Annotated in this window: 49 protein-coding genes (2 of these 49 cut by a window edge); 16 read left to right on the top strand and 33 right to left on the bottom strand. The window is 39.5% G+C overall.

The window, feature by feature from the left end:
- Positions 1–551 carry the 3' portion of an isocitrate dehydrogenase gene (locus H5186_RS07855; protein WP_149980183.1) on the top strand. Its footprint begins 457 nt before the window's first position, so only the last 551 of its 1,008 coding nucleotides appear in the window; the start codon falls outside the window, past its left edge; its stop codon occupies positions 549–551.
- A gap of 64 nt (positions 552–615) precedes the next feature.
- Here H5186_RS07855 and H5186_RS07850 read toward each other — a convergent pair whose 3' ends face one another.
- Complete coding sequence (locus H5186_RS07850) at positions 616–3,648, bottom strand: immune inhibitor A domain-containing protein (RefSeq protein ID WP_182794303.1); 3,033 nt, start codon at positions 3,646–3,648, stop codon at positions 616–618.
- 544 nt (positions 3,649–4,192) lie between these two features.
- On the opposite strand from H5186_RS07850, the gene H5186_RS07845 reads away from it, so the two are divergent.
- Together H5186_RS07845 and ilvN are read left to right on the top strand one after the other, a co-directional pair.
- Entirely contained in the window at positions 4,193–5,917 is a 1,725-nt protein-coding gene (locus H5186_RS07845) for an acetolactate synthase 3 large subunit (protein ID WP_145235824.1), read from the top strand.
- Positions 5,917–6,414: an acetolactate synthase small subunit gene (ilvN, locus tag H5186_RS07840; RefSeq protein WP_182767905.1), complete on the top strand. Its 498-nt coding sequence runs from the start codon at positions 5,917–5,919 to the stop codon at positions 6,412–6,414. The genes H5186_RS07845 and ilvN overlap by 1 nt, the downstream gene beginning before the upstream one ends.
- Before the next feature lie 69 nt (positions 6,415–6,483).
- On the opposite strand, the gene H5186_RS07835 is transcribed toward ilvN, so the two are convergent.
- The 15 genes from H5186_RS07835 to H5186_RS07765 form a co-directional block, all read right to left on the bottom strand.
- Complete coding sequence (locus tag H5186_RS07835) at positions 6,484–6,759, bottom strand: HU family DNA-binding protein (protein ID WP_145235830.1); 276 nt, start codon at positions 6,757–6,759, stop codon at positions 6,484–6,486.
- Between the two features lie 208 nt (positions 6,760–6,967).
- Positions 6,968–7,501 carry a DUF3833 domain-containing protein gene (locus tag H5186_RS07830; RefSeq protein ID WP_149980180.1) on the bottom strand — a complete coding sequence of 178 codons (534 nt, stop codon included), beginning with the start codon at positions 7,499–7,501 and terminating at the stop codon, positions 6,968–6,970.
- Position 7,502: 1 nt separating this feature from the next.
- Positions 7,503–7,994, bottom strand: coding sequence for a chalcone isomerase family protein (locus H5186_RS07825; RefSeq protein ID WP_182718659.1), 492 nt, complete (start codon positions 7,992–7,994; stop codon positions 7,503–7,505).
- 44 nt (positions 7,995–8,038) lie between these two features.
- Positions 8,039–8,509 (bottom strand): DUF2878 domain-containing protein, encoded by a 471-nt coding sequence (locus H5186_RS07820; RefSeq protein WP_310737081.1) that lies wholly within the window; start codon positions 8,507–8,509, stop codon positions 8,039–8,041.
- A gap of 19 nt (positions 8,510–8,528) precedes the next feature.
- Positions 8,529–9,791, bottom strand: coding sequence for a cyclopropane-fatty-acyl-phospholipid synthase family protein (locus tag H5186_RS07815; RefSeq protein ID WP_182718657.1), 1,263 nt, complete (start codon positions 9,789–9,791; stop codon positions 8,529–8,531).
- A gap of 26 nt (positions 9,792–9,817) precedes the next feature.
- Positions 9,818–10,552: a DUF1365 domain-containing protein gene (locus H5186_RS07810; RefSeq protein WP_182740057.1), complete on the bottom strand. Its 735-nt coding sequence runs from the start codon at positions 10,550–10,552 to the stop codon at positions 9,818–9,820.
- A complete protein-coding gene (locus tag H5186_RS07805; RefSeq protein ID WP_182794301.1) occupies positions 10,545–11,801 on the bottom strand; it encodes an NAD(P)/FAD-dependent oxidoreductase in 1,257 nt (418 codons plus the stop codon). The genes H5186_RS07810 and H5186_RS07805 overlap by 8 nt, the downstream gene beginning before the upstream one ends.
- Positions 11,798–12,508 carry an SDR family NAD(P)-dependent oxidoreductase gene (locus H5186_RS07800; RefSeq protein WP_182718654.1) on the bottom strand — a complete coding sequence of 237 codons (711 nt, stop codon included), beginning with the start codon at positions 12,506–12,508 and terminating at the stop codon, positions 11,798–11,800. Before H5186_RS07800 ends, H5186_RS07805 begins: the two co-directional genes overlap by 4 nt.
- Positions 12,508–12,936 carry a nuclear transport factor 2 family protein gene (locus H5186_RS07795; RefSeq protein ID WP_145235859.1) on the bottom strand — a complete coding sequence of 143 codons (429 nt, stop codon included), beginning with the start codon at positions 12,934–12,936 and terminating at the stop codon, positions 12,508–12,510. Before H5186_RS07795 ends, H5186_RS07800 begins: the two co-directional genes overlap by 1 nt.
- Before the next feature lies 1 nt (position 12,937).
- A complete protein-coding gene (gene phrB, locus H5186_RS07790) occupies positions 12,938–14,332 on the bottom strand; it encodes a deoxyribodipyrimidine photo-lyase (RefSeq protein ID WP_182794300.1) in 1,395 nt (464 codons plus the stop codon).
- On the bottom strand, positions 14,332–15,285 hold the full coding sequence (locus H5186_RS07785; protein ID WP_145235868.1) for a DUF523 and DUF1722 domain-containing protein: 954 nt from the start codon (positions 15,283–15,285) through the stop codon (positions 14,332–14,334). Before H5186_RS07785 ends, phrB begins: the two co-directional genes overlap by 1 nt.
- An 8-nt stretch (positions 15,286–15,293) precedes the next feature.
- Positions 15,294–15,956 carry a ChrR family anti-sigma-E factor gene (locus H5186_RS07780; protein ID WP_182718652.1) on the bottom strand — a complete coding sequence of 221 codons (663 nt, stop codon included), beginning with the start codon at positions 15,954–15,956 and terminating at the stop codon, positions 15,294–15,296.
- Positions 15,949–16,572, bottom strand: a complete 624-nt coding sequence (locus H5186_RS07775; RefSeq protein ID WP_182740069.1) for a sigma-70 family RNA polymerase sigma factor — start codon at positions 16,570–16,572, stop codon at positions 15,949–15,951. The genes H5186_RS07780 and H5186_RS07775 overlap by 8 nt, the downstream gene beginning before the upstream one ends.
- 66 nt (positions 16,573–16,638) lie before the next feature.
- Positions 16,639–17,217 (bottom strand): LON peptidase substrate-binding domain-containing protein, encoded by a 579-nt coding sequence (locus H5186_RS07770; protein WP_182794299.1) that lies wholly within the window; start codon positions 17,215–17,217, stop codon positions 16,639–16,641.
- Positions 17,218–17,430: 213 nt separating this feature from the next.
- Positions 17,431–17,721 carry a hypothetical protein gene (locus H5186_RS07765; protein WP_149980170.1) on the bottom strand — a complete coding sequence of 97 codons (291 nt, stop codon included), beginning with the start codon at positions 17,719–17,721 and terminating at the stop codon, positions 17,431–17,433.
- Between the two features lie 255 nt (positions 17,722–17,976).
- Between H5186_RS07765 and H5186_RS07760 the strand changes: the two genes are divergently transcribed.
- On the top strand, positions 17,977–18,615 hold the full coding sequence (locus H5186_RS07760; protein WP_182794298.1) for a hemolysin III family protein: 639 nt from the start codon (positions 17,977–17,979) through the stop codon (positions 18,613–18,615).
- 9 nt (positions 18,616–18,624) lie between these two features.
- On the opposite strand, the gene H5186_RS07755 is transcribed toward H5186_RS07760, so the two are convergent.
- Positions 18,625–18,930 (bottom strand): MGMT family protein, encoded by a 306-nt coding sequence (locus H5186_RS07755; protein ID WP_145235885.1) that lies wholly within the window; start codon positions 18,928–18,930, stop codon positions 18,625–18,627.
- Positions 18,931–19,824, bottom strand: coding sequence for a LysR family transcriptional regulator (locus H5186_RS07750; protein ID WP_145235888.1), 894 nt, complete (start codon positions 19,822–19,824; stop codon positions 18,931–18,933).
- A 122-nt stretch (positions 19,825–19,946) separates the two neighbouring features.
- Between H5186_RS07750 and H5186_RS07745 the strand changes: the two genes are divergently transcribed.
- Together H5186_RS07745 and H5186_RS07740 are read left to right on the top strand one after the other, a co-directional pair.
- Entirely contained in the window at positions 19,947–21,029 is a 1,083-nt protein-coding gene (locus H5186_RS07745; protein ID WP_145235892.1) for an efflux RND transporter periplasmic adaptor subunit, read from the top strand.
- 1 nt (position 21,030) lies between these two features.
- Positions 21,031–24,093 carry an efflux RND transporter permease subunit gene (locus H5186_RS07740; protein WP_182740060.1) on the top strand — a complete coding sequence of 1,021 codons (3,063 nt, stop codon included), beginning with the start codon at positions 21,031–21,033 and terminating at the stop codon, positions 24,091–24,093.
- A gap of 60 nt (positions 24,094–24,153) precedes the next feature.
- Here H5186_RS07740 and rluF read toward each other — a convergent pair whose 3' ends face one another.
- The 10 genes from rluF to H5186_RS07690 form a co-directional block, all read right to left on the bottom strand.
- Positions 24,154–25,077: a 23S rRNA pseudouridine(2604) synthase RluF gene (rluF, locus tag H5186_RS07735; protein ID WP_182767903.1), complete on the bottom strand. Its 924-nt coding sequence runs from the start codon at positions 25,075–25,077 to the stop codon at positions 24,154–24,156.
- A gap of 303 nt (positions 25,078–25,380) precedes the next feature.
- On the bottom strand, positions 25,381–26,466 hold the full coding sequence (locus tag H5186_RS07730) for a DUF418 domain-containing protein (RefSeq protein ID WP_259398509.1): 1,086 nt from the start codon (positions 26,464–26,466) through the stop codon (positions 25,381–25,383).
- 16 nt (positions 26,467–26,482) lie between these two features.
- A complete protein-coding gene (locus H5186_RS07725) occupies positions 26,483–27,694 on the bottom strand; it encodes an EAL and HDOD domain-containing protein (RefSeq protein WP_182718648.1) in 1,212 nt (403 codons plus the stop codon).
- 118 nt (positions 27,695–27,812) lie between these two features.
- A complete protein-coding gene (locus H5186_RS07720; protein ID WP_182718647.1) occupies positions 27,813–29,354 on the bottom strand; it encodes a glycogen synthase in 1,542 nt (513 codons plus the stop codon).
- A 32-nt stretch (positions 29,355–29,386) separates the two neighbouring features.
- The gene (gene glgC, locus H5186_RS07715; protein ID WP_149980163.1) at positions 29,387–30,688 is read right to left on the bottom strand and encodes a glucose-1-phosphate adenylyltransferase; all 1,302 of its coding nucleotides are present in this window, start codon (positions 30,686–30,688) and stop codon (positions 29,387–29,389) included.
- Positions 30,689–30,702: 14 nt separating this feature from the next.
- Entirely contained in the window at positions 30,703–33,228 is a 2,526-nt protein-coding gene (locus tag H5186_RS07710; RefSeq protein ID WP_145235914.1) for a glycogen/starch/alpha-glucan phosphorylase, read from the bottom strand.
- Complete coding sequence (glgX, locus tag H5186_RS07705) at positions 33,218–35,278, bottom strand: glycogen debranching protein GlgX (RefSeq protein ID WP_182794297.1); 2,061 nt, start codon at positions 35,276–35,278, stop codon at positions 33,218–33,220. Before glgX ends, H5186_RS07710 begins: the two co-directional genes overlap by 11 nt.
- Positions 35,262–37,490 carry a 1,4-alpha-glucan branching protein GlgB gene (gene glgB / locus H5186_RS07700; protein WP_182718644.1) on the bottom strand — a complete coding sequence of 743 codons (2,229 nt, stop codon included), beginning with the start codon at positions 37,488–37,490 and terminating at the stop codon, positions 35,262–35,264. The genes glgX and glgB overlap by 17 nt, the downstream gene beginning before the upstream one ends.
- The gene (gene malQ / locus H5186_RS07695) at positions 37,491–39,488 is read right to left on the bottom strand and encodes a 4-alpha-glucanotransferase (RefSeq protein ID WP_182794296.1); all 1,998 of its coding nucleotides are present in this window, start codon (positions 39,486–39,488) and stop codon (positions 37,491–37,493) included. It abuts the gene before it with no gap.
- 10 nt (positions 39,489–39,498) lie between these two features.
- Positions 39,499–39,798: an isoamylase early set domain-containing protein gene (locus H5186_RS07690; RefSeq protein WP_182718642.1), complete on the bottom strand. Its 300-nt coding sequence runs from the start codon at positions 39,796–39,798 to the stop codon at positions 39,499–39,501.
- A gap of 650 nt (positions 39,799–40,448) precedes the next feature.
- Between H5186_RS07690 and H5186_RS07685 the strand changes: the two genes are divergently transcribed.
- Both H5186_RS07685 and H5186_RS07680 read left to right on the top strand, forming a co-directional pair.
- Positions 40,449–42,362, top strand: a complete 1,914-nt coding sequence (locus H5186_RS07685; protein WP_182740065.1) for a bifunctional diguanylate cyclase/phosphodiesterase — start codon at positions 40,449–40,451, stop codon at positions 42,360–42,362.
- Between the two features lie 91 nt (positions 42,363–42,453).
- Positions 42,454–43,377 (top strand): hypothetical protein, encoded by a 924-nt coding sequence (locus tag H5186_RS07680; protein ID WP_182718640.1) that lies wholly within the window; start codon positions 42,454–42,456, stop codon positions 43,375–43,377.
- On the opposite strand, the gene H5186_RS07675 is transcribed toward H5186_RS07680, so the two are convergent.
- Together H5186_RS07675 and H5186_RS07670 are read right to left on the bottom strand one after the other, a co-directional pair.
- Positions 43,374–44,399: a GGDEF domain-containing protein gene (locus H5186_RS07675; RefSeq protein WP_182794295.1), complete on the bottom strand. Its 1,026-nt coding sequence runs from the start codon at positions 44,397–44,399 to the stop codon at positions 43,374–43,376. The two genes, H5186_RS07680 and H5186_RS07675, sit on opposite strands and share 4 nt — an antisense overlap.
- A 266-nt stretch (positions 44,400–44,665) precedes the next feature.
- Positions 44,666–45,094, bottom strand: a complete 429-nt coding sequence (locus H5186_RS07670; protein ID WP_145235943.1) for an Lrp/AsnC family transcriptional regulator — start codon at positions 45,092–45,094, stop codon at positions 44,666–44,668.
- A gap of 204 nt (positions 45,095–45,298) precedes the next feature.
- Here H5186_RS07670 and H5186_RS07665 point away from each other — a divergent pair, with 204 nt between their 5' ends.
- The 4 genes from H5186_RS07665 to H5186_RS07650 are packed head-to-tail and all read left to right on the top strand — an operon-like array spanning position 45,299 to position 49,934.
- Complete coding sequence (locus H5186_RS07665) at positions 45,299–46,504, top strand: aspartate aminotransferase family protein (RefSeq protein WP_149980154.1); 1,206 nt, start codon at positions 45,299–45,301, stop codon at positions 46,502–46,504.
- A 44-nt stretch (positions 46,505–46,548) separates the two neighbouring features.
- Complete coding sequence (gene astA / locus H5186_RS07660) at positions 46,549–47,583, top strand: arginine N-succinyltransferase (protein WP_149980153.1); 1,035 nt, start codon at positions 46,549–46,551, stop codon at positions 47,581–47,583.
- A gap of 18 nt (positions 47,584–47,601) precedes the next feature.
- Positions 47,602–49,083, top strand: a complete 1,482-nt coding sequence (gene astD / locus H5186_RS07655) for a succinylglutamate-semialdehyde dehydrogenase (protein WP_182794294.1) — start codon at positions 47,602–47,604, stop codon at positions 49,081–49,083.
- A gap of 47 nt (positions 49,084–49,130) precedes the next feature.
- On the top strand, positions 49,131–49,934 hold the full coding sequence (locus H5186_RS07650) for a DUF1338 domain-containing protein (protein WP_149980151.1): 804 nt from the start codon (positions 49,131–49,133) through the stop codon (positions 49,932–49,934).
- A gap of 147 nt (positions 49,935–50,081) precedes the next feature.
- Here H5186_RS07650 and H5186_RS07645 read toward each other — a convergent pair whose 3' ends face one another.
- Both H5186_RS07645 and H5186_RS07640 read right to left on the bottom strand, forming a co-directional pair.
- The gene (locus H5186_RS07645) at positions 50,082–51,362 is read right to left on the bottom strand and encodes a flavohemoglobin expression-modulating QEGLA motif protein (RefSeq protein ID WP_145235968.1); all 1,281 of its coding nucleotides are present in this window, start codon (positions 51,360–51,362) and stop codon (positions 50,082–50,084) included.
- A 66-nt stretch (positions 51,363–51,428) separates the two neighbouring features.
- Positions 51,429–52,328, bottom strand: a complete 900-nt coding sequence (locus H5186_RS07640; RefSeq protein WP_182794293.1) for a redoxin family protein — start codon at positions 52,326–52,328, stop codon at positions 51,429–51,431.
- 162 nt (positions 52,329–52,490) lie between these two features.
- Here H5186_RS07640 and H5186_RS07635 point away from each other — a divergent pair, with 162 nt between their 5' ends.
- From H5186_RS07635 to H5186_RS07620, 4 genes are all read left to right on the top strand, one after another.
- A complete protein-coding gene (locus H5186_RS07635; protein ID WP_149980149.1) occupies positions 52,491–52,748 on the top strand; it encodes a DUF3081 family protein in 258 nt (85 codons plus the stop codon).
- Between the two features lie 2 nt (positions 52,749–52,750).
- A complete protein-coding gene (locus H5186_RS07630) occupies positions 52,751–53,053 on the top strand; it encodes a hypothetical protein (protein ID WP_182740900.1) in 303 nt (100 codons plus the stop codon).
- Between the two features lie 107 nt (positions 53,054–53,160).
- Positions 53,161–54,759 carry an AbgT family transporter gene (locus tag H5186_RS07625; protein ID WP_182740899.1) on the top strand — a complete coding sequence of 533 codons (1,599 nt, stop codon included), beginning with the start codon at positions 53,161–53,163 and terminating at the stop codon, positions 54,757–54,759.
- Between the two features lie 142 nt (positions 54,760–54,901).
- On the top strand, positions 54,902–55,438 hold the full coding sequence (locus H5186_RS07620) for a fused DSP-PTPase phosphatase/NAD kinase-like protein (protein ID WP_182794292.1): 537 nt from the start codon (positions 54,902–54,904) through the stop codon (positions 55,436–55,438).
- Between the two features lie 102 nt (positions 55,439–55,540).
- On the opposite strand, the gene H5186_RS07615 is transcribed toward H5186_RS07620, so the two are convergent.
- Positions 55,541–57,671: the 3' portion of a carbohydrate binding family 9 domain-containing protein gene (locus H5186_RS07615; protein ID WP_182794291.1), read on the bottom strand. 101 nt of this gene lie beyond the right edge of the window; the window shows 2,131 of its 2,232 coding nt (coding positions 102–2,232); its start codon lies beyond the right edge, outside the window; it ends in the stop codon at positions 55,541–55,543.

Here is a 57,671-nt window from a genome sequence, read left to right as displayed (position 1 = left end):
TCGTTACTTTTGCCTACGAACTAGCCGTGCGTGAAGGTCGTAAAAAAGTGACAGCGGTTCACAAAGCTAACATCTTAAAATCAACTTCAGGTTTATTCTTAAAAGTAGCTCGTGAAGTTGCTGAGCGTTATCCTGAAATTGAATCAACTGAAATGATTGTTGATGCAACCTGTATGAAACTGGTAATGAGCCCTGAAGAGTTTGACGTTATCGTTACTACAAACCTGTTTGGTGATATTTTATCTGATCTATGTGCTGGTCTAGTAGGCGGTTTAGGTATGGCACCTGGCGCTAACATCGGTGAAGATGCAGCAATCTTTGAAGCAGTTCATGGCAGCGCACCTGATATTGCTGGTAAAAACTTAGCAAATCCAACCTCTGTTATTTTGGCATCTATTCAAATGTTAGAGCATTTAGAAATGGGCGAAACTGCAGAGCGTATCCGCAATGCTGTAGCTGACGTAATTAAATCGGGTGATCGTACCACTCGCGATTTAGGTGGCAGTCACGGTACTACTGACTTCACTCAAGCTGTTATCGACCGTTTATAAACCAAACCTAGATTATTAGCATTATAATAAAAGCCAGTATTTACTGGCTTTTTTGTCACATAGTTTATGCTTGCCTCTTTGTCCGAAAACTGAGCGGCAGCAGTAACAATAACCAAAATAGACTTCCGCCACTGGAGCCTGAACTGGCAACTTGTTTTTGCACTGTTACCGTAAGCTTGCTAGACGGTAAGGTGTTTTTTATGCCTTTTGCAGAGGTATCAGTCACGATCAGTGTCACTGTATAACTTCCCGCTTGGTTATAAGTATGTGTAGGATTAGCCCGTTGGCTTACAGCACTGCCATCTCCAAAATCCCAACTGTAAGTGTAATTATTAAACCCGCCTTTGGTATCACTGTTAAAATTAACCAGTAAATCTTTTGCACTGTAACTGGCCTGTGTTGTAAGTAATACATTTGCCGACACTTGGGTTGCAAAAGACTGCATAGCGCCATTTGCATCAGTTACAACAACGCTTAAGGTATAATCGCCACTGTATTCATAGCGGTGGTTAATGCTCTGCCCTTTCGCAGTTGAGCCATCACCTAATTGCCATGCATAGTCATAAGGTGCTTGACCACCTGATACAGTGACTTTTGCAGTTACATTGCCTTTCTCTATATTGGTATCCACACTGGAAATTGACAACGGCGCAGTAAGCACAAAAGTCATCGATTCTTGAAACTGCTGCCCTTGTTCATTAGTACGAGTAAAACCCACAGTGTAACTACCATAATCGGCAAATGTATGACTTGGATTCAATTCATCACTGCTTTGCCCATCCCCAAACTGCCAGTTAAAACTATCGGTTGGGGTCAACGCCATTCCTTTAATTTCAAAACTCGCTTCGAGATCATTAGTAATTACATTGATCCCAGACTGTGGTGTATAGCCTAAATTCAATTCAATTGAGCTATTATTAATCGCTTGCTCAACAATAGAAAAATTAAAACCAAACGTTGAAACTTTTACACCAGAGGCCGGTTGCGTGGCAAAACTGTAATCATTATTATCATTAAACTCAGTGATTGCTGTTAACTGCGTATCGCCTAAACCTTGGCGCTGATCATAAAGACTAAAAGCAGCATCTCTTAACTGAATCGTAGTACTGGCAGGTGCGCTGCTATTACCTTTTGCAATGGCATTTTGATCGGCATCAACAACCAATATAAACCCTTCACCAATATGCTCAGGAGTATTATTATCTGTATACTGTTCATTAGCAGACCAAAGTAATAAACCCGGTGAATACTGCTCAACTTGTAAACCACTATCTATTCCTAAATAACTACGTAACTGTAAATAGTAATTGTGTGGTTTTGCATAGATGTGATCCCCCACTCGGCTAAAGCCATCAAGTTGTGCTTGTGTTGACTGCTCTGCATTATCTTGCCAAACGAAAGTATCACCTTGGCTAATGGTCATATCATCAACCACTAGACCAAAATAATGAGTATAAGTGTCCGTTTTATAGTTAAAACTAAGTGTGATTGTTTGACCAGCATAAGCTGATAAGTCAAAACGATGCCGTAAATAATTATTCGGCTGCTGAGCGTCATTTACTGAACTTGAAGACCCTGTTATATATGGACCAATGTCTCCATAAAATGGATTGACTGCTTGAGTATATTGCGAAGCAATAGGCTGTGCGTTTACTAATACTTGAGCATAATCATAATCCGTTTCAATGCTGTAATAGGCACTTAAATCAAGATAAGTAGGCTGCGTACTTGCAGGTATATTAACTGTAAATGTCATACTTTTTGAAACATTATCACCACTGCCAGAGTAGTATTGCAAGTGCCCTTCTACTGCTTGATAAAACGGTTGTAAGTTGGTTGGTAGGGTGATTTTTAACTGGTTTAATTCAGTTGATACCCCACTACTATGGCGAAGTATTTGCTGTTGATTGGTATCGATTTCGTCTAACGATATCGTCGTTTGATTAAGCCAGTTTCCTTGATAACGGTTTTGTAAGTACTCGAGTGCATAAGGACTGAACATCACCGGCTGTGAGCCACGAGGTGAGCCTGCCCAACTACCACCAGACATCACAGACCAAAGCGCAACTGGCTCCCCCAGCGCACTGCCGGTTAAATCATATTCATCAGGCAAACCTAAGTCGTGACCAAACTCATGTACCACCACGCCAATACCAGCATCGATAGGATTTATAGTATAACCAAATAAACGAATACTACTGCCATCAACCGCACTTGGCTGATTGTTTTGGTCGTACACATAAAAACGATGTGACCAAATTGCATCAGTACCCAGTACGCCACCACCGGCTTCCTCACCTATACTCGAGTGGAAAATCATAACATGGTCAATAATCCCATCAGGTTCATTGGTGATCCCATCACCATCACGATCATCCAAATCTGTTAAATCATAATCGGCTAAATTAATATTAAATTTGGCTACGGCTTTTTCTACCGCTTCATGCACTAAACTAGGGGCATCAATATCATTATTACCCCCTTGGCGAGCCCCATAACTTTTCGCATCATTATCGGCTGTTACCCAGCCATAAACTTGACCCGTAAATGCTAAGCTTTCCCCTGAGGCTTGCTGATAGTATTGATACGCTGTTTGCAACGGTTGCTGCTGTGGACCTGAGTAACCATCAGTAGCGAACAACATTTGTTGGTAATGCTGCTGACTATAGCTTGAGTAGTACATATCGCTATCAACTGCGGCTAAGCCATTATCATCATGAGGTAAGTCAGGAAAATCAACCAATATAGCCAACACTTTTACGGTATTGTGCGTCGAGTTAGGTAACTGCGAAGACACACTCGCTAAGCGCTGAGCCATTTTTCGTTGTTGGGTTAAAACTTGAGGGTTAAGCTGCCGACGTGAATGCATCGATTCACCACGGCCAATATAATCAGACAATAATTTGTCATGCGCTATTTTATCGTCAAGCTGCCCGCGTTTATCTAACCAATATAAAATTCGCTCTTTGTTAACGACCCCAATATCAGTTGGGCTACTATTTTGTGGTTTTGCCACACTCTGTTGACTTAACAATGCCAAAGTCAGGCCACATAACAATTGTGAGTATTTCACAGGATCACCTATCAACAACTCCATAACGATAATAATAGCGAATAATTTATATACTTACATTACATTTATAGATATACAGTGAATATTCCCACGCTTCACAAAAAGCATAATTTCTTTGCTTTTAACGGTTAAAAATGCAATTTAAAGCAACTTTTAAATATAAAAACAATTAATTTGGAATTTTAATGCAACATTGCCGTTTTGACTGTTGACATTAGCTGGCAAAACCTTTAAAAATAAGACTATTAAATTTGTAGACTAAATGAGTTATTCGGCTATCTCAGCGCAATAACTCATTTGAACTTATATAACAAATACCGAGAAGAAAAATAACGTTATGAAATATCAATTTCACCTAGTCACTGTACTCGTACTGGTCTTAGTTTTAAGCCCAGCGGGGATGTATTAGAAGGTGAAATAGCTTTTTAAAAACCCCCGCCCTAAGCGGGGGTTTTTTTATGCATTTAAATTATACGGTAATTGCACAGAATAAATGGGGAGTGCGTGCAATAGCACATTATTACTCATGATAATAATCAATCGGTAACAGGCACACAGAGGAATGAGGATGAGTACACAACAATATAATGGCTCCGAACTAGTTGTTCAGGCATTAAAGGCATTGAAGGTAAAATATATATTTGGCTACCCCGGTGGCTCAGTATTAGATCTTTATGATGCATTATTTCAGCAAGATGATGTTGAGCATATTTTAGTTCGTCATGAACAAGCAGCAACCCATATGGCTGATGGTTATGCACGTGCCACAGGTGAAGTGGGCGTAGTATTAGCAACATCAGGTCCAGGTGCGACAAACTGTATCACGGGGATCGCTACAGCCTATATGGATTCTATTCCTATGGTAGTGCTATCCGGTCAAGTGCCGACTAACTTAATTGGTGATGATGCATTTCAAGAAACCGATATTGTTGGTTGCTCTCGGCCAATCGTAAAACACAGTTTTAACTGTCGTAGCGCAAAAGATATTCCTAAAATTTTGGCTAAAGCATTTTATATTGCAAGTACTGGACGCCCAGGTCCTGTGGTCGTAGAACTGCCAAAAGATATGTTAAACCCTGCACTTAAATTTGATTTTGAGTTTCCAGCAACCACAGAGCTGAGAACCTATAGCCCAAATACCAAAGGCCACCCAAAGCAAATTCGCAAAGCCGTTGCCGCTATTTTAGAAGCTAAAAAACTGGTCATTTACTCTGGTGGCGGGATTATTATTTCTAACACTTCAGAGCAACTGACTCATTTGGTTGAATCACTCAATGCACCAATCACTAATACCTTAATGGGATTGGGCGGTATTTCCGGGGTTCACCCTAATTTCGTTGGTATGCTAGGTATGCACGGGAGCCTTGAAGCAAATAAGGCGATGGCAAATGCCGATGTGATCTTAGCTCTAGGCGCCCGATTTGATGACAGGGTAACCAATAACGTGAAGAAATTTTGTCCCAATGCGACGATTGTTCATGTTGATGTTGATCCGACCTCTATTTCAAAAACGATCAAAGCTCACATTCCAGTCGTCGGTTGTTTATCAACCGTACTTGAGCAATTACAGACAGCCATAGATAAAAGTCCAATCAAAATTGATCGTAGTGCTCAAGAAGATTGGTGGCGTCAGATCATTAGCTGGCGTGAACAAAAATGTTTAAGCTACAGCACCGCGGGCGATAAAATAAAGCCTCAGGCCGTCATTGAAGCAATTTATAAAGCTACCAATGGTGATGCCTATATAAGCTCTGATGTAGGTCAGCATCAGATGTTTGCGGCGCAGTACTACCCGTTTAAAAACCCGCGCCAATGGATCAACTCAGGGGGTCTTGGCACTATGGGCTTTGGTCTGCCAGCGGCAATGGGAGTAAAACTTGCGTTCCCGGATAAAGAGTCAGTGTGTGTCACCGGTGATGGTTCGATTCAAATGAACATTCAAGAACTTTCGACATGTTTACAATATAACTTGGCTGTAAAAGTGGTGTCACTGAATAACCGCTCTCTGGGTATGGTGCGTCAATGGCAAGATATGGTCTATGGCGGTCGTCACTCATCGTCGTATATGGAATCGTTACCTGATTTCGTCAAACTTGCTGAAAGTTATGGCCATGTCGGTATTCGCGTTAATACTCTTGATGAACTACAGCCGGCAATCGATAAAGCCATGTCGATCACTGACCGTTTGGTGTTTTTAGATATTCTTGTTGATGAAAATGAACATGTATACCCAATGCAAATTAAGCTTGGAGCAGTTGATGAAATGTGGTTACGTAAAGGAGTGAAAGCATAATGCGTCGTATATTATCTATTTTACTTGAGAATGAACCAGGCTCATTGTCGCGTATTGTTGGCCTATTCTCACAACGAGCTTACAACATCGATAGTTTAACCGTTGGCACAACAGACGATCATTCTTTATCACGCATTACTATCACTACCATGGGTGATGACCGTGTGGTTGAGCAAATCACTAAACAGGTTAATAAATTAGTAGATGTATTAAAGATTATTGATCTAACTGAAATGGCGCATATTGAACGTGAGCTGCTATTAGTAAAAGTATTCGCTCAAGATGAAGCTAAAAGAGCGGCAGTAACGCGAGTGGTCGATGTATTCCAAGGGACTATTTTAGACATGGGTCGCAACAGCTACACATTGCAGCTTGTTAGTAGCACAGATAAAATTGAATCGTTTTTAGATACCTTACGTCATGAGACAGACATAATTGAAGTTGTACGCTCTGGTGCGGTAGGTATTGGCCGCGGTGATAAAGCACTAAAAGCTTAAACCTTAGATTAATGAGTAGATACAAAAAAAGGGCTAATTAGCCCTTTTTTATTTAACCAATCTAATTGATTAAGGATTAACTTGATCTTTAAGACCTTTACCTGCTTTAAAGCTTGGGATAGTTGCCGCTGAAATTTGGATTTCGGCACCAGTTTGTGGGTTACGGCCAGTACGTGCAGCACGCTCTTTTACAGAGAAAGTACCAAAACCAACTAGTGCAACTGAATTACCTTCTTTTAAAGAAGAAGTAACAGCACCAGTGAATGCGTCAAGTGCACGTGTAGCTGCTGCTTTAGAGATTTCTGCATCAGTAGCGATTTTTTCAACTAATTGAGCTTTATTCATTTGTTAAATTCCTATTCGTTATTATTTTGCCTTCGCAAAACCTATCTTTATGCATTTTTTAAGTATTGGCAACAGCAAAATGCTTTTTTCGCGTAAATTCTTAAAAAATGAGTAAATTTTAAATAATTGCCGAAATAAATATTGATTTAAAGATTAACCAACAATGAATTTAAGCAGTATTTAATAAATCAATATGACAATTTGTTTATCATTCAACTTTTTCGATAACTAAGGTCACTTCCCCAACCTCAATGCCAAACTTATCAATAGCTGTACGGTTAATCAAGCGCGATTGTGTTACCAGATACATCCAATCATCTAAATTAACTTCAATGGTGTCATCTCCATAGGGTAATTTAAGGGTATATTGCCAATGAAATACACTGCCATTACTTTTTCCTTTCGCGATACCTATCACATCACCTGCAGTGCCAGTTAAAGTATTGTCAGCATTGAGTGTTATTTTCCACACTCGGCGTTGGGTTTCACCATCGTCGTAAACGAAATCTTCCTCTATAACGCCGTTATTGCCATCCCAACTCGCATTCATGTCAACGACCATCTTACGGGTTACTTCACCTTTAAAGTCTTGGACAACGCCATAGGCTTTCAATTTGCCATTAAAAAATTGTTTAAAATTAAATTCTGGCTGACTTCCTTGGTAATACTCAACATCTGGCGCAGCACAGCTACTTAATAAAAATGTGCAACTAAGTAAAAATAATATAGTAATTCGCTTCATGTTATTGCCCTATTAGTTGTTTTCGCATCTGTGGCTCAGAGGTATTAGCATCAAGCCAAATAGCTAAAAAGTCATCCGCAAAACCACTTTGCTCTATAGCCCCTAGCTTTTTATCATTAAAATAAAATGTGCCAATACCATTTTCATCCGTAATGAACGATAGCGATTCACCTTTTTTGATATCCGGCCAAAGCGCAGCTAACTGTGCATCGTATTTTTTAATGATCTCTTTTTTGCCCAAATGCTGCCATTGTTCGTTCGTCGCTTTGATTATGTCCTTGGCAGCAAAATCGCGTAAATAGGTCAATGTCAGTTTAGTGGGGTGATTGCCAAACTGATAGCTCCCCGATGGGGTTGCTAACTGCGCCTGATAAACATCCCAAAATAGATACTCAAAACGAGCCTCACCGACCACTTTAAAATCAGCAGCAAAGCTTCGGCTGCATACCAATACACTTAAAATAATTAGCCCTTTAGTTAATCTTGCTATCATTACCGGACTCCAAATTTCTAAGTTAAATAGTTACACCTGTATGTTCATTTATGTTCAGAAACTAACAGGTACTTTTTGCTGTATGTATTTATAATCCTGATAAAATTGAACATAAACGACCAAGCTAAACCATATATAAGCCAAAATTGCCAAACTACAGGATGAACCTCTAACGCCCCAAAGCGTGCACCAGCAATATAACTTGCGGGGGCAAAAACTGCACAGAGCAACAGCGCTAAATACCAAGGCGTGCGATGCAAAAATTGCATTGATGTATTGATGGTTAACAGTAAAGCACACCAAAGTAATACAAACCACAATGGAAAGGGCGATATACTAAAAGATAAAAAGCCAACCTCAACCATCAAATATTCAAAGCTTAACGAGATCATTAAGCCATAGCACAGTAACAGCATATCTTGTTGCTTTTGCTGCGACAGGCATAGCATTAGTATGATGATTAATAAAATCGGTATAATAGCGCGCTGCTCAAGGAATAATGCTAAAAACCACACTCCTTGAAACAGCAAAAAATTAATAACTGAGCGCAATGTCATCACTTGAATGGTTAAAACGCGGTTTACGGGCAACTAAATGCACTGTACTGGTTACTCGCGCCCTAAATGCGCCTTCACAGTAAGCTAAGTAAAATAACCATAATCGATAAAAGCGCTGGTCAAACTTAACTTTGTCGATTTCTGGCCAGCTTGCGATAAACCGTGTGCGCCAATCAGCTAAGGTTCTTGCATAATGAACGCCGATATCGTTAATGCTGTGTACCACCATGTCTGATTGACTTTTTATTTGCTTATTCATTTCATCAATACACGGTAAACAACCACCAGGGAAGATATACTGCTGAATAAAATCAGAATTTTTCAGGTAATGTTGATAGCGTTGATCAGCAATTGTAATTGCTTGGATCAGCATTGCACCACTGTCTTTGAGTAAGTCATTACATTTTTTGAAAAAGCTGGGTAGGTATTCATGACCAACCGCTTCTATCATTTCTATTGACACTAGCTTATCGTAACTGCCTTCGAGTAAACGATAATCTTGTTTCAATAAGGTTATCTTATCTTCAAGCCCCAACTGGATAATTTTTTCTGCCACAAACGCATGTTGCTCATCAGAAATAGTTGTAGTAGTAACGTGGCAGTCATAATGTGTTGCAGCATGAATGGCAAACGCTCCCCACCCTGTGCCAATTTCAATAACCGTTTCACCGGGTTGTAAATCTACTTGTTGGCAGATTAAATCAAGCTTATGACTTTGTGCTTGCTCAAGAGAAGCATCTTTTGATGGGTAGACAGCGCTTGAGTAAAGCATTTCAGTGCTTAAAAATGATGAATACAACTCATTGCCTAAATCGTAATGAGCAACAATGTTTTTCTTTGAACCTTGCTCAGAATTTTTGTTTTTACGGTGATTTATTCGATTGTAAAGATTACTAATAAACGCAAACTTACGTTCAAATTGGTCCAGTTGAGCCTGATTAATGGCAAAAATTTCAATCAACTGAGTTAAGTTAGTACATTCCCACTGGCCCAAAATATAAGCTTCGCCAGCTCCGACACTGCCAGAGAGCGCAAATGCTTTATACATTGCCGGATTATTAACAACTACTTTAGCCTGCAAGTGACTTTGAGGATCACCAAAGTGTTGAACGTCGTTACCATCAACTAGGGTAATTGCGCCAACTTCAATGCTATCAAACGCACCAATGACTAACTTTTTATACAGCTTACTTAACAAGCTACTTGATGCGTTATCAGCTAAACTGGATATTTTTTCCATCTCATGACCTTCGTTATTTTAGCTAATCAATTCTTGCCTGAGTGACCTAAAAAAGGCACTCGCTTACAAAATAGTTTAAACGCCTGTACGTAAATTCCTTTCATCACAGTGATGGTCATGGCAGGAAAACGTTTCAGTAACGCAGTAACCGCAGCACGACTGAGTGACTGGCGTTGTAAACGCAAACTGGCAGTAAATAATAGCGTATTATCTTTTTTATTTTCTATATGGATCATAGTATTGTGCTTTGTTAAACGCACTTTCCAGTGGTAATCCATATCTAAACTCATAAATGGTGATACGGAGAAAGCCTTTTTAAAGTTCACTTTCCTGTGTAAATCAACCAAGTAATAGTGTCGCTCGTTCCAGGGGGTATTACTCACTTCAGCAACCATATAGGGAAAATCGCCATCAGCCGTTTCATAGAAGAAAAAGTTAACTGGGCTAAAATACACCCCAAAACAGCGCAGCTGTCCGAGCATATAGACATTACTAAACGGAGCAGTAATCCCCAGCTCGACAATTTTATTAATTGCTCGTTGTTTGATTGGTTGTTGAGTATCTAAATCACGATTAAGATAATCGGATTGTTTAAATTTAAGTGCTTTAAAGCCTGTTGTTCCAAGCCAAGGGTGAACACCATCAAGTTGCTGAGGAGCATTAAGATCAACCCACATCATGTACAACTGATAATTAAAGCTATGCGCTTTAATTGCTAATCGGTGATGACGAACATCACCGATTAAAAGTGCACTATTCAAATTCAACCCCAAGTTTGCGAGCAACATCTACAGCGCTTTTCACTCCGTCTTCGTGAAATCCGTTATACCAATAAGCGCCACAAAAATAACTGTTATTGGCTCCATCAATAAGCTGTTTCTGTTGCTGAGCAGCAATAGACGTTTTATTGAATACTGGATGATGATACGTAAATTCTCGGAGTATTTTAGTTTTATCAATTCCCTCGCGGTGATTAAGCGTGACACAAAATTGCGTTTTACTTGTGATGCCTTGCAAAATATTCATTTGATAAGTTACAACAGCAGCTTTATCAAGATTATCGGTAAGTAGATAATTCCAACTTGCCCATGCGGCTTTACGTTTTGGCAGCAAAGCAGTGTCAGTATGCAAAATCACTGAATTTTCAGTGTAGGGAATGGCTGATAAAATTGCTTTTTCATCTGTGCTTGGGTTTTCAAGTAAAGCGAGAGCTTGATCAGAATGACAAGCAAAAATCACTTTATCAAATTGCTCAACAGTACCATTTTTCAATCGGATCAACACCTGCTCCGGGGTGCGAAAAATAGACTGTATATCCGTGTTCAATTTTATTTTATCTTTAAAACCACTGATCAATGGATTGATATATTCCCTTGAACCACCGGGAATAACATACCACTGCGGACGATTAGTAATATCTAATAAGCCATGATTGAAAAAGAATTTTACAAAAAACTCAACGCCAACATTACTCATTTCTTTAATACTTGTTGACCAGATAGCCGCGCCCATTGGCAAAATATAATGGTAACGAAAAAAATCATTAAAACCGTGTTGGTCGAGCAACTGACCTAGCATCTGCTCACTTTGGTAGTCGTTGTCATGATATAGTTTTTTACACAAGGTGTTAAAACGCACAATATCACTAAGTAACTTCCAAAAACGCGGACGAAATATATTGCGCTTTTGAGCAAACAAACTGGCAAAAGTGTGGCCATTGTATTCAAAACCAGTTTGCTGATTATGCACACTAAAACTCATTTCTGTCGGTTGTCGTTCAACGCCGATGCGCTTTAACAGCTTTTCAAAATAAGGGTAAGTGCGATCATTAAAAACAATAAAGCCAGTATCAATAGCACGCTTAACACCATCAACCTGTATATCTATCGTTGCGGTGTGCCCACCAATGTAGTTGTTTTTTTCAAATACCGTAATATCATACTTTTTGTGCAACAACTGCGCGCAGCTTAATCCTGCAATTCCAGAACCTATAATTGCTATTTTTTTCAACGACTTAATCCTTTTGCAAGCATGAGCCAAATTGGCAGCGGCAACATGCGTAAACATTTTAAAATAAGGGTAAAACGATAAGGAAAATGCACCTCTTTGCGGCGCTTAGCGACCCCTTTGATAATATAATTTGCCGCTTTTTCTGCAGTAACTGCCATTGGCATTGGAAAATCGTTTTTTTGAGTCAACGGTGTTTTAACAAAGCCTGGATGCACTAAGGTTACGTCAATATCAGCTAAATCAATGGCTAAACTTTTTGCTAAGTAACTGACCCCAGCTTTTGATGCGCCATATGCTTGTGAGCGCGGTAACGGTAAATAAGTTACGCTTGAACTGACAATCACCAACTGACCACCGGACTTTATCCTCGGTAGTAAAGCCTCAAGACAGTAACCCATCGAAAGCAAATTAGTAGTAACAACGCGGGTAAACAATGCACTGTCAAAATTATGCGCATCATCGATATACTCACAATTGCCAGCATTAAGAATAACGCGATCAAATTGCGTATAAGCAACAGTGCTACTTCGTATTTCTTGTAAATCAGTAGCGTCAAACTGACAACTTTCAATATTCGTTAGTTGCGCAAGTTCGTTTAGTTTTTCTTGGTTACGCCCACAAGCGATCACTGTATCCCCGGCTTGCGCATACAGTTTCGCAAGTTGTTCACCAATACCTGATGTTGCACCTGTTATAAGCGTGATCATTATTCCGCTGCCTTATTATCTATGTATTTAATAATTGAACCGAGAATAGGGATATGTCGATAAAGTAATGCACCAGCATCAAAGTAGTCTTTATGAAGGCTGATTTTGTCACCAGTAAATGTTAACTTGCTATGGCCTGCTACGGCTATTTGCTGGCCATTACTAAGCTTTGGATGGCGATAATACATAGTCCAGTAAACAAAAGCATTATCGCCTACACTAACAGCATCACTGATATCAAACGTGCATTCAATAACATTACTATAAAGTTTAGCAAAATATTGATGTAAGTCAGCTAAACCATCGACTTCATGCAATGGATCAGAAAAGTGAATGTCTGCAGCATAAATATCACTCAGTAAATGTAGATTTTCTTTACTTAGCTTTTGGTATATCGCGATAAATTTATCTGTTCTGTGGTTGCTCATATCATACCTTAAATGCATCAAGCGCTCGTAAGCGAGCCGTTTTATGATCAACGATTGCTGGCCAATAAACTGCTTTTGCTTTGCCGCTTTTCGCTAAATATTCATGTGGAAAATGAATTTGCTTATTCGGCACATTTTCCAACTCCGGTATATATTTACGAATAAAATCACCATCAGGATCAAATCGCTCACTTTGAGTAATCGGGTTGAATATTCTAAAGTATGGCTGGGCATCGCACCCGGTACTTGCAGCCCATTGCCAACCGCCGTTGTTAGACGCTAAATCGCCATCGATCAAATGCTGCATAAAGAAACGTTCACCTTTACGCCAATCAATTAACAAGTGTTTGGTAAGAAAACTGGCAACTACCATTCGTAAGCGATTATGCATCCAGCCAGTTTGAATAAGCTGCCTCATAGCGGCATCAACAAGCGGGTAGCCTGTTTTACCTTCACACCAAGCAGTGAAATCAGCCTCATCAGTTCGCCACTTTACTGGGTCATATTTCTCATTAAAATTGTTATATTTATTAAGTTTTGGATAAGCCACAATTAAATGACGATAAAACTCACGCCACACTAACTCGTTGACCCAAGTAAATAAATTGCTTTTAGAGCTACTTAAAACATCGACATATTGTTGCTGTACAAGAGCAATTAATTGCTGAACGCTGACAATTCCTAAAGCTAAATACGGACTTAAGCCTGATGTGCCTTTAATACTTGGAATATCTCGCTGATCTTTATAACTGAGTAATTTATCGCTGATAAAGCGGGCACAGATTTGACTTAATGACGCATCATCAACTGGCCACTTATGTGAGGAATCATCACCGGTAAGTAACGCTGAACCTTGCCAAGGTATTGGGCTAAACATTGTCGGGGGGGCTTGAAAATAAAAATGAGTATCTTGATATTGCTTTAGCCAGGCATTTTTAAAAGGGGTGAACACCTTAAACATCTCACCACTTTGATTCAGTACCGTTCCAGGCGGTGCAACCACGTCACCATCAAACAAGGTGACTGATACTTTAAGTTCATCAGCATGATGTAAAAATGCGTTATCGCGCTCAACTTCATTAATTTCATATTCTTTATTGGCAAATAACTGCGTTACTGAATGTCGCTGGCAGAACTCGCTTAACTGCTGCACACATCCTTCGTAATTACCCGCTTCAGTGATATGTAAGGTGATGCCATTATCAGCTAGTAACTGACCTAAGAAGTTTAACCTTCGTTTTAGCAAATCAATTTGTATTGAAGCAACACCATGGCGTTGCCATTGTTGCTCAGTGATAAAAAATATAGCGTCTTTACAACCATTGTCGATTGCTTGATAAAGGGCATGATTATTAAAAAGGCGCAAATCGCGCCTAAACCAAAATACAGTGTTCATTAAATTCCGTAGCGTAATTTTAGTTCGTGAGGATAAGGGTTGAAGTAAACTTGCTTTGCTAAGTATTCGTTTGGATGTACTTTCAAATGATGTTTTAAGAGTGTCAGCGGTACATACAGCGGCACTAAACCTGAGCGATATTCATCAATTGCATCTCGTAACTCTTCTTTTTCAATTTTGGATAAATGTTTTTTAAAGTAGCCTTGTAAGTGCATTAAAGTATTGCTGTTATTTTTGCGTGATGCAGGTCTTTTCAGCGCTGCCATTAAACCTGCAATATAATCGTCAGCAAGCTGCTCAAAATCATCGCCAACATAGGTGCCCAGTAAATTACCAAGATCTTTATATGCCTGATAATTGTGAGCCATTAACAAATACTTATATTGCGCATGAAACTGCGTTAACCTATGCAGGGTTGCTGGCTGTTGACGCAATAATTGCCAGTTTTTATAAGTAAACACTCGCATTACAAAGTTTTCACGCAAGTGCATATCATTTAAACGACCATTTTCTTCACACGGTAACAATGGGTTGTGAGCCATAATTTGCGCAGCAAAAAAGCCCACGCCTTCAGATGTATTACCGGTGCCTGCTTCATTGTATATTTTGATCCGTTCCATGCCGCAGCTTGGACTTTTAGCACAAAAAACAAAGCCGCTTAATTGTGCAGCCTGCTCTGTGGCAACTTTTTTACCATATTCTGTCAATTGTGGGCCAACATCACCACTGCCGTCAGGACGGCACACTTTAATAGTTGTGCCTACTTTAACTTGTCTAATTGTCGGTCTTGGGATCGGTAAACCTACCGCCACTTCGGGACAAAAGCGTTTATATTCAACGTGTTTTGCGAATTCATCCATGCAAAAATTTGATTTTTTATGGCCACTATCAAACCGAACTTTCTCACCTGCAAGGCATGCACTTATGCCTATTTGAATAGTCGATTGCTGCATATACACTCCTAGTAAATCAAATTGCCAATTGGATTGAGTAACTTACTCAGTCCTTTATTAAAGTGTAGAGCACTACTGACTACTGTGTAACATAAACAGCCTTTTTCTGTGATCGGAGTGTGTTGATGACGACCATCGAGCCACATAAAGTCGCCAGGCACATAATGGTCGTCTTCATCACTAAACTCACCATCGAGTAATAAAGTCAGTTCAAAACCAGTGTGTGTATGTTCAGGGATTTCCCCACCGGCATCTATGTGTAGCAAACTCGAACGTAGCGCACCATCATCGAGAGCGATACGAGAACGTGATAACTTACCCATTTGCATAAACTTACCATGTGAAATACGGGCAAGAGCACGGGGCAATTGATAATTTTGCTGATTGACAAGGATAGTTTGTGGCGTCACTTTATATACATCATCAACACTATCGTCAGCGGTAATTGCATCAAGTAATGATAGTTCATCAATAGCTAAATCTGTAGTTTGCAGTTGTTCATTATGATGCGCAAACACATCTACAGCATTTTTCGCTTCAATGCGTTGCACTTTATCTTTACAGCAACTACACATGTCAAGATGAATAGCGACAGCAACACTGATACTCGCCGGTAATGACGCATTACAATACTGCGCTAATAGCGCATCACTTGGGTGATGTTTAATCATTGCGGTCTCCCATTTCATTGCGTAATTTTTGTAACGCTAAACGTAAACGTGACTTCACAGTACCAATTGGAATATTCAATTGATCTGCAAGTTGCTCTTGTGACATATCTTGAAAATAAACGCCTTTAACAACATCGCGTTGAGCTTGAGGTAATTTATCGAGGTAATTTTTGATTTGCTGGTTTTCAAGATGATCACTAAATTCATGGTCGGCATTATCATGTTGCTCAACTAGCGGCCAAATATCTTCGCTAATATTGTCTTCTTTGTTACTTTTCATTTTTCTGAGCATATCAAATGATGCGTTACGCATTACGGTATATACCCACGTTGTAGCTGCACCTTTATCATTATTATAAAGATGTGCTTTTCGCCACACTGAGGTAAGGGTGTCTTGCACTAATTCCATCGCTTGCGCTTCTGAATTAAATTGCTTAATACCGAAGCGTTTTATTTTCGGTGAAAAGTACGCAAATAAATAAGCAAAAGCCTGTTTATCACGATTAGCTGCAACCGCAGATAATGCATCTGCAAGTTCTTTGCTTGGCGTTTGTGGCATGGCAGTGTAATTACCTGTGTTAGGTTCACAACGTGTTGAAAGTTGTTGACTTACCATCATAATATTCCTATTAGTGTTCTTGCATATGCAATACGCAAAGCAACTAAAATAAGATCATATTAATTAGGAAAATTCGTTATTAATCACAGTATGAAGGAAAGAGTGGATATTCGCAAAGTCCGATTTAAAGGCAAGCTGTTGTTTTTTATCAATTGAAATAGGTAATAATTCAAGCCATCTTGCAAGCACCCAGTTCAGATCATCAAAGTGTGTCTGGCGGTATAAATCGGTTAACTCTAGATTAGCAGCAAACAACTGCTCTAGTGCCGTTACTAAATATGAATCATCGCGCTCTAAGTTGTGAGGTTGTTCAAACCAAAGAGATGTTTTAGGTGCAGATAGCTGACCGAAACGCAGTTGCTGTTTATCTTGAGTTATATCAGTTAACTCAACCACAGATTTGGCCACCACATCAATTAATAGTTGTCCTTGTTGATCTTGTGAAAAGTCAATAATATCAACTAAGCATCCATACCTAGGAACGTTGAGATAACTATCAACATCATACTGGCAAAGTACGAAACCATGATCATTTTTAAGTGATTCTTTAACCATATCAAGATAGCGAGGTTCGAAGATACGTAACCGCGTATACCCGCTTGGTAGAATAAATACCGGTAATGGAAAGATTGCACGTTTCATAAGGCCTACTACATCAGTTTAACTATGCATTACGTTACGTGCACCGCAGCAAATAAGATCAACGTTACTGATTATTACTTATCGCTATCCCCTTAGCCTATGTTTAACCACTGCCCTACGTTGCGTAATAATTCAACTGAGGCATACACACTTAATAAGCTCACTACAGGTGCTAACATTAAAGCTAATAATCCTAATTCGCTGCTCATTGCCTTAATCCTCAACTTTTACTGCATTGCTAGTTGCAACGAGTTGTGATGTATTTTCCGCAACTTTAGCTGATTGCTCACTATGCTGTGAAAGCAGTTCAGTTAACATTTTTTGCGAATCACTAAACAATGACTGTTTTAATTTGCTTTGTAATTCATCACTCGTACTTTCAATATAATGTGCAATGCTGTTTGATAGCGTTTGAGTGATATCTAATTGACCGTCATTTGCACTTGCTTGTGTAGAACCAACAACCAAAAGTGCTGCAACAGATAGTTTAATAATGCTTTTCATGATGGTATTCCCTATTGTGTTATTAAGTTAGTCGCTATTACTTAATCAAAGGTTGTGCCAACCACGAAATAAATTTTAACCAATTGTTTTTTATGCACTTTAAATCACATAAGTGCATAACCTTTTGATGATGTGAATTTTAAAACCATTCAAAGTGGTTAAAAATACTAAAATATAGTCAATAAATAAGCATTGAAAGTTTCAGCGTACACTTGTACACTCAAACCCATATTAATGTTTTACGATGAGTATGTCATGTCGGTTGAACCCGCTTATTCTAAAAAAGAAGAGCAACTTAATAGCTTGTCTCACGGCGCAGGCGTTGTATTTTCACTGTTTGTATTGTGGGAGCTTATCGGCAAGATACACACGATTGAAGCAACGGTCAGTGCAATTATTTATGGCGGTAGTTTATTGTTGCTGTTTTTATCATCTACGCTTTATCACAGCAGTAGCAGCATAGATGCGCGGGCTTTTTATAAAAAATGTGACCACTGTGCTATTTATATTTTAATTGCAGGCACTTACACCCCTTTTTTAGTACTCTCATTAACCGGGATTTGGTCGATTTTAACGCTGGTATTTATATGGTCTTTAGCACTTGGCGGAGTGTGCTATAAATTAATGGTGAAAAAACAAAACAAAAAGGTGTCTTTATCAACATATTTATTAATGGGTTGGTTTGCAGTTGCAATCGTCTACCCGCTTTATTTAAATGTGCCAGTAAACGCACTATGGTGGTTACTCAGTGGAGGGATTTTGTATAGTCTCGGCACACTCTTTTATAGTGCTAAAAGTCGTCAATATAGCCACGCACTTTGGCATGTATTTGTGATTGCTGGCTGTGTTTGTCACTATATTGCAATCAGCCGCTATATTATTACGGTCGGTTAAATTTTTTAATTAGTCCCACTGAAATTGACGCATATTAACACGACCATTTTTAAAAATTACGCCTTCACTTTGCAGTAATTGATATTGCTTTTGGTACTGCGCTGTCCCTTCAGGAAAAGAAATTTTACCTTGGCTGTTGATCACTCTATGCCAAGGTATGCTTGAATCTTTTGGCATTAACTTTAATAGCCGCCCTACTAGCCGAGCATTATTTAGCAATCCTGCCATTGCCGCTACTTGTCCATAACTGGCTACTTTTCCTGGCGGTATATTCGCCATCACAGTATAAATTTTGTCTTCTTTACTGGCTTGCATTTACGACCCTAAAAACGTTTTACTTAACTGCTTAAAATCTTGCCACACGGCTCTTGCCACGGGTCCATGATGAGTGGCATTTTGTCGGAATACTCTGATCTGTGCGCTAAACGTATTTTCTCTGTCTAGTATTTTAATTTGTTGTAATACACCACTTTCAAGTTCATTTTGACAATGCGCTAAACTCATCATTGCCCAGCCAGCTCCCGATAATAAAAACGATTTTAAAGTTGATATATCATCAATTTTCATCATGGTAGAGCCTTTTGAATACGATAAACGATCAGAGTCAAAACTCATATCACTTTCAAACATCGCTAAACAAGGAAAGTTCTGTAATTGTTGATAAGTTACTTTATCTGGCACTAATCCTGTCACACTAACAATACCAATATCGAGCTTGCCAATCGGTAAACTTTCTAAATCGCCTGTAGCATGAAACAAATCAAACCACGGTCCAATCCCTAAGTCTGCTTGTCCTTTATTAACTTGCTCAAGAGAAACAAAGCGTTTTCCGCTGGTTACACTAAACTCGGTGCTGGTATGTTTAACAAAAGCATTGCAAATAATATCGTTATACAGTGCTTGGTGACATAACTGCTCATAACAAATTTTGTAATTTGCTTCATTACCAAGTGCAAGCTCACTGGCCAGTTGTGCTAAATGTGCCTGAGCATCTAATAATAATGCTGCTTCGCGATGATAAATACGACCCTTTTCAGTTAATTGCAATCGATAATGGCTACGATCTAACAATTCAAAACCAAGCTCAGCTTCAAGTTTCTTAATAGCTAACGTTAAAGCTGGTTGCGATTTATACAGTGCTAAAGCAGCTTGCGACAAGCTTTGAGTGCGAACAATGGCATCAAGCATTTTTAACTGCACTAAGTTCATAATGGTCCAACTTAAAATCATAAATTTTATTTATGATCTTTTTAAAATTTAATAATTTTTATTTTATATGTTCGCGGCGTATGCTGCATCTAATTTATGTTTTCATAGCCACGGAGAAGACCATGAAACTGTCGCCAGTTTTAATTATATCTACATTAATACTGAGTTTAGTCGCCTGTAAAGAATCAAATACCGACACTCACGTCGAACAAGCTATTCGTCCAGTAAAACTATTTGAAATTGATACTAACTCAGATCAGACAATACGCAGTTTTCCGGCAGAAGTAGTGGCAAATCAAGGCTCTTATTTGGCGTTTAGAGTTAACGGTGAGTTATTAGAGTTCCCGGCATTGGCGGGTCAACATGTTGAAAAAGATCAACTCCTTGCCAAGTTAGACCCTGAAGATTTTCAACTGCAATATGATGAGCGAAAAGCACGTTTTGAATTGGCGCACTCGCAACTTGAACGCGTACAAAAACTATTTAATAAATCAATTACCAGTCAATCCGAACTTGATCAGGCACTTGCCAATAAACAGGTAGCTGAGTCGGCATTAAAAATTGCAAAAACCAACTTAGATAATAGCGAATTACGTGCCCCTTTTAGCGGCACCGTTTCCAAAGTGTTTGTTAAAAACTTTGAGAATATCCAAGCAAAACAAAACATTCTTCGCTTAGAAACCCGTGATTTAATGGATGTGATCATTCAAGTACCCGAAAAACTAATCGCCCGTATTGATAAAGACATTGACTATCAGCCAAGCGTGGTTTTTGACGGTTTTCCAAATAAATCATATACCTTAATGATTAAAGAATTCGACACCCAAGCAGATCCAGCCACATTAACTTACAAGGTGGTATTTTCATTACCAGTGCCTAAAGATTTTAACCTGTTGGCAGGCATGACCGGCAGTGTAGATATTGATCTAAGTAAAGTTACTCACTCGCAATCACACTATATTTTACTCCCTGTTGAAGCTGTGTTCTCTGAACCAACACAGCCTACTAATAACAGCTATGTCTGGCTATACGATCCACAGACTGGCAAGGTGAAAAAGCAAGCTGTTGAAGTTGGCCAATTACATCGACGTGGTATTGAAGTGCTTGCTGGTTTAGAGCAAGGTCAAACTGTGGTCGCAGCTGGTGTTCACTACCTTAAAGAAGGCATGCAAGTACGTCCGTGGCAAAAAGAGCGAGGCTTATAAAATGAGCATTGCTGAACTTGCCATAAAACAAAAGGTCGTCAGTTGGATGTGCGCGCTATTACTATTAATCGGTGGCGTAGTATCTTATTTAGGACTTGGTCAGCTTGAGGACCCTGAATTTACAATAAAAAAAGCCATGGTGATCACCTTATATCCTGGCGCTTCACCACAACAGGTAGAAGATGAAGTTACTTTTCCGATTGAAAATGCAATTCAACAATTGCCGTATGTGGATTACGTAACCAGCATTTCATCTCCAGGGAAATCACAAATTACCGTTGAAATGAAAAGCAACTATCGCAAACAAGACTTACGACAAATTTGGGATGAGCTACGGCGCAAGATTAACGATAACGCTTCATCACTGCCAAGTGGTGTATACCCAAGTACCATTTTAGATGATTTTGGCGACGTATACGGCGTAATGTATGCCGTCACTGGCGATGGTTACTCTTATGACGAACTAAAAAACTATGTTGATTACTTAAAGCGCGAACTGGTACTCGTTGACGGCGTAGGTAAAGTGACCGTCAGTGGTGAACAACAAGCACAGGTGATGGTTGAAATATCGACGCGTAAGCTGGCGCAGCTTGGTATTGCACCAACTAGAATTTATCAATTATTGCAATCACAAAATACCGTATCGAATGCAGGTAAAATACGCGTAGGCGATGAATCAATTAGACTGCACCCAACAGGCGAATTCAAAGACGTAAAAGAGCTCGAAAATCTACTGATCTCAAAACCAGGTGAAAATGAACTGATTTACCTCGGTGACGTTGCAACTGTGTTTCGTGAATACGCCGAAGTACCTAATAATGTAATCCGTTTTAACCAGCAGCAAGCCTTGCTCGTTGGCGTATCGTTTAGCAGTGGTGTAAACGTTGTGGATATAGGCGATAACATTAAAGCGCATTTAGCATCGCTTGAATATCAGCGCCCCCATGGCATGGAAATAAATACCGTTTATAACCAACCTGTTGAAGTCGAAAAATCAGTCAATGGCTTTATCATCAGCTTACTCGAAGCTGTCGCTATCGTTATTGTTGTCCTGCTTGTCTTTATGGGCTTTAAAAGTGGCGTACTGATCGGGGCAATTTTATTGCTGACCGTATTAGGTACATTCATTTTCATGAAACTGTTTGCGATTGATTTACAACGTATCTCTTTAGGTGCACTGATCATTGCATTAGGAATGTTGGTTGATAACGCCATCGTAGTCACTGAAGGTATTTTAATAAACCTAAAGCGAGGGCAAACAAAGATAAAAGCAGCGGCTAATATAGTGGAGCAAACAAAGTGGCCTTTACTTGGCGCAACCGTGATTGCGATTACTGCATTTGCGCCAATTGGCTTAAGCTCTGACGCTAGTGGGGAATTTGCCGGCAGCTTATTTTGGGTATTATTTATCTCATTATTATTAAGCTGGATCACTGCCATCACCTTAACTCCTTTCTTTGCTGACTTAATGTTCAAAGAAACAGAGCTCAAGCAGCAAAGCCATGATGAAGATCCATATCAAGGTGTGATCTTTAATCTATATAAAAGTTTATTAAGCACCTCGATGCGTTTTCGTAAAACCACTTTATTGTTGATGGTCGTTTTATTAGCTAGCTCTGTTTTTGGCTTTAAGTTTATTAAACAAGCGTTTTTTCCAGCTTCTAACACGCCAATGTTTTACGTTGATTATTGGCATACCCAAGGGGCTGATATTCATGCCACTTTAGATGGCGTCGCCAAACTCGAAGCATTCTTACAAAAAGATGAGCTGGTCGAAGAAGTAACGTCAACGATAGGCCAAGGCGCACCACGGTTTATGTTGACCTACGCACCTGAAAAATCATACCCAGCTTATGGTCAATTAATTATCCGTGTAAAAGACCGCGAAGCAGTGGCGACGATGATTGCAAAAGTTCGCGACTATGAATACAGCCACGTATTTGATGCCAAGCTTAAAATAAAACGTATGGAAATAGGCCCTTCTACTGATGCTAAAATAGAAGCACGTTTTTCGGGGGCTGATCCAGTAGTGCTTCGCCAATTAGCTAAACAAGCAAAAGAAGTGCTAGCAAAAGATGCCGGTGCTTATAATATTCGTGATGATTGGCGTGAACGCTCAAAACTCATTCGCCCGCAACTTAACGAACAAAAAGCGCGGCGTCTGGGTATCGCTAAAACAGACTTGGACCAACTATTATTAACCAGTTTTTCCGGTAAAAAAGTCGGCATTTACAAAGATGGTACTCAACAGATCCCCATTATTGCCCGCTCACCGGCACAAGAGCGTCTTAATGTTGAAAGCCTCCGTGACCTACAAATATACAGCCCAGTATTAGGCGTATTCGTGCCAGTTACTCAAGTGGTGGATGAGTTTGTTGTACAGTGGGAAGACAGCCTAATAATGCGCCGCGATCGCAAACGTACTATTACAGTAATGGCCGATCATGACGTAATAGGCGATGAAACACCCGCTAAACTATTTTCAAGAGTCAGGCCAGGTATTGAAGCAATTAAACTCCCTAATGGCTATGAATTACAATGGGGCGGTGAGTTTGAATCATCAACAAAGGCAAAAAAAGCTATTTTTGGCTCGTTACCTTTGGGCTATTTAGCGATGTTTGCAGTCACTGTGTTGCTATTTAACTCAGTAAAAAAACCACTGGTTATTTGGGCCACAGTACCTTTAGCAATCATCGGTGTCAGCGCCGGCTTGCTAGTGATGAACGCCGCATTTAGTTTTATGGCGCTACTTGGGTTATTAAGCTTAAGCGGTATGTTGATTAAAAATGGCATTGTGTTGGTTGATCAGATCAACCTTGAGCTCAGTGAAGGCAAAGAGCCTTATCAAGCAGTATTTGATTCCGGTGTAAGCCGTGTGCGCCCCGTTGCGATGGCAGCAATCACCACCATTTTAGGAATGATCCCATTATTATTTGATGTGTTCTTCCAATCAATGGCGGTGACGATTATGTTTGGTTTAGGCTTTGCAACCGTGCTGACATTAATCGTAGTGCCGGTGCTCTATACCGTGCTATTTAAAATTGAGGTGCCAAAAGCAAAATAACTGAGGTTTAAATAAAACCAGGAGCACAATTTATGTTGTTCCTGGTTTTACAATTTGATCTTATTTTTTAAGGCTTAATGTGCCTGTGCGAGTGGTGCTATTTCTTCTTGCAGGTTTGGCGTTAATTTGGTCATTTTTAGAATCAAAACGGCCTTGTTTGACATGCTTAGCAAAATCACGCTTTTTATCGTTATCTTTGTAAGGCGTGCGTGCTTGTTTAGGCTTGCTGATATTCGCAGATTGTTTGTTCTCATCCACTGATAACTCCTCGGTTTTGCCCGAGTCGGCAATCGAGTTATTAATCTCAGCCATTTCTTGCTCAGTTAAATGGCGCCACTGGCCAACATTTAAGCCTTTTAACGTGACATTCATGATACGTACGCGTTTTAAGGTGACCACTTCATAGCCCAAGTACTCACACATACGACGAATTTGACGATTCAAACCTTGCGTTAATACAATAGTAAATTGTTGCGGTCCTGTTTGTGTAACTTTGCATTTTTTCGTGACTGTATCTAAAATTGGTAAACCACCTGCCATCTTATTCACAAACTGACGATTTAATGGCTTGTCGACTGTAACAACATACTCTTTTTCATGATTATTGCCTGCACGAAGGATTTTATTGACGATATCTCCTTCATTTGTCAGGAAAATCAACCCTTCTGATGGGCGATCTAAGCGACCAATTGGAAAAATACGATCTGGGTAGTTAACCGCTTTGACGATATTACTTTGAATTTTACGCTCAGTTGTACAGGTTATACCAACGGGTTTGTTGTAAGCGATGTACGCGCGTTTCGGCACTTTTTTCAGCGGCTTACCATCAATCAGTACCGTGTCAGACAATGCTACTTTGACACCCATTTCCGGTCGAATACCATTGACAGTAACACGACCATCTTCAATATATTTATCCGCTTCGCGTCGTGAACAAAAACCAGTGTCACTAATAAATTTATTTAATCGTTTTAAGTCTGTCATGGGCCAAATTCATATTAATTTTAAAGGCCGATATTGTATACCCAAACCACCTTAAGATGCGAGCTCAGTTGAATTTAAAAGCGATTTAGACAAGGCATAGATTGCAAACAATAGAAGCCACTTGTTAAAATTAATAACGCAGTATAAAGCGCCGTTAAACCAACAATTAGCCTTTTCACAGCAAACATCTAGTCTGTTTGTTTATACTTAAACGATTGCTCTGTTTTACGGTATATGGGTTTGCGATAATTTTAACCTGCAGTGACAGTGAAAAATTACCACACTATTTACAGTAGCTTCAACTCAAGCAGCATTTGCATACTTTCGCCAAATAAATTCCATTGGACCTTGCTTAAAATAACGCGAATAAATCACACTAAAACTAAGTTGAAAAATAACTAAACCACTCACTAATACGTAATATTCTAAATGATTAAAGCTTAGCACCCAGTGCGGATAAAAAACTTTAAACAACAATAACAAGCAAATAGTTTGCATTAGATATAAAGTTAATGCGAGCCTTCCTGCACGCTGCAATGCAATAAAGTGAAAGTCATGTTTTGTCATCAGCATTACCACAAAATGAATAATTAATAGGGCTGTGAATAATGCTGCAAACCAGCTTACGGGTTCTTTTAATGCACTAATAAATAAGCTAGATTGGTATTCAAAACTGATCCTAATCGCACTTAACAGTAGCGCAATTGACAAAACTCTGATTTTGCTTAATTTAGTTAAACCAGTCTCAAACAGTTTATTTTTATAGCCATAAATACCGAATAGCATTAATCCTGCAGCCATCCACAAAGTGATCAGCGGAAGTGCAATGAGCATCACGATAAACATCACACTATTATTGACAAAAATAGTTAATGCCGATCCTCGTGAAGCATTATAACTTGCTAAAAAATCGGCTGAATCTCGATAGATAGTCAGTGTGGGGTCAATTAAGGCTATCAAAAACGTTATCGCTGCGGCTAATGATAGAAATTGCCAACCGCGTTTTAATAACATCTCGTCACTCGCATCAAGGTACTGTATGACCAACCAACCTGCGCATGCATAGATAAACAAAATATCACCAGCCCACAACAAAAAGCCATGTAGTAAACCAAACACGGCCAATACTTTTAAGCGTTTTTGCAATTGCTCAAGCTGCTGGTAACGCTGCCACTGAATATATAAGCCAGCACCAAAGAGTAAGCAAAATAAGCTGCGAAAGCGGCCGTCAATAACACTAAGGCTCACCCATTGAATAACATGATCCGAAAAAGGCGGGGACTGTAATGGTACGTAACCAAATTCAAATAAACCAAAGGAATAGGCATTCATGTACATTAAGCCAAGCACAGCAACACCACGAATAACATCCATATTTTGATTACGCATTATTGGGCTCGACTTATTAGTTGTGCTTATGTATGTTTGACCAGTCTAGCGCATCTCGATAAAACTTCGGCAGTAAATCACTATTTATGTTAATAAATACAACTGCTTGCTCCATAGCCCACCAGCTACCTGATTCATACGCTTTTACTGTTGCAAGGATATAATACAGGGTGTTTTTTTCTTCCATTAGAGCGTCTTTGATTGGTTCTGGAAATGGTAAACGAAGGAGTAATTGCTCCATTGGGCGATCTAATATTGCATCCAACAACGAAAAAAGACCGGTTAAAAAGGCACTATTCGCTTGCGAAGGCGCTATCTTTTTCGCTATCAGCTCACAAAATCGCGCCCGAATGATACACATTTTGATCAATTCGTTAGGTTTCGTTTGTCCAACGTGAGCGGTAATGATCAAACTAACAAACTTCTTTATATGATCATGGCCTAAATAGACTAAAGCCTGTTTGAGTGACTCTATTTCTTTTTGGACAGGAAACACACCGCTGTTGATCAATCTTAATAACTTAAATGCTAACGCTGTATCTAATTGAAACAATCGCGCAATCGCATTGATATCAGGATGCTCTTTCATAACTTGTGCATAGATGGTCAATGCTAATGCATAGTTTATATCAATGTCTTTTTGTTGAATGACTACCGGCTTGGCAAAAAAATAACCCTGAAAATAATCAAAGCCCATCTTATGAGCTATTTTAAAATCATCAATAGTTTCGACTTTTTCAGCAAGCAACTTTAGCTTTTTGTATTTTTGCAGCCGTCGAATCATCGGTTCAATTTGCTGCAAAGGAGTTATTTGAATATCAAATTTGATTAATTTAACAAGTTTTAAAAACCTTTCCCACTTAGGCTCATATACAAAATCGTCAAGTGCTAACACAAAGTTTTTATGAAACAGCGCACGACATAGCTGGTAGTTTTCTTCTGTCGGCTCAATTGTTTCGAGCAACTCAAGTACCACATCTTGCGAAGGCAAAAATGCACATAAATCCATTTTTAAAGAATCAGGACCGATATTAATCAGTGCTTTTTTACCAGCAGTAATATGTCGAGTGCCAAAATTAAGCTGATTTTCCATGATCAGTTTTGCTGTTGCGACGCTTTCGTCAATATCTGGAAAACAATTATTGGTACTATTACGAAACAATAATTCATAGGCAACTACATGTTGTTGACGATTGAATATTGCTTGGCGCGCAACAAATACTTGCACTTTTTCACCCTTAAACTCGACTATTGATGGTTAGTTACGAAATAAAACACAATACTAAGTAACTAAATCATAATGTTATTGCAATCCATTATAGCTAGTAAGATGATAAATAGCAGTATTAATTATAAAGTTTACTGATATAGTCCTTTGCTACATAAGACCATGTAAAGCGAGCAGCCTTAGCATTGCTGACAATTTCATCCCATTGTTTGGGTTGTTCTTGTCTCAGAGTAAGAGTATTAGCAAAACACGTTACCAGCGCCTCGCTTTGTGTTTGTAATGTGTCACCACTAAAGCTAAAACCATTTTCCAAATGAGTAATAGTATCTTTTAAACCACCGACTTGATGTACTAAGCAAGGCTGCCCTGCTCGCATAGCAAGCATTTGGCTAATACCACATGGCTCAAAGGAACTAGGCATCAAGAATAAGTCCCCTAACTCATACAGTAATTCGCCAACGCTATTACCATAACCCTTTAAAAATAATAAGTTACTATTTCGTGCCATGGCGGCTGTCATAACATCTTCAAGGGCCGTGTCACCGGAACCTAAAATGATCATACGTCCTTGCTGTTCATTTAACTTTTCACACAATGCATCTAGCACTTGCTGGTTTTCGTAGGGTTGGCGCAGTAACAAAGCTTTTTGATCGGTTAGGCGTCCAACACTGGTGACTAAAGGCCCTTTAACTGGCTGCTCAATGAACTGCTGTAACCGTTGATGAGCTATATAGTAACTGCTTTGCAGGTTAACTTCTTTAACCATCCAAACAAACAATGCCTGCTCTATCTCAAAGTATAATTGTGATAGCGTACTGGTTGACTGTGCGTTGTGCTCAGTGTACTCACAGCCATTTAATATTCCGACGACTTTATTGTTCGCCATCGCATTATTCAAATCGCGCTCTAAGCCTTCACCACCAAAAAAACCATTATGCGGTTCACTGGCTTGCAATACTTCTTGTGCGTAGCTTGGAGATACTAAATGTATCTTATCAACTAAATTGATAGCGCTGCGCATCGGATTAAAGCAATGAGGATAACGCGGATCGCATAATATCTCGCCGTTATAACTTAACGCCGGAAACCATGCTTCTAAACTTGAATCATCTCCTTTGAATGGGCGGATCCCTTGCAGTGCAATATTGTGTACTGTAAATACGCTGCGCAAAGAAGAAAAAGATGCAAACCGATGATCAAACTTTAACAATACCGCCACACACGCGCTGTGCCAATCATGCAAATGCAACACATCAGGACGAGTGATCACACCTTGCAATAGCGCTTCACACACTGCAGCATTAAATAATGCAAACTTAGTGGCATCAGTGGCAAAAGGTCGGTCACCATCATCATTACAGTATACAGCGCCATGGTGCTGACTAAATAACGGATGTGATAGTACTAATTGCCTGACTTGCTGCTGATCAACATATACTTGCCACACTTGAACATCATAGATATATCCGGCAAAGGGCACATGGAGCGTGCCTAATTGCACACGCTCTAACGTGGTAAAACCATAATCTGGAATAACCACATCAACGGTTAAGCCAAGCTCCGCTAATGCTTTGGGACAATCTCGTAGTACATCTGCAACACCACCCACTTTGGCATTTGGTAAAGCGTCATTTTCGGCCGCAACCATTAATACATGCATCTTTTTCTTACTTCCTACAACTGTATGATATTTTAAGCTAATTGTTTACTCTCACGCTCTTGGCGCTCAAGTTTTTTGGAAAGTTCTGTGAGCATTTCACGGGTCACTAACACAATACCCTTTTTAGATACTCTGAAACCATTTTCTTCGTCTGCTTTACGATCAAAACCGATTTCAACACCGGCTGGCACTTCACATCCACGGTCGATAATAGCACGGCGAATACGGCAATTACGTTGAATAATCGCACCTGGTAATATCACCGACTCTTCAATGACGCAGTATGAGCGAATATGTACATTAGAGAATAACAGTGATTTACGAACCACCGAGCCTGAAATAATACAGCCGCCTGATACGGTTGAATCTACAGCCATGCCACGTCTGTCATCATTATCAAAAATAAACTTAGCCGGTGGCAGTTGTTCTTGGTAAGTCCAAATAGGCCAAGTTGGATCGTATAAATCCAGCTGTGGTTCTGGCATCACCAGCTCCATGTTTGCTTCCCAGAATGAGTCAAGTGTACCCACATCACGCCAATAAGGTTGGCCGTCATGACCTGGCTCTCGAAATGGAAAAGCAAATACATTATGCTCTTCAATAATTGCCGGAATAATATCATGACCAAAATCACGGCCTGAACCTTCGTTTTCTGCGTCTTTTTTTAGTTGTTCAAATAAGAACTCAGTATTAAATACATAATTACCCATTGACGCTAAACAAGTGCCCGGACGACCAGGAATTGAACTTGGCATTTTCGGTTTCTCATCAAAACGACGTACTCGTTTCTCTTCATCTACCGTCATCACACCAAATGTTTCTGCGGCTTCTTCGCAAGGAACTTCAATACAGCACACCGTCATGTCTGCACCTGTTTCAACATGTTTTGCCAATAAGCCGCCGTAATCCATACGGTAAACATGATCGCCAGATAAAATCATTACATACTTAGGTAGCTCATGACGAATAATATCCATATTTTGGAACACCGCATCTGCAGTGCCGCAATACCATTCGTCACCATAACGCTGTGATGCCGGTAATATCTCTACCGATTCACCCAGTTCCTTTTTAAAATGACCCCATGCACGGTTAACATGGCGGATCAGCGAGTGCGATTTATACTGTGTGGCAATCCCAACACGACGAATACCTGAATTAATACAGTTTGATAGCGGGAAATCGATAATACGATGTTTGCCACCAAAATAAACCGCCGGTTTGGCCCGCCAATTTGTTAATTCATGTAAGCGTGAACCTCTGCCCCCTGCTAAAATCAGTGCGTAGGTTTCTCGTGTCAGACTACTTATGTAGCGATTTGCATAACTTGGCATAATTTATCTCCGTATTAATCTTTGCTGTTGCTTACGGCTGTGTCGGCCGAACTAGATGTTGTTAATGCTTCCAAATGCCAAATATCATCACTGTATTGGCTGATCGTTCTATCACTTGAAAAAGTACCACTGGCCGCAGTATTTAAAATACTCATTTGCGTCCAATGCTGTTGATCTTGATAAGCGTGTTCAACAGCTTTTTGAGCTTGTACAAAACTATCAAAATCGTGGGCAACCAACCAAGGATCATGAGGACTTTTGATTGCACCAATAATGTCGTCAAATAAACCAGGTTCGAATAAATTAAAGTGCCCACTTTCAAGTAATTGCATAACATTCAGTAAGTCAGGTGTATTATGAATAATATGTAATGGGTTATAGCTTTGTTTTATTCCTTCAATTTGCTCAGCTTGTGCACCGAATAAGAAGAAGTTATCAGCCCCTACTGCATCGCGAATTTCTATATTAGCACCATCTAAAGTGCCAATTGTCAGCGCACCATTCATCATAAACTTCATATTACCAGTACCAGATGCTTCTTTACCTGCGGTTGAAATTTGTTCAGACAAGTCTGTTGCGGGGCAAATAGTTTCCATTGCTGTAACATTATAATTTGGTAAAAATGCCACCCGTAAATAAGGCTGAGCAAGTGGATCTTTGTTGATCACATCTGCAACATTATTAATTAGCTTAATAATGCGCTTAGCCATGTAATACCCCGGTGCTGCTTTGCCTCCTAGTAATACACAGCGTGGCACTAAATTGGCGGTATCGCCACGACGAATACGGTCATATAGGTGAATAATGTGTAATACATTCAGTAATTGGCGCTTATACTCATGAATTCGTTTAACTTGCACATCAAATAGCATGCTAGTATCAAATTCAACACCACAACGTGCTTTGACTAAATCAACTAGCCGTTGTTTGTTTTCAAGTTTGACGCTTTGCCATTGTTTATGGAATTTAACATCATCATAATAGCGACGCAGCTGGCTAATTTGCGCAAAATCCCTCACCCAATCTTGACCAATTTTTTCACCAATCAACTGGGTTAGTTTAGGGTTACAATGAGCTATCCACCGCCTTGGCGTTACACCATTAGTTTTATTGTTGAATTTTTCAGGCCACAATTCATAAAAAGTTTTAAACAAACCTTCTTTAAGTAATTCTGTGTGCAATGCTGCTACGCCATTAACTGAAAAACTGCCAACAATGGCTAAATACGCCATTCTTACTTGTGGATCTGAGCCTTCTTCAATTAAAGACAACGCTTGTTGTTTTGCAACATCCCCCGGCCACGCCAACGCAACTTGAGCAAGAAAACGTGCATTTATTTCATAAATTATTTCAAGAATACGCGGTAATAAACGCGCAAATAATGACACAGACCACTTTTCGAGCGCTTCTGGAAGTAACGTATGATTGGTATACGCCATGGTTTTTGTGGTGATCTGCCATGCAGCATCCCAATCCAAGTCATAATCATCAATCAGCAATCGCATTAACTCTGCAACAGCAATACTTGGGTGGGTGTCATTAAGTTGAAAAACATGAAAATCAGCAAAATCACTAAACTTTTCACCATGCTGTGATACCCATAGACCAACAATATCTTGTAAGCTCGCCGACGATAAAAAGTATTGCTGCCTTAAACGTAGCTCTTTACCATTTTCGCTGCTGTCATTAGGATAAAGTACCATGGTGATTTGTTCGGCAAGGTTTTTATGCGCGACGGCTTCTGAGTAACTACCGGCGTTAAACTCACCTAAATCAAACTCATCAGTGGCTTCTGATTTCCAGAGTCTGAGGGTGTTAACTATGTCATTTTTATAGCCAGGGATCGGCACATCATAAGGGACAGCTAATACATCTTCAGTGTCTAACCATTGTCGATGAATGCGTCCGTTCTTATCAGTATAACTTTCAACATGGCCAAAAAACTTAACACGCTTGGCTTGCTCTGGTGCGCTCAGCTCCCATGGATGCCCTTCACGTAACCAATTATCAGGCTGCTCTATTTGATGGCCATTTTCGATTGACTGGTTAAACATGCCGTATTCATAACGAATACCATAACCGGTTACAGGTAATGCTAAACTCGCACAACTATCTAGAAAACACGCAGCTAAGCGGCCTAAACCACCATTACCTAACCCAGCGTCATGCTCTGCTTGCGCAACATGTTCAATGTGAGCGCAATAATTATTAAGTGCAAGTTTGACTTGCTCTTCTAAATCTAAATTTAAAATGGCATTACCTAATGCTCGGCCCATTAAAAACTCAAGTGATATATAAGCCGTTTTACGACGCTTTTCACTGTGCATTTGCTGTTTTGTTGCTCGACAACGAGCGACTAATCGATCGCGAATTGTCAACGCTAGTGCGTTATACAAATACAGTTGAGACTTTCCGACCTTATCGCGCCCAAGGGTATAATAGAAATGGCGTGATAAATCATCTTCAAGGGTACTTTCATCTATTAAAGGGGCATCTTGCCAACCTTTAGCAACACACATTTGTTCACCATTATTCGCCATTACATTCGTCCTCTAAATTGGCTGTAAAAACCCAACTGCTTTGTGCAGCAACCTCAAACTGTTCTGTATTTTTAACCATTGCTTGATCAACACTGCTAAGCGCTAAACGCCATACCGATAAATCGTGATTAGCAGGTAATTGACATTTAACTGCCACATTACTGGCATTCAAAATAATGAGTAATGCCGTATTTAGTTGTGTATCTTTTAAGCTATACATCAAAAACTGTTTTGAACCATCATGCCAGTCACTTTCTTGCATGGCTTGGCTTTGCTCGGTATACCAATCAACACTAAATCGCTTATCGCTATCGTGTAAAAATACACTGTGTTTAAACACACAGTGTTGCTTTCGTAAGGTCAATACATCGTCAATAAAACGAATGAGGCTGTGGCTACGCTGCGAGTCTTTCCATGCCAGCCAACTAGTGCGGTTATTTTGACAATAAGCATTGTTATTCCCTCCTTGCGAGTGCCCCATTTCACTGCCTGATGACAGCATAGGCACCCCTTTGGAAAGTAGTAAGGTAAGTAAAAAGTTTTTTTGTTGTTGTAACCGCATGGAGGTAACTTTTAAATCATCAGTAAAGCCTTCAACACCGCAATTAAACGAATAATTAGCACTGTGCCCATCGCGGTTTTGTTCACCATTTGCTTCGTTATGCTTTTGTTCGTAACTCACTAAATCGGTTAAAGTAAAGCCATCATGACTGGTTATAAAATTAATACTATTTAATGGCCCACGGTGATTATGATCAAACAAATCAAAAGAGCCATGTAAACGTTTTGCAAGATCAGCCAGCATATTGTGCTGCCCTTGCCAAAAGCGCCTAACAACATCACGGTATTTATCATTCCACTCACGCCAAGGCGCAGGAAATGCTCCCAATTGATAACCACCAGGGCCTATGTCCCAAGGCTCAGCAATTAATTTCACTTGGCTTAACACTGGATCTTGATTGATTGCTTGTAAAAAACTATGGGTTTGGCTAAAGCCATGCGGCGTCCGTCCAAGAATAGTTGCTAAATCAAACCTAAAACCATCAACACCCATTATTTCTACCCAATAACGTAAGCTATCGAGTACCATTTTCAAGCTAAATGGGTCGTCTATATTTAAGGTATTACCACACCCAGTGTCATTGATATAAACTTCAGGGTTATCGTTAACACTACGGTAATAACCTGGGTTATTTAGGCCGCGCCAAGATAACAAAGGACCGTCGCTACCAGCCTCTGCGGTGTGGTTGTAAACCACATCTAAAATCACTTCAATACCCGCTTGATGAAGTTTAGTAACCATTTGTTGAAATTCACCAATTTCATCAGTTACTAAGTAATCTTTATTTGGTGTAAAAAAATTTAATGTATTGTAACCCCAGTAGTTTTGCAGGCCTTTGGCGGTTAAAAACTGTTCGCTAATAAAGCTATGTACCGGTAACAATTCTAAAGTGGTTACGCCAAGTGTACGTAAATGCTCTATAAAACTGGGATGGCTCAAGCCCAAATAGGTACCTTGTAGCTGACTTGGAATAGAGGGATGTCGTGCTGTGGCGCCTTTAACGTGACATTCATAAATAACCGTTTCTCCCCAACTATGGCTCGGTTTTTTACCTTGATAAGGCTGCAGCTGTGTGACTTTAGATTTAGGGATATCAATGGCGTTGTTTACCGTACTCAAAGTACCTTTAGGCATTTGCCCATAGTGGCGTTCACTCCAGGTAAACTCACCAAATAAATCTTTTGCATAGGGGTCAATTAACAATTTTTGGCTATTAAAAAACAATCCTTTTTTAGGTTGATATTCACCTTCTGCGCGATAACCATATAAAGTGCCCATAGCCAGTGGGGTTATATGTAAACTCCATATCCCCCCTTCATTATTATTCATTGCTAACTTTAAAACTTCGGTATGACCACTGGCATCAAATAAACACACATACAACTGTTTAACCAATGGCGCATAAACAGCAAAATTTACACCGTTTGTTAATACACTGGCTCCCAGCGGAAAAGTTTGCCCTTTATTTAATTCAATCGATAAACTCATCAGCCACCCTTCTTAAATAAACCGTCGCAAGCGCTGGCAGTGAGAGTTTAATGCTATGTTGATGCCCGTGGCATGGAGTTGCTGTACTGGTTGTTTTAGCTGATTGCCCACACACTTGTACTCCAGAGCCAAATAGCTGTTCGTCATCGGTATTTAAAATGACTTCAAATTCACCTGAGCTTGGTACACCAATACAATAATCATGATAAACCGTTGGTGTGAGGTTACTTACCACAACCACGTAATTACTGGCTTTCTTAGCAAAGCGAATAAAACTAAAAATACTTTGTTGAGCATTTTGATTATCGATCCAGCTAAAACCTGACGGATCAGTATCTAGCTGATGTAAAGCTGGAACATCGCGATATACTTTATTGAGCTGCGCGATAGTTCGTTGTACACCTTGATGCGATAGATGCTCAAGTAAATGCCAATCAATTGATTGATCATGATTCCACTCGCTACGCTGGGCAATCTCACCGCCCATGAACAGTAATTTTTTGCCTGGATGCGCCCACATAAATGCATAATACGCGCGTAAATTTGCAAATTTTTGCCAATCATCACCAGGCATTTTTTCAATTAATGAGCCTTTACCGTGCACCACTTCATCATGGCTTAAAGGTAAAATATAATTTTCACTATAGGCATACACCATCGAAAAAGTTAATTCGTGATGATGATGTTGGCGATATAAAGGATCGCGTTGCATATAGTGAAGGCTGTCGTTCATCCAGCCCATATTCCACTTGTAACCAAACCCTAAGCCATCATGATTCACCTGACGGGTAACACCAGGCCATGCCGTTGACTCTTCAGCTACCATCATAATGCCGGGGTTATTAGCATAACAACGTAAGTTAACTTGTTTTAAACACTCAATAGCACCAAGATTCTCACGTCCGCCAAACTTATTCGGGATCCACTGTCCATCTTCACGACTGTAATCAAGGTATAGCATTGAGGCAACAGCATCGACACGTAATCCATCAATGGCAAATTCTTCTAACCAATACATTGCATTAGCAACTAAAAAGCTGCGGACCTCTGGGCGATCATAGTTGTAGATATAGGTATTCCAATCTGGATGGAAACCTTGACGCACATCGGCATGTTCAAATAAATGTGTGCCATCAAAACGATGCAAGCCATGCGGATCACTTGGGAAGTGGCCTGGAACCCAATCAATGAGTAAACCAATGTTAGCTTGGTGGCATTGCTCTACAAAATAACGAAAATCATCCAAACCGCCAAACCGACTCGTTGGTGCAAATAAGCCAACTGGCTGATACCCCCAAGAACCATCAAATGGAAATTCACTGATCGGCATAAGTTGGATATGCGTAAAGCCTTGCTCAGTGACATAATTAATTAACCGCTGTGCTAATTCTTGATAAGTTAAATAACGATCTCCCTCTTCTCGCTGCCAAGAACCTAAATGCACTTCATAAATAGAGATAGGTGCATCAATCGCGTTGCGTTTAACACGCTGACGTTGCATTTTATCAGTTAGTTTAATTGCTGTGGGCCGAGTTTGAAGTACTGAAGCAGTGCCTGGTGCTTGCTGCATTTTAAATGCAAATGGATCAGCCTTTTCGAGCACTTCGCCACTGAGAGTTGTTATAGAGAACTTATAACACTGACCTTCACTGAGCTCTGGAATAAATAAATCCCAGACTCCAGACGCAGGGTTAAAACGCATAAAGTGTTGGCTTTGCTGCCAGTGATTAAATTCGCCAATAACTGAAACACTGCTAGCATTAGGTGCCCAAACACTAAAACGCACACCTGCAACACCTTTAAAATCAATAAAGTGGGCACCAAGATGGCGATATGCATGCTCTAATGTGCCTTCATTAAATAAGTACATTGCACTATCATCTAGGCTGCTATCAAAACTATACACATCTTCACAAATAACCTGACAATCGCTGTAATCTACCACTAGCTGATAAGCTGAAATATCTTGATTACTAAGCTGTGCTATAAATAAATCTGAATCACCATAGCGTATGCTAACAATCATTTGCTGAGGCAGTTTAATCGTTAATTTTGTTGCCCCGGGCATATAACAGCGTATTTCACTGTGCGTGTCAGTAATTGCATGTACGCCTAAAAAACTAAACGGATCTTTAAAACAGCCGCGCTTTAAAGCATTAACTTGTTGATCATAGTGCTGTGACTTTGCGGTTTTACGAACAATACTGTTCATTTAATTAGTCCTTATGGAATTAATAGCACTGAGAAATGCACTGTGACGAGTTAATATTTGTTCACTTGAATGCGTTAATACCCGACGCCAATTAGGGTATTCTTGATCCGTTCCAGGAATGTTTACAGGTAATGTTTGCTCATCTAAATCATCGAGCTGAATAGTAAATAACCGCGCTGGTGCAGCGGCCAAGCCTAAGGTCAGCGCCTGATAAACATCACTTGCTGTACTGTCCACAAACAAGGAGTGCTCTGCACATCCTGACAGAAAACGCAGTAGTCGTTGTTTTTCAATTTCTCGGTCTGCATGCAGTTGAGTTAACTGTTGTTCATCAATTAATTGATATTTTAATTTCAAAGTAAGATCAAGCCCCTGCCACCAACCAAAGAAAGGCGGTACATCATGGTTTGCAACCATTAACAATGATTGTGGCGCAAATGACTGAGCCGCTAAAAATTCACCTTGATAATCTTTTTCAAAATAGAATAAGCTATTTGAAAATATTGCTTTATCTGCAAGTGCAGCTTTCACCTCTGGTGGAACAACCCCAAGATCTTCACCAATGACAATACATTGATTCAAATGGGATTCTATTGTCAGTACCGCTAATAAATGCTCAAATGGATAATACACATAGCAACCATCTTGTTGCTGTTGATGCTCAAAACACCACCATAAACGGCGGATAGCCATAACATGGTCAATACGTAAGCCACCAACGTTTTCCATATTGGCACGGATCAATTCTCGGTAGTAGCTAAAATTATTATCGCTGAGCTTAATCGGATTCAATGCTGGCAATCCCCAGTTCTGGCCATGCTCTGCCCATGGATCAGGCGGTGCACCTACATAAGCAGAATCGGTAAACAACGATTGTTGATTGAGAAACTCGCTGCCATCACCGGCGCAACCCACCGCTAAATCATTGATCAAACCAATACTCATTCCCTGCTCTCGGGCGGTAGTTTGGCATAATTTTAATTGCACATATGCTAGCCATTGCAAGTAGTAAGCAAAGTCGCTGTCAGTAACTTTTAAGGTCGCAAGTGTCGAACCATGCTGTTGACAAAAATCGCTGAAGTGTTGTTTGCGGTGCTCACTCCCATGCATACAAAAATGCTGGTATAGCAAGTTAAAGGCTGCGTATTTGAATTCACTCACTGCACTGTAATTAATATACTGCGACTGCAGAGTCCGCTTTTTAAAGTCACTCGCATAGCTGCTTTGTAAATACGCAGTGATATCGGGGTTATTAATGCTGTCATCGCATAAATCAATTGATATATAGAGTGGGTTTAATAACGCGCGATTATTTGGACTGTAGGGACTTGCTCGCTCTGGTTGCTCGGAAAATAATAAATGCAGTGGATTGAGTAAAATATAATCCAGTTTATGACTTGCTGCTTGCTCGGTCAGCGATAATAAATCGGCAAAATCGCCTATCCCTAGTGCTGCATTATTTTTTAAACTATAAAGTTGAATTGAAAGCCCGCTTTGCTTTTTATCTGTCACTTGGAAACTATACTTAGGTGTCACCCACAGTTGAGTTGTCGCCGTTAAACCTGCAACGCTAATATGCGCATCATGATAACCAATTGGCAATAATGGAAGCGGAAAAATAAGCTCTAAATAAGTGACATCGTTAAATAAATAATCGCCACTGCATTGCAAATCAGCTAATTGGTGAGTAATGCTGGGCAAATCAAGCTGTGCAAATGATACGGTACATTGTTGCCCTAGCATACGCCTATCAATACGCACTTTAACGGCTGGTTGTTCAGCACATACCAAACTACACTCTGGTACTAGTTGCAGCCACTTATTGGCATCTAAGCTGATATTTAAATGCGCTATTTGAGCGTGATCTGTAACATCAACACCACAACAACTGAGTGCCGCACTGCGGGTTGCATCGCTAAAAACCACGTGTTCACCGGTATATTTGGTGTATTCATAGCCAATACCATGTAGATAAAAAAGCTGTGAAAGAGACTCCATTTACCGCGCCTTAAATACGTTGTGTATTGACTATACTATTTTCTGTACCAAAGCTGTTTGCTATGTATCCATCAGCATGGTGATCATTATCCCAAATAGTACCATTAACTAAATATCGAAAATGAAACTGTTGATCGTTCGGTAAGCGCTGTTTTAACTTAAAACATTGCTCTTTTTTATTAAACTTCATAGTAACAGGTTGCCAATCAGTAAATTCACCAACTAACTGAACTTGCTCAGCCTGAGGATGCTGAAATTCAAATGTAACTTCAGCTTCATTTTTAGTTTTAAAAAATCGTTTACTTAACATAGTGGGCTCCAAACTAAACCTTAAGGTCAATTAATCCTTGCCACAGAAGTGCGTTCAACTACTCAACATACGCAGGGCTGTAAAATGTATTTTTATTAGGGCGTGTAACTTTTCAAGCTTGAAATTTGTTCAACTTTCAGACTGCGCTTGGTCGTTATGCTACGTTATCGCACAATCTATGTAGATAAAACACTACTATGTGCTCTGATTTGCCTAACAATCAAACATACTGCAGTAAAAGTAACCTCGAAAAATAAACACACCCTAGTTAAACAAAGTTATATTTATGCTTTATGACAGTGCAATTAAAAAAATATCGCACCAAATATGTGCAAATAAAACACAAAACACTCACCTCATTATCACCAATTAAATGAGAGCAAGAACTAAACCAAGTTTAATCACGGTCTGAATTATGACCTTTAAAGTAGTTAACAAATAACCGCTGGTAAAGTGAATTTATTTAATGATTAAATTGAGTAAAAGTTCGGCAAACATCGATAAAATAACACTTAACAGGAAAAGGGTTGCTTTTACAAGACTATTGTAAAAGAAATGTTTTGTCAGTGACTCTGACAAACTATATACTGATAAAATTATGTAATACCTAATAAAAAACTCATATAATTGGGATAAAATGGTTTAATGGAATGACTAAATTTTTTCGCTTACTCAGTATTGCCTTTATTGCTATGTTTATTTTTTGCTACGGCATGAATATTTTATTGACCAAGCAAGTCAATACCATTAACCCGCAACAATCTAGTATTGCCACTCGCGCTTTTGATACTGCTACCACCCAACTAACGATGCCCTCTTGGTATAATCCTATATTAAATGGCCATTATATTGTTCGCAAAGATGGTACGGATTATTTACTTATTAAAGCAACAGACGCACAATTTATTACTGCCCAAGTGTCATCAATGCTCAATGCCACTATTTTGTCACCCATAAACTTTATTTTATTGATTTTAATAGGTTTATTTTTAACGTGGTATTTTGGTAAGCAATTAAACATTAAACGCGAAAAACAATTAATAGAACAACTTAATACACAAACAAAAAAAGTAATCGAGTCATTTAACATTCAACTTCCTGAGCTTGAGCATGCAACAGAAGTTACCCGCTTAAGCCAAGCAATTAATGCCTTAACCAGCCATGTAGCCAATTATGCTCGTGAAACTCAAACCAGTATTTGCCAAGATAAATTGACCTTGTTAATTGACCGTCACGCTTATATTGAGCACTTAGACCGTCAACTCAGTGGTGCTGAACTCACAAACATTCACTGTGCCTTGTTATTTATTGATTTAGATGGTTTTAAGCAAGTAAATGACTCTTTTGGTCACAGTTTTGGTGATGAAGTATTGATTCAAGTAGCCGAACGCCTCGCAAGCGTATTACGCCATCACAAGCTTAATGATATCAATCCCACCAGTCTGCTAGAGCAAAATCTAGCACGTTTAGGGGGCGATGAATTCTCTATTTTTATTAATAACATTGATTCCAGTTCTAAAAGTTTGGATGTTGCACAGCATGTATTAAACGAAATAGAGCGAGACTTTGTACTAGGCAATAAACTAATTAAGATCAGTGCCAGTGTCGGTATTGCGGTTTATCCTGAGAGTGCATCAACTCCCCATGCTTTGTTGCAAATGGCGGATGTGGCTATGTATCGTGCTAAAACCGATGGACGTGGTATTTTTAAAGTCTATTCGCCAGAAATGGGCAATAAAATGCGTCGCTACCACTACTTACTCGAAGAGCTGCGTTTAGCGATTGCGTGTCATAATTTTCATTTATCATTTCAGCCTATTGTGCATGTTGAAGATTGCGCCATCGATTACTTCGAAGCATTAGTGCGCTGGGATCATCCTGTTGAAGGGGCTATTTCTCCAGTAGAGTTTATTCCGATTGCCGAAGAATCAAACCTTATATTAGAGCTTGGTGATTGGATAATGCTAGAGTCATGTCGACAAATGGCAGCTTGGCATAATGCTGGTATGCGCAAAGTTAAAATCTCAGTTAATGTCTCAGGCATTCAACTCAAACATCGCCCTATTCACGAATGGGTAATGAAAAAACTCGCAAAAACGGGTCTCCCGCCTACTTCTTTGATGTTAGAGATCACCGAATCAACATTGATCACCGCAAGTCACACTATTATTAATGAATTAGAAAAATTACGAAAAGAAGGCGTCACTATCGCAATTGATGACTTTGGTACCGGTTTTAGTTCTTTAAGCACCTTAGCTGATCTACCTATTGATGTGATCAAAATTGATAGATTATTCATAGCCCAAGCTAATGAAAACCCGAAGTATAATGAAATATTAAATTCAATCAGTGAGTTAGGCTCGAAGCTCGGCCTTAAAATCGTTGCTGAAGGGGTGGAAGAAATCGCCCAGTTTGAATTAGTGAAGCGTATGGGTATTAGCTGCGTGCAAGGGTATTTGGTCAGTCGTCCGCAGTCATCTGTGAATGTTGGCAGCAAAGTACTACAAGGAAATGTTAATCATATCGCGGCGACAGGCACTGGCGTATGGAGCCTCGAAACTTAACGATTATTCATTTATAGTCTTATTGGCATGGAAATTCACCTTAAAATAGATAATAATACTCAATAACTTAGTATCAGATTCTACTTCCTCCATGCTTAAAAAAAGTATTTATTCATTAATCTCAATCATCATTTTGGTGAGTATTGTACTTACCAGCATTTCAATTTATACCTTATACAGCAAAAAGAAACTCAGTGTTGATCCTAAACTCAAAGAAATATCGGGGATCGAATTTGATAAATTCAAGCGCTTGTGGGCAATAAATGACAGCGGTGATGATCCAAAACTTTATCGCCTCAACGAAGATGGCTCTATCGCCAAAGAGGTCCTTGTTACTAATGCGAAAAACATTGATTGGGAAGATATGACTCAGAATGACTTTGGGCACTTCTTTTTAGGTGACTTTGGTAATAATAAACAAGAACGTAAGTGGCTCACTATTTATAAAATAGAAAATCCCATCGACATCAAAACTGATACCACCGAAGCTGAAATTATCAAGTTTACTTATCCAGAACTTGACGGTAGCCCTATCACACCAGATAAGCGAAACTTTGATCTAGAAGCATTTGTTGCCTTTGGCCGTCACTTATATTTGTTTACTAAAAACCGTACTGAGCCGTTTGATGGCATTACTAATGTTTATAAAGTTGGCGATCATGCAGCTAATTTTGATGCGCAGTTAATAGATTCATTTAAAACCTGTACAACAATGGAAAAGCTTTGCTGGATAACCTCTGCAGCACTGAGCCCCGATCGTACAAAGTTAGTATTATTAGATTCAACAAGCATTTGGTTATTTGAAAACTTTACTGGTGATAAGTTTTTCTCAGGGGACGTATCACGAATAGATTTGGGGATTGTGACTCAAAAAGAAGCGATTACTTTCTATGATGAAAATACCATTGTATTTACCGATGAAGAATTTAAAGGAATTGGCGGTAACGCTTATGTCATTAAACTTGATGAAGTAACAAAAACTATCATTAAGAAAATACCAAAGGCGTCAGATTAAAATAAATCTATATCCGTGCTTTTATCATTTGAGTCAATCAAGTTGTTCTCCATTAACTGTTCATAAAAACACAGCCTATTGCGACCATTTTCCTTTGCGTAATAAAGTGCCTTGTCCGCATTTTCTAACACATTAATAGGAAAGTCGTAAGGGCTGATGCGACACATGCCAATACTAACGGTCATATTTTCAACAAATGGAAAATGAGTATCTCTGATCATCTCCATAAACTCATTCATTTTCTTTTCAATCGACTCAAAATTGGTGGGTTCAAACACGAGCACAAATTCCTCTCCACCAAAGCGAAAAATCAAATCGGTTGAGCGTAGAAAGTGGCGCATTTTTTGTGCAAGCAGCAATAAAACTTCATCACCACAAACATGACCAAAGCTGTCGTTTATTTTTTTAAAGTGATCAATATCAAGCATTGCCAGCCAAGATGTTGAGCTGAGCCTACGCTTGCGATTGTTATCCATTTTTGCTGTTTTATGCTGTTTTATTACTTGCTTTTCAATTAGCTGCTTTATTTTTTTATCAAATGTTTGTCTATTTAACAGACCTGTGAGTTGATCCCGTTCATTTTCATGCAAGATAAATAAATAATTTTCATAGATACGGCAAAAGGCATTAAGCAACACTTGATCCGCACTTTTTAAATCTTTACATACAACCGCAATAGCGCCTATCGGCTTATCTTGCAAAGAAATTGGTAACCAACGCTTCTCAATGCCATCCGCTGATTGTACAGTAATAATGCATGCTGAGCGCAAACATGACAACAGTTCTGGCTCTGGTGAATCGACTACTTTACGTTGTGCCCATTCAAACTGATTACCATTAATTACTTTTAACGATATGCTGCGCTCAATCGTTAAATCAGTGTGTACGTCTAAATCCTTATAAACTACAATTTCTGTACAACCAACAAATTCTTGGATCGTCGAGATCAAGCTATATTCTAATGAATCTACATCACGGTTTTTAGTTATTTTAATAACAGAATTTAATAAGTTTTCTTCCATAGGGATCCTATATTCAAATAACTGAAGATTCTTAATTATGATTAATAACCCGAACATAAGTTCTAGAAAATATAAACCAAATAAAAACGCCAATAAAATTAGGGAGCATAATTACATTAACGAGTAAAAAACCCAGCGCTAGTAGTAAGTGTAGTGCGTAAATACTGTTTTGTTTAGTCGTAAAGATAGGAAATAATTTAACCTCAATACGCTACACAGCAAAAAATAATATATATAAAGTATGACATTCTGTATTTGTGGTCAACTTAGCGTTTAAACTTTGTTTCTAAAATAACAGAGGAAGTCGTACGTTCAACCCCATCTAAGTTACCAATGTCATCGAGTAAATGGCTGAGTTTTTCTAAATTTTGTGCTTGTACAACGGCTATCAAATCAAACTCACCACTGATAGCATACAATTGTGAAATAGCATCAATCTGCTTGAGTTCAAGGTTAGTTTTAGTGGTTAGTTTTTGCTTTACCTTAATTGATACATGGGCCGATACCATGGCACTTAAGTACGCATCGCCATAGTCAACACTGTAGCCCTTTATTACTCCAGTTTCTTCTAGCTTTAACATCCTACTTTGCACCGTTGAGCGCGATAAGTTAAGTGCCCTGGCAAGATCAGAAATACTCGCTCTGGCATTCGTGCGAAGTATAGAAAGTAGCTTTTCGTCTTGTATAGTTATCATATTGATTATTAACCTCGTCATTTTGTGTTTTATTTTAATCATTTTTCACAAAATAGCACTGCAAATTTAAGCTTTGAACTCAGATAATAGCGGTAGTAAATAAGAAAAATCATTAAAGCACATTATTGCAGGGTAATAACGGCTTGATTAACCCATCAAATGCAATTTGTTTTTTTCATATTAAGCCAGAATTAGGTGTAACAAATGCAAGTAACAAGAGAATTATTCAACGACGTAATGGTCCCTAACTATAACCCATCAGAGGTTATTCCGGTGCGTGGCCAAGGTTCTCGTGTTTGGGATCAAAACGATAAAGAATATATTGACTTTGCTGGCGGTATTGCGGTCAACTGTTTAGGCCACTGTCACCCAGCCCTTGTTAATGCGTTAAAAGAGCAAAGCGAAAAAATCTGGCACTTATCCAATGTGATGACTAATGAGCCAGCACTTCGATTAGCTAAAAAAATCACCGACGCAACATTTGCAGACAAAGTTTACTTTGCAAACTCAGGCGCAGAAGCAAATGAAGCAGCACTAAAACTCGCGCGTCGTTTCGCATTGGATGTACATGGTGCTGATAAAAGCCAAATAATCGCATTTAACAAAGGCTTTCATGGTCGTACCTTTTTTACCGTAACTGTGGGTGGCCAAACCGCATATTCTGACGGTTTTGGTCCTAAACCAGCCGCAATTGATCATTGTGACTACAATGATTTAGCAGCTTTTGAAGCACTGATCAGCGATAAAACCTGTGCCGTAATGATGGAACCTCTGCAAGGTGAAGGCGGCATTATCTCTGCAAATAATGAATTTATCAAAGGTGTGCGTGCTTTGTGTGATAAACACAATGCATTGCTTATTTTTGATGAAGTACAAACGGGTGTAGGCCGTACAGGCTCACTATACGCATACCAAGAATTAGGCGTGACACCAGATATTTTAACAACAGCAAAAGCGTTAGGTGGCGGTTTCCCTATTGGTGCGATGATCACCACGACTGATATTGCAGCACATCTTAAAGTGGGCACGCATGGTTCAACCTATGGCGGTAACCCGTTAGCGTGTGCAGTGGCAGAAGCGGCATTTGATACCGTGAATACCGAACAAGTGCTAAGCGGCGTTAAACAGCGTGAACAGCTTTTCCGTGATGGTTTTGCAGCGATCAACGCAAAATACGACGTATTTAGTGAAGTACGCGGTAAAGGTCTATTATTAGGCGCCGTACTAAACAGCAAGTTTGAAGGGCGCGCTCGCGACTTCTTGGTAGCAAGTACTCAACAAGGACTAATGAGCTTAGTTGCTGGTACTGATGTTATTCGTTTTACGCCTTCACTGGTGATCCCACTTGAGGACATTAAAGAAGGTCTAGCGCGCTTTGAAAAAGCCGTAGCAGACGTTGTAAACGGTTAACCTAATTTAACGCCCTGTTTAGGGCGTTAATGGAGCACTTTTAAATGCAAGTATTACGTCCTATAACCGCAAATGATTTTGACTCACTAAAACAAATAGCAATAGAGTCAGGCCATGGTTTTACATCATTACCTGTTGATGATGCCTTGTTGCTAGAGAAAATTGAACGAGCAGAAAGGAGCTTTGCAAAAAACATTAATAAGCCTCAAGACGAGGGCTACCTATTTGTATTAGAAGACAGTGAAACAGGTCAAGTAGTCGGCACTACCGCGATTGAAGCGGCGGTCGGTATGAACGTTCCTTTGTATCACTATCATTTAGGTAAAACGGTTCATCATTCTCGCACTCTTAACGTATATAACACCGTTGATATTCTCAGTATGTGTAATGATTACACCGGCTGCTCAGAGATATGCACACTGTTTTTACGTGAAGATAGCCGCAAAGGGCTAACAGGACGTTTCTTATCGCGTTCACGCTTTTTGTTTATGGCTCAACACAGTGAGCGTTTTGCCGATACCATCATTGCAGAAATGCGTGGCGTTAGTGACGAAAACGGCCATTCTCCATTTTGGCAATGGCTTGAAGAACATTTTTTCAGTATTGAATTCCCACTAGCCGATCATTTAGTCGGCTTAGGCGATAAAGTATTTATTAGTGAATTAATGCCCAAGTACCCTATTTACGCCAACCTGTTAAGCAAAAAAGCGCAAGCTGTAATTGGTAAAGTACACGAGCACACTAAACCTGCACTAAAATTGCTTGAAAAAGAAGGTTTTGAGCATCGAGGTTACGTTGATTTATTTGATGCTGGGCCAACAGTTGAAGCCAAACTTGGCAATATACGTAGCATCCGTGAATCTCAAGTATGCCCTATTACCATAGGTGAACTTGATCATATTAATCAACAAAGTTCCGACACCTTAGCTATTTGTAATCAAGGCGTGAATGACTTCAGAGCCACTTTCACAAAACATGCACATTATAATCATGCTAAACATACCTTGATTATTAGTAGTGAAGTTGCAAAAGCACTTAAATTAAAACAAGGAGATGCAGCGCGGTTTTTCCGTCTGTAAACCTCTGTAGGAGTTTCTATGAGCGTTAATACGCACAACAGCCAACTAATCAATAACCAATGGCAAACTGGCTTAGGTCATGATTTCAGTTCAATAAACCCAAGTAACGGTGATATTGTTTGGCAAGGTAAAGCGGCAAGTAAAGAACAAGTAGACGCAGCGATTAAATCAGCTCGTCAGGCACACATTACATGGGCAAATACCCCAATTACAGAGCGTATTGCGGTTCTTGAGCGTTTTGTCAGCCAGCTAAAAGAAAATAGAGAAGAGTTTGCGACTATCATTGCCCGCGAAACAGGTAAACCACTATGGGAAACACGCACCGAAGTGGGTGCTATGACAGGCAAAGTGGCGATCTCAATAAAAGCTCATAATGAACGAACAGGCACTACTGAAAATCCAATGCCCGGCGCTAAAGCTTTTATTCGTCATAAGCCGCATGGTGTAGTGGCTATTTTTGGCCCTTATAATTTCCCAGGCCACCTCCCTAATGGTCATATAGTACCGGCAATTTTAGCGGGTAATACCGTCGTATTTAAACCATCTGAGCTAACCCCACTTGTTGCTCAATACACACTTGAGTTATGGTTAAAAGCAGGCCTGCCAGCTGGGGTGATCAACCTTATTCAAGGTGAAGTTGACACCGGTATTGCACTTGCTAGCCACCAAGATACCGATGGCTTGTTTTTTACTGGCAGCTCAAACACAGGTCATTTATTACATAAGCAGTTTGCTGGACATCCAGGTAAAATTTTAGCGCTAGAAATGGGGGGGAATAACCCGCTCATAGTTAAAGATGTGGCTGACGTAAATGCTGCCGTGCATGATATTATCCAATCCGGCTTTATAACTTCTGGTCAGCGCTGTACGTGCGCCCGTCGGGTATTTATTGCAAATACAGCTAATGGTAATGCTATTTTAGAAAAGCTGATCACCGCAACTAAAAGTATAAAAGTTGCAGACAGCTTTAGCAAAGAACAACCTTTCATGGGGGCTATGATCAGCGAAAAAGCCGCGCTTGGAATGGTCGCCGCTCAGCAACAATTGATTGATATGGGAGCTGAACCTTTAGTTGAACTAAAACACTTAAAACCAGGCACCGGTTTTGTAAGCCCTGGTATTATCGATGTAACAAATGTGGCCAGCATCGCAGATGAAGAACACTTTGGCCCATTAATTAAAATTTATCGCTATAGCGACTTTGACAGTGCAATTGTGGAAGCGAACAATACCTCATTTGGTTTATCGGCTGGGCTTTTAAGTGACTCAAGTGAAGATTATGAGCACTTCTTAAAACATATTCGCGCCGGTATTGTTAACTGGAATCGCCCAATTACCGGTGCATCAAGTGCCGCGCCATTTGGTGGTATTGGTGCCAGTGGTAACCACAGAGCGAGCGCCTATTACGCCGCAGATTACTGCTCATACCCAGTAGCCTCTGTTGAAGCACCAAGCGTTAGTTTACCAAGTACCCTTGCGCCGGGCTTAATTATTGAATAATCAGTCTGCAGCTTAACGGCTGCAGAAATTAAATTAAGGAATTAAAAATGCACACAGATGTAAATGCCCTTTTTGACAACTTATGGCAAAACTACCTAGCGGTAACACCGTCAGCTGTAAAAGTTCATGAGCTATTAGGCTCGACACAACAAGATGATGTGATCAACGACCATATTGCACTACGCACTTTCAATCATGAAAAAATTGGTCTGGAAAAGTTAGCCGCCCATTTCTTAGCCGTCGGTTATAAAGAATGTGGTGAATATCATTTTGAAGCTAAAAAATTGTATGCTAAACATTATGAGCATAGCGATCCAAAGCAACCAAAAGTATTTATTTCTGAATTACTTGTAGAGCAATGTTCTGAGCAACTGCAAGCCATCGTTAATGAGCTGGTTGCCAGCATAGATGCAGATGCCGTAACCGCAGAAAACTTCTTATACTCAGGCACCCATTGGCAAGTAAGCTCTGAAACTTATAAACAGTTACTCGCTGAAAGCGAATATGCAGCGTGGATGTCAGCATGGGGTTACCGTGCTAATCATTTCACCGTGAACATTAATGAACTTGCCAAATTTGATAAAATTGAAGACGTTAACCAAGCGCTTAAAGATGCCGGTTTTGCCCTTAATATTTCAGGCGGGGAAGTAAAAGGCTCACCTGAGGTATTACTTGAGCAATCATCAACCCTTGCCGATGACTTTGCCGTAGAGTTTAGTGACACGACGATGAGCGTACCTAGTTGTTTTTATGAGTTTGCCCTGCGTTATGCGAAACCTGATGGTGAACTATATACCGGTTTCGTTGCTGCATCGGCCGATAAAATCTTTGAAAGCACCAATGCACGTTAATAAATCTAGATTCAGATCATAAGTGCATGTGTTTACAGCTGGGTACTTACTGGCTGATTTAATAAAGTACTTAGCTGTACGATAGAAAAAACGCAGTTGTTCATTACAACTGCGTTTTTATTGTTTTTATACTAGGATTATGAGTCACTATATAAATAGTGGTTTATAGTCGTTTTCTAACTGTTCAAATGACAAATCACCAATAAAACGGCCAAAACTAAGCCACGTTGCTAAACCGCGTAAATCTTTAAAATGTGGTGGAACAAACTTAGGGTCTTCAATTACACCTAAATCATGTAATTGTGATATTAGTCTAAAGTCATCAATCGAGATTTTACCCACTAACAGCAAAGGTAATTGATCGATGCGACCAAGTTGTATCGCAACCCGAATTAAATTGTAAACCAATACAAACCCTTTGATATAAGCGATATCTTTAGTAAATGGCAAGCCTGTTGCGGTACTGCCACGAAATACTCGCTGGGCCAATGTATAGCTCTCATCTTTACTCAAGCCTTGAGCAACATAATCACGATATATATCAACAAACTCAGCCCCATCAATTACCTTGGTCACCGCTTGAATACGATTTACTAACTTCGCTAAACGACGAGGGGTTGATTTAAGGGTGATGATTTCGGTTAGTACCGCCAGCCCTTCTTGTGTCACTGTTGAACTTGGCGTGCCTTTACTTAAACAGGTTAAGTATGGCTGAGCTAAACCATTTTGGGTTGTACCGACGTGGATCCAGCCCTCATGTACTTCTAAAATATCAAGCTCACGTTGAGAAAACTTTACGTCTTGATTTAGCTTAATATTATTAGCACCAGCAGCTGCATCACTGACGATCCCATCACTAATAACCACTTCAACATCGATACCTGGCATGCTTAAACGTACTTGTTCAGCAAGAATTCGAACGGCTTCATCAGCATCTATATTTTTAGGATCATCTGGTAAAATATCGGCCGCCAATAGATTTTTGAGCGGTAACTCAAGCATATTTGCAAGCTCTGATAACGATGGCTCACCGGCATGAAATAAATCTTTTGGATGACCAAACAACTCTACAGATAAATCATGAAATTCAGCAGTGCCACGGTATTCAAGCATACTCAATACTGTTTTGTACTCGCTGCACATTTTACTCATATATTGAGCGATAGGATTGAGTTGCCCAAGCTGGCTAATGATATTACGGTTTAGATCAGAAAATGCTTGGCGTAGCTCGCTAGGTACAAAACCTAGATCCCGTTGCTGATAATAGGCTTTATCAACCAGTGGATTTTTTTGACATTTTTGTCTAAAAAACTCTTCTTTTATGCTTTTATCCCAATTTATCGCATCTAAGATACGGATAGGGGTTTGTAGGGCGATTAATCGATCTGATAACTCGCGAGTTTTAAGTAATAACGCCTTATCTATCATGCTTTAAGCTCACTGATGAATGAGCCTAGAGGATAGGCTAGATTTGCTCATTTTCAAAGCAAATTATTACTTACTTTGCAAATTCACAGGGCTAGAAAAATCGCTGATACGATTGACCATGAGTCCATTTTTATAAATGACCAAGGTAGGCACACTACTGATTTTATTATCAATAAATAAATCATTACCGTGATCAATGTACACCGGATGTATGACTTTAAATTTTTCGATATATTCATCAACAGCGGCTTGATCTGTCCATAATTGGCTAACCCTAGCTTCAGTATCAATTCCCTGATTGGTTAATAGATTGATTTGCTTTTGAGCTGCGGCACAGTTTGTTGCCATCTTCGGGCGAGTATCAGCTAAATACCAATCACACCACGTTGCCGTATATAATATTGCCTTTAAGCCATGCTCTGGAATAACTAAAGCAGTCGCAGCTTGCTTATTACCTTCATCTAACAAGTGGGCCTTTGCCACCATGCCGTCATGTGATAATAATCGCAGTGTATTATCAAGTGCTTTATCTGCTTCATGGCCTTGAAAAATCACTTTGCCCGTTTTATCGAGTAATACATGAAAAGGAGTGCCTATAAATTGATAATGCTGAGCAACTTTTGCGGTATGATCACTCATGATAGGCATGGTTAAATTAAACTGTTTTTTAACAGCTGCAACAGCAGTAGGATCATCATTTAGATCAATGTTAATCGCTATTGTATCAATTGTATCTCCATACTGTTCATAGGCCTGCTGAAAGTGTGGCATTTGCTCCATACAAGGCTTACACCACGTTGCCCAAAATTTTAAATACACAGGCTTTTTGCCAACGATTTTATTCAGCTCGAACAGTTCGCCCTGTTGGTTTTTTAAAACCAAATTTGACTCATTTGCTAACAAATGTTGACTGCTTGAAAAGTACAAAAAGACCCACAACAGCTTAATATATTTAGACTTCATCATTGTTATCCCTAAAATAAATACACCTTAGCATGGTCGCTTTCTTAGCTGATTGTAATTTTGCGACATCAGTGAACTTTTCGATCATTTATCATTACATGCTATAAACTAAATAGAGTTAGGTTTCGTATCAATTTAATTATCAAAGCAACTTTTGGAGTAGTGATGAAAAATGACATCGAAGGAAAACAAATATTAGCTGTCTATGAGCAGATCATCCAACATGGTGAGATAAATAATGAAGGAAAACACTATAAAGGATTAACCGCATTTTCAGATATTGATGGTTATACCATTTATCTTAAAGGCAGTGGCGTATTGCTTAGATTTGGTTTTCATAACACCTATCATCTCGATTATGAACATGAAAAGCATAAAGATGACTTCCTTAAAAAGCTGGAAAATATAATCAATGAGGTGTAATTGTGTATAACAGCAAACCGCGAATTCGCCCAGCTAATAAGCACAACCAACATACAGATTTTATAGCCAAGGTTGTGCAACAATTACGCGACGATGAAAGTAAGCTTGCCATAATTAAAGGTAATCTCGAAGAGTATCGGCAACAACAGTTCCTAAAGCGAGGATTTTTAACTGCAATTGAACGATTCGACTGGGTGTTTGAAGCTTCTGATAATATTGAAGATATTTGCCAGCAAATCTTAGCGGATGACTATATTGGCCAGCGATTACGCCGCTATCCGTTACTATTCAAAGGAATTCTATAGCCTAATTAACAGTTTATCGTACCCATCTGGTAAACCACCGTTTATTAATGATAATCATGCTTAAAAATGATAGATTGCGGAAATTTTTCAATTTTAAGAGCCTTGCTATGTCAAAAGCCGTCGACACTGCCGACTCATCGAGTGAAGAAAAACAATCGGGATTATTTAACCGATTTTTAGCCTCGGTTGAGTTTTTGGGGAATATGTTACCCCACCCAATCACCTTGTTTGCCCTATTTTGTGTGGCCATTATTGTTTTCAGTGGTATTGCTGATTGGTTTGGATTAAGTGCAATTGATCCTCGCCCAATTGGCTCCGCCGGTCGTGAACCTGACGGCGTTATCGAAGTTGTGAGTCTATTAAGTGCTGAAGGCTTACAACGTATCGTCACCGGTCTTGTTACTAATTTTACCAGTTTTGCCCCTTTAGGAACTGTGCTTGTTGCACTATTAGGTGTCAGCGTTGCCGAACATTCAGGGCTATTATCTGCTGCAATGCGTGGCATGGTAATGGGGGCATCTAAACGCTTAGTTACCTTTATGGTGGTATTTGCCGCTATATTATCTAATACCGCATCTGAACTTGGTTATGTTGTATTAATTCCTTTAGCCGCAATGATCTTCCATAGTTTAGGCCGTCATCCATTAGCGGGCTTAGCCGCAGCTTTTGCCGGTGTATCGGGCGGTTACAGTGCTAATTTATTGTTAGGTACGATTGATCCATTGCTTGCAGGTATTACGACTCCGGCAGCACAAATGATTGATCCAACTTACCAAGTTGGCGCTGAAGCAAACTGGTATTTTATGATGATTTCAGTTTTACTGATTGCCGTATTAGGCACCTTCGTGACTGAAAAAATCGTTGAACCCCGCCTTGGAAAATACAACCCCGATGAAGCCAGTGCTGATCTGGCGCAAAATAATATAGAAGGCTTAACAGCTAAAGAAAAATCAGGCTTAAAATGGGCTGGATTTTCTTTATTGTTAGTATCGCTACTACTTGCTTGGACAATCGTGCCTGCAGATGGCATTTTGCGCCATCCTGAAACAGGTTTATTTGCCCACTCGCCTTTTTCTAAAGGGATTGTGGTATTTATTTTTATTACCTTTGGTATACCCGGTTTCGTTTATGGCCGTGTAGTAGGCACCATGAAAAATGATAAAGACGTGATCAACGCGATGAGCAAAAGTATGAGCTCAATGGGCATGTACATTGTATTAGTATTTTTTGCCGCGCAGTTTGTTGCCTTCTTTAAATGGACTAACTTAGGGACTATTTTAGCCATAAATGGCGCTGCTATGTTACAAGCCCTCAATCTGACTGGTCCTGAAGTATTTGTGTTATTTATATTAATGTGTGCATTAGTTAATCTAAGCTTAGGTTCTTCATCTGCACAATGGGCAATCACTGCGCCTATCTTTGTACCTATGCTCATGTTAATTGGCTATGCGCCAGAGACCATTCAGGCGGCTTATCGAATTGGTGATTCTGTCACCAACTTGATCACCCCAATGATGAGTTACTTTGGCTTGATACTCGCCGTTGCCACTAAATATAAAAAAGACATGGGAATAGGCACTTTAGTCGCCACCATGCTGCCTTATAGTATGATTTTCTTTGTCGGTTGGGTTGCTCTGTTTTATTTGTGGGTGTTTGTATTTGGTCTGCCAGTAGGGCCTGGCTCACCAATTTATTACACACCTTAATAACCGATAAATAATGCCAGCTGTTGCTGGCATTATTATTAAGTGACTCTAACGTGTTTGAAAAACTAAACTATCTGCTTTAATAATAGTAACTACTTATACAATTGTCACATTATTAGCAACTTCAACGAGATCTAACATCATGAAAATAGTATTTTTTATTATCACTTTAGCATGTTCTTTGATCAGCATAACAAGTTATGCACAACCACTCCCATCAGTAAATATAAAGTCCGTCGCATTAACTAATTATGCGCACCCACAGCAACACATCTATACTGCAGGACAACCTTCTAAAGAGCAATTTCAGCAGCTTGCAAAGCAAGGTATAAAGTATGTAATTAATTTACGCGGGGATGGGGAAAATAATTGGGATGAACAGGCTTTAGTGACCAATTTAGGACTGCAATACTTTTCACTGCCCATTTCATCAAGAGCCGATATCAATATCGAAAATGCAAAAAAACTGCAGCAATTATTAGCGCAAGCATCTGAGAGCCCAACATTACTGCATTGTGCAAGTGGTAACCGAGTTGGGGCACTGATTGCACTTTATAACGCAATAGAGCTTAACCAACCAATTGAAAAAGCGATTGAGACCGGTAAACAGTGGGGATTGAAAAGTCTTGAACCTGTGGTAAGAGACGCCATAGCAACCTATAAAATAAAAGAGCATTAAAATAACACATTAGATGTATTGAAATATTCAACTATGACTTTAAATAGATCTAACAACAAAAAGCCCTTAGTTAAATACTAAGGGCTTTTTTTTAAATGTAATTTAAAGCTGCCATGCATAACTTAATTTAGTAAAGAAAGTACGTTGATCGCGTTCTATACTTTTTAATGAGTCATCTTGATAGCCTTTATCTGAATAACCCAAGTAAAATAATGTTTGTGCATTAATTTTATATGAGTAAACAAGCTGACTGCCATAATCTCGGTTGATGTGATTTACAGCAAAGTAATAAGCATTTTGATTTCGGTCGATATCTTCAAACTGTAAAATCAGTTTCAGCATCGAGCGCATATTAAATTTATAATAAATTCGTAAATCGGTTAGATTCGCTGTAAATACATTTTCACCTTGTGGGTTATCTAAACGGCTATAACTGTGTTCAAGCTGTAGTTGCCAATGATCATTGATGTCCCAGGTAAGTTCTGGCTCTAGAGTAAATAAATCACCTAACTGCTCATTACTGTAATCTATTTTACTACCAAACTCACTATAGAGCGTAATACGTAAATCTTTGCTTGGGTTAAAACCACCATAAATAAAGCCGATATTTTGATTATAAAAATCATCTTTATAGCTCTCATTACGATGGATCAAACCAAACTCTAAGGATGACTGTAATTGGCCTTTTAAAAAAATATACCCTTCGTACTCTTCTTCAAGCAAGCTACCATCTTGCGCCCAGGTTTTGTCCCAATCAACATTATAAGAATATTCGGTTATCATCTCACTTGCGTCTAAGTACCAAGTTTGCCCGCCGCCTAGTAACGCTTTTTTATAATCCACTTTTTCTTGATAGCCAACATCGGTACGATAATCCTCACCAATATCTTCGTAACTGGCAAGTAGCTTATAATCCCTTTTCTCGCGAGAAAACTCGAGCTTATAAGCTTGATCAGATTGGTTTTTCTCCAAGCCATAGTTATCAGTTAAAAAGGCGGAGTTTTTAGTATCAGAGGTAGCAACTTGATACAACACACTATCTGTTTGATTAAACCAATAACTACCATCTACCGACAGTACGGTATTGTGATAGTCATTCGCTTCACGGTGGGTACTCATCACCCCTATAGTGCCCTGCTCGCCAATGTCGTATTGATATCGGCCAACCGCTGACTTTGATTTTTCAGCTAAATTAGCAAAGCCAGAACCTTGGTTAGTCGGTAAAAAAAGACTGGTATTTTCATCATCGGCATACATAAAGGCATAACTATGTGCATCTGTTTTACCGGTTATTTTGGCGCCAATTTCAGGCTCGGCAATTGTACGAGTATATAAAAGCTCAAATAAACTGCTTTTGAAATACGATGCACCATCTAAAAAGAACGGGCGTTTCTCAGCATAATAAATAGAGTATGTAGTATTGACATCCAACTCTAAACTATCGGTCTCTACTTGCGAGAAATCGGGATTAATGGTGGCATTAATAACCGCATCTTGGCTGATACCCCAACGTAAATCGAGTCCAGCTTCAGTCTCAATATCACCATTTTGCCAATCCCCTGGTATAGCCTCTTTGGCATCATTGCGAAGAGCGGTCAAGGTCGGTGTTAATTGAATATTTTTGCTCGGTTCCATGGCATTAAAGCCTGTTATTTTATCAAACTGGCAAAAACTGCATTTCACGTCGCGATCAAAACCTACATTGGATAATTGATATAAAACATCTCGAGGATAATTACGCCACAGCGCAACCCCCCAAGTCATATCGGCTTTATTTTTAGGAAAACGCAATGCAGTGAACGGAATGCGCATCTCTACGGTATAACCTTGGTTAGTTATTTGCCCCGCACTGTCCCAAATCGCATCCCACGATGGGTCTTCAGTCCAGCCATCGGTATCGGTCATGCGCATATCACCTTGTGCACCGAGTGGGTTTACGTAAAACTCATAACCTGTTCGCTCATCGTTGAAGGTATCAATCATCAATGCGACATTATCATCCGACCATAATGTATCGCGATCTCGAAGTGCTGCACGTATTTGACTGGCATCATTATCATAAGCAACAAAACCAAGATATAAATAGTTGCCATCTTCATAGATATAAACGTCTGTTTTTACAGGTGGTGTGCCTTTTTCGTTGGGTTCATTTTGATAGCGTAAAGGGATTAAAGTGGCTTGTTGCCAGTGCGGTTCGCTCAACTGCCCATCAAGATCAATACCTTGCTCAATG

It is taken from the genome of Pseudoalteromonas sp. SG41-2 (assembly GCF_014164535.1).
GTDB lineage: Bacteria > Pseudomonadota > Gammaproteobacteria > Enterobacterales > Alteromonadaceae > Pseudoalteromonas > Pseudoalteromonas rhizosphaerae.
This window is presented reverse-complemented; position numbering and strand designations above follow the sequence as displayed.

What these genes read in the sequence shown, in the direction of transcription:
- H5186_RS07625 (WP_182740899.1), top strand. Translation starts at nt 53,161, where the DNA reads ATGTCAAAAGCCGTCGACACTGCCGACTCATCGAGTGAAGAAAAACAA.
- H5186_RS07760 (WP_182794298.1), top strand. Translation starts at nt 17,977, where the DNA reads ATGTCGGTTGAACCCGCTTATTCTAAAAAAGAAGAGCAACTTAATAGC.
- glgX (WP_182794297.1), bottom strand. Translation starts at nt 35,278, where the DNA reads ATGAGTTTATCGATTGAATTAAATAAAGGGCAAACTTTTCCGCTGGGA.
- H5186_RS07650 (WP_149980151.1), top strand. Translation starts at nt 49,131, where the DNA reads ATGCACACAGATGTAAATGCCCTTTTTGACAACTTATGGCAAAACTAC.
- H5186_RS07690 (WP_182718642.1), bottom strand. Translation starts at nt 39,798, where the DNA reads ATGTTAAGTAAACGATTTTTTAAAACTAAAAATGAAGCTGAAGTTACA.
- H5186_RS07850 (WP_182794303.1), bottom strand. Translation starts at nt 3,648, where the DNA reads ATGGAGTTGTTGATAGGTGATCCTGTGAAATACTCACAATTGTTATGT.
- H5186_RS07755 (WP_145235885.1), bottom strand. Translation starts at nt 18,930, where the DNA reads ATGCAAGCCAGTAAAGAAGACAAAATTTATACTGTGATGGCGAATATA.
- H5186_RS07770 (WP_182794299.1), bottom strand. Translation starts at nt 17,217, where the DNA reads ATGAAACGTGCAATCTTTCCATTACCGGTATTTATTCTACCAAGCGGG.
- malQ (WP_182794296.1), bottom strand. Translation starts at nt 39,488, where the DNA reads ATGGAGTCTCTTTCACAGCTTTTTTATCTACATGGTATTGGCTATGAA.
- glgB (WP_182718644.1), bottom strand. Translation starts at nt 37,490, where the DNA reads ATGAACAGTATTGTTCGTAAAACCGCAAAGTCACAGCACTATGATCAA.
- H5186_RS07830 (WP_149980180.1), bottom strand. Translation starts at nt 7,501, where the DNA reads ATGAAGCGAATTACTATATTATTTTTACTTAGTTGCACATTTTTATTA.
- H5186_RS07775 (WP_182740069.1), bottom strand. Translation starts at nt 16,572, where the DNA reads ATGGTAAGTCAACAACTTTCAACACGTTGTGAACCTAACACAGGTAAT.
- H5186_RS07765 (WP_149980170.1), bottom strand. Translation starts at nt 17,721, where the DNA reads ATGAAAAGCATTATTAAACTATCTGTTGCAGCACTTTTGGTTGTTGGT.
- H5186_RS07685 (WP_182740065.1), top strand. Translation starts at nt 40,449, where the DNA reads ATGACTAAATTTTTTCGCTTACTCAGTATTGCCTTTATTGCTATGTTT.
- H5186_RS07845 (WP_145235824.1), top strand. Translation starts at nt 4,193, where the DNA reads ATGAGTACACAACAATATAATGGCTCCGAACTAGTTGTTCAGGCATTA.
- H5186_RS07835 (WP_145235830.1), bottom strand. Translation starts at nt 6,759, where the DNA reads ATGAATAAAGCTCAATTAGTTGAAAAAATCGCTACTGATGCAGAAATC.
- ilvN (WP_182767905.1), top strand. Translation starts at nt 5,917, where the DNA reads ATGCGTCGTATATTATCTATTTTACTTGAGAATGAACCAGGCTCATTG.
- H5186_RS07785 (WP_145235868.1), bottom strand. Translation starts at nt 15,285, where the DNA reads ATGCAGCAATCGACTATTCAAATAGGCATAAGTGCATGCCTTGCAGGT.
- H5186_RS07800 (WP_182718654.1), bottom strand. Translation starts at nt 12,508, where the DNA reads ATGATCACGCTTATAACAGGTGCAACATCAGGTATTGGTGAACAACTT.
- H5186_RS07665 (WP_149980154.1), top strand. Translation starts at nt 45,299, where the DNA reads ATGCAAGTAACAAGAGAATTATTCAACGACGTAATGGTCCCTAACTAT.
- H5186_RS07640 (WP_182794293.1), bottom strand. Translation starts at nt 52,328, where the DNA reads ATGATGAAGTCTAAATATATTAAGCTGTTGTGGGTCTTTTTGTACTTT.
- H5186_RS07795 (WP_145235859.1), bottom strand. Translation starts at nt 12,936, where the DNA reads ATGAGCAACCACAGAACAGATAAATTTATCGCGATATACCAAAAGCTA.
- H5186_RS07675 (WP_182794295.1), bottom strand. Translation starts at nt 44,399, where the DNA reads ATGGAAGAAAACTTATTAAATTCTGTTATTAAAATAACTAAAAACCGT.
- rluF (WP_182767903.1), bottom strand. Translation starts at nt 25,077, where the DNA reads ATGACAGACTTAAAACGATTAAATAAATTTATTAGTGACACTGGTTTT.
- H5186_RS07730 (WP_259398509.1), bottom strand. Translation starts at nt 26,466, where the DNA reads ATGCGTAATCAAAATATGGATGTTATTCGTGGTGTTGCTGTGCTTGGC.
- H5186_RS07670 (WP_145235943.1), bottom strand. Translation starts at nt 45,094, where the DNA reads ATGATAACTATACAAGACGAAAAGCTACTTTCTATACTTCGCACGAAT.
- H5186_RS07680 (WP_182718640.1), top strand. Translation starts at nt 42,454, where the DNA reads ATGCTTAAAAAAAGTATTTATTCATTAATCTCAATCATCATTTTGGTG.
- H5186_RS07740 (WP_182740060.1), top strand. Translation starts at nt 21,031, where the DNA reads ATGAGCATTGCTGAACTTGCCATAAAACAAAAGGTCGTCAGTTGGATG.
- H5186_RS07815 (WP_182718657.1), bottom strand. Translation starts at nt 9,791, where the DNA reads ATGGAAAAAATATCCAGTTTAGCTGATAACGCATCAAGTAGCTTGTTA.
- H5186_RS07635 (WP_149980149.1), top strand. Translation starts at nt 52,491, where the DNA reads ATGAAAAATGACATCGAAGGAAAACAAATATTAGCTGTCTATGAGCAG.
- phrB (WP_182794300.1), bottom strand. Translation starts at nt 14,332, where the DNA reads ATGAACACTGTATTTTGGTTTAGGCGCGATTTGCGCCTTTTTAATAAT.
- H5186_RS07750 (WP_145235888.1), bottom strand. Translation starts at nt 19,824, where the DNA reads ATGAACTTAGTGCAGTTAAAAATGCTTGATGCCATTGTTCGCACTCAA.
- H5186_RS07825 (WP_182718659.1), bottom strand. Translation starts at nt 7,994, where the DNA reads ATGATAGCAAGATTAACTAAAGGGCTAATTATTTTAAGTGTATTGGTA.
- H5186_RS07720 (WP_182718647.1), bottom strand. Translation starts at nt 29,354, where the DNA reads ATGCATGTATTAATGGTTGCGGCCGAAAATGACGCTTTACCAAATGCC.
- H5186_RS07745 (WP_145235892.1), top strand. Translation starts at nt 19,947, where the DNA reads ATGAAACTGTCGCCAGTTTTAATTATATCTACATTAATACTGAGTTTA.
- H5186_RS07645 (WP_145235968.1), bottom strand. Translation starts at nt 51,362, where the DNA reads ATGATAGATAAGGCGTTATTACTTAAAACTCGCGAGTTATCAGATCGA.
- H5186_RS07780 (WP_182718652.1), bottom strand. Translation starts at nt 15,956, where the DNA reads ATGATTAAACATCACCCAAGTGATGCGCTATTAGCGCAGTATTGTAAT.
- H5186_RS07710 (WP_145235914.1), bottom strand. Translation starts at nt 33,228, where the DNA reads ATGGCGAATAATGGTGAACAAATGTGTGTTGCTAAAGGTTGGCAAGAT.
- astA (WP_149980153.1), top strand. Translation starts at nt 46,549, where the DNA reads ATGCAAGTATTACGTCCTATAACCGCAAATGATTTTGACTCACTAAAA.
- astD (WP_182794294.1), top strand. Translation starts at nt 47,602, where the DNA reads ATGAGCGTTAATACGCACAACAGCCAACTAATCAATAACCAATGGCAA.
- H5186_RS07620 (WP_182794292.1), top strand. Translation starts at nt 54,902, where the DNA reads ATGAAAATAGTATTTTTTATTATCACTTTAGCATGTTCTTTGATCAGC.
- glgC (WP_149980163.1), bottom strand. Translation starts at nt 30,688, where the DNA reads ATGCCAAGTTATGCAAATCGCTACATAAGTAGTCTGACACGAGAAACC.